This window comes from Anoxybacillus sp. FSL W8-1294 (genome assembly GCF_037965005.1).
GTDB lineage: Bacteria > Bacillota > Bacilli > Bacillales > Anoxybacillaceae > Anoxybacillus > Anoxybacillus flavithermus_G.
In genome coordinates this window covers 1,910,758-1,966,759 of sequence record NZ_CP150179.1, presented here as the reverse complement: position 1 = coordinate 1,966,759, position 56,002 = coordinate 1,910,758, and the positions used below count along the sequence as shown (strand labels likewise).

The 56,002-nt window shown below is 43.4% G+C and carries 62 protein-coding genes, 3 pseudogenes and 1 riboswitch (1 of these 66 cut by a window edge); of the genes and pseudogenes, 46 read left to right on the top strand and 19 right to left on the bottom strand.

Annotation, left to right across the window (positions count from 1 at the left end; translation table 11 throughout):
- Nucleotides 1-46: 46 nt before the first annotated feature.
- A riboswitch (Lysine riboswitch) is annotated at nt 47-225 on the bottom strand.
- Between the two features lie 138 nt (nt 226-363).
- Both NSQ23_RS10470 and NSQ23_RS10465 read left to right on the top strand, forming a co-directional pair.
- A pseudogene (locus NSQ23_RS10470) lies at nt 364-486 on the top strand (TetR/AcrR family transcriptional regulator); the annotation flags it as partial.
- A gap of 125 nt (nt 487-611) precedes the next feature.
- Nucleotides 612-2,714: an AAA family ATPase gene (locus NSQ23_RS10465; RefSeq protein ID WP_339170656.1), complete on the top strand. Its 2,103-nt coding sequence runs from the start codon at nt 612-614 to the stop codon at nt 2,712-2,714.
- A gap of 40 nt (nt 2,715-2,754) precedes the next feature.
- Here NSQ23_RS10465 and NSQ23_RS10460 read toward each other — a convergent pair whose 3' ends face one another.
- The 4 genes from NSQ23_RS10460 to NSQ23_RS10445 all read right to left on the bottom strand — a co-directional run bounded on the left by NSQ23_RS10460 (nt 2,755) and on the right by NSQ23_RS10445 (nt 6,139).
- Nucleotides 2,755-3,021 carry an MspI family type II restriction endonuclease gene (locus NSQ23_RS10460; RefSeq protein WP_339170655.1) on the bottom strand — a complete coding sequence of 89 codons (267 nt, stop codon included), beginning with the start codon at nt 3,019-3,021 and terminating at the stop codon, nt 2,755-2,757.
- 67 nt (nt 3,022-3,088) lie between these two features.
- Nucleotides 3,089-4,495, bottom strand: a complete 1,407-nt coding sequence (locus NSQ23_RS10455) for an ATP-binding protein (protein ID WP_192948385.1) — start codon at nt 4,493-4,495, stop codon at nt 3,089-3,091.
- Nucleotides 4,482-5,153, bottom strand: a complete 672-nt coding sequence (locus tag NSQ23_RS10450; protein WP_004891448.1) for a response regulator transcription factor — start codon at nt 5,151-5,153, stop codon at nt 4,482-4,484. Before NSQ23_RS10450 ends, NSQ23_RS10455 begins: the two co-directional genes overlap by 14 nt.
- 2 nt (nt 5,154-5,155) lie before the next feature.
- Nucleotides 5,156-6,139 (bottom strand): hypothetical protein, encoded by a 984-nt coding sequence (locus tag NSQ23_RS10445; protein ID WP_231110105.1) that lies wholly within the window; start codon nt 6,137-6,139, stop codon nt 5,156-5,158.
- Between the two features lie 83 nt (nt 6,140-6,222).
- Here NSQ23_RS10445 and NSQ23_RS10440 point away from each other — a divergent pair, with 83 nt between their 5' ends.
- The 3 genes from NSQ23_RS10440 (at nt 6,223) to NSQ23_RS10430 (ending at nt 8,173) form a co-directional block, all read left to right on the top strand.
- A complete protein-coding gene (locus NSQ23_RS10440) occupies nt 6,223-6,597 on the top strand; it encodes a FixH family protein (protein ID WP_339170654.1) in 375 nt (124 codons plus the stop codon).
- A 73-nt stretch (nt 6,598-6,670) separates the two neighbouring features.
- Nucleotides 6,671-7,666 (top strand): hypothetical protein, encoded by a 996-nt coding sequence (locus NSQ23_RS10435; RefSeq protein ID WP_339170652.1) that lies wholly within the window; start codon nt 6,671-6,673, stop codon nt 7,664-7,666.
- Between the two features lie 45 nt (nt 7,667-7,711).
- The gene (locus NSQ23_RS10430) at nt 7,712-8,173 is read left to right on the top strand and encodes a hypothetical protein (protein ID WP_339170650.1); all 462 of its coding nucleotides are present in this window, start codon (nt 7,712-7,714) and stop codon (nt 8,171-8,173) included.
- 13 nt (nt 8,174-8,186) lie between these two features.
- On the opposite strand, the gene NSQ23_RS10425 is transcribed toward NSQ23_RS10430, so the two are convergent.
- The gene (locus NSQ23_RS10425) at nt 8,187-8,312 is read right to left on the bottom strand and encodes a hypothetical protein (RefSeq protein WP_339170648.1); all 126 of its coding nucleotides are present in this window, start codon (nt 8,310-8,312) and stop codon (nt 8,187-8,189) included.
- A 106-nt stretch (nt 8,313-8,418) separates the two neighbouring features.
- Between NSQ23_RS10425 and NSQ23_RS10420 the strand changes: the two genes are divergently transcribed.
- Complete coding sequence (locus NSQ23_RS10420) at nt 8,419-8,532, top strand: DUF6254 family protein (protein ID WP_003396753.1); 114 nt, start codon at nt 8,419-8,421, stop codon at nt 8,530-8,532.
- Nucleotides 8,533-8,578: 46 nt separating this feature from the next.
- Here NSQ23_RS10420 and NSQ23_RS10415 read toward each other — a convergent pair whose 3' ends face one another.
- Nucleotides 8,579-9,706, bottom strand: coding sequence for a hypothetical protein (locus NSQ23_RS10415; protein WP_339170647.1), 1,128 nt, complete (start codon nt 9,704-9,706; stop codon nt 8,579-8,581).
- A 97-nt stretch (nt 9,707-9,803) separates the two neighbouring features.
- Nucleotides 9,804-10,463, bottom strand: coding sequence for a phosphate signaling complex protein PhoU (gene phoU, locus NSQ23_RS10410; RefSeq protein ID WP_004891436.1), 660 nt, complete (start codon nt 10,461-10,463; stop codon nt 9,804-9,806).
- A 258-nt stretch (nt 10,464-10,721) separates the two neighbouring features.
- Here phoU and queC point away from each other — a divergent pair, with 258 nt between their 5' ends.
- The 5 genes from queC to NSQ23_RS10385 all read left to right on the top strand — a co-directional run bounded on the left by queC (nt 10,722) and on the right by NSQ23_RS10385 (nt 13,862).
- Nucleotides 10,722-11,387 (top strand): 7-cyano-7-deazaguanine synthase QueC, encoded by a 666-nt coding sequence (queC, locus tag NSQ23_RS10405; protein ID WP_339170646.1) that lies wholly within the window; start codon nt 10,722-10,724, stop codon nt 11,385-11,387.
- Nucleotides 11,384-11,821: a 6-carboxytetrahydropterin synthase QueD gene (gene queD / locus NSQ23_RS10400; protein ID WP_004891431.1), complete on the top strand. Its 438-nt coding sequence runs from the start codon at nt 11,384-11,386 to the stop codon at nt 11,819-11,821. Before queC ends, queD begins: the two co-directional genes overlap by 4 nt.
- Nucleotides 11,821-12,543 (top strand): 7-carboxy-7-deazaguanine synthase QueE, encoded by a 723-nt coding sequence (queE, locus tag NSQ23_RS10395; RefSeq protein ID WP_192952148.1) that lies wholly within the window; start codon nt 11,821-11,823, stop codon nt 12,541-12,543. The genes queD and queE overlap by 1 nt, the downstream gene beginning before the upstream one ends.
- 18 nt (nt 12,544-12,561) lie before the next feature.
- The gene (gene queF / locus NSQ23_RS10390; RefSeq protein ID WP_004891427.1) at nt 12,562-13,053 is read left to right on the top strand and encodes a preQ(1) synthase; all 492 of its coding nucleotides are present in this window, start codon (nt 12,562-12,564) and stop codon (nt 13,051-13,053) included.
- A gap of 119 nt (nt 13,054-13,172) precedes the next feature.
- On the top strand, nt 13,173-13,862 hold the full coding sequence (locus NSQ23_RS10385; protein WP_035018776.1) for an oxidoreductase: 690 nt from the start codon (nt 13,173-13,175) through the stop codon (nt 13,860-13,862).
- Nucleotides 13,863-13,877: 15 nt separating this feature from the next.
- On the opposite strand, the gene NSQ23_RS10380 is transcribed toward NSQ23_RS10385, so the two are convergent.
- Both NSQ23_RS10380 and NSQ23_RS10375 read right to left on the bottom strand, forming a co-directional pair.
- Nucleotides 13,878-14,054: a DUF2187 family protein gene (locus tag NSQ23_RS10380; RefSeq protein WP_003396733.1), complete on the bottom strand. Its 177-nt coding sequence runs from the start codon at nt 14,052-14,054 to the stop codon at nt 13,878-13,880.
- A gap of 95 nt (nt 14,055-14,149) precedes the next feature.
- Nucleotides 14,150-14,404: a hypothetical protein gene (locus tag NSQ23_RS10375; protein ID WP_004891424.1), complete on the bottom strand. Its 255-nt coding sequence runs from the start codon at nt 14,402-14,404 to the stop codon at nt 14,150-14,152.
- 149 nt (nt 14,405-14,553) lie between these two features.
- On the opposite strand from NSQ23_RS10375, the gene NSQ23_RS10370 reads away from it, so the two are divergent.
- A complete protein-coding gene (locus NSQ23_RS10370; RefSeq protein WP_003396728.1) occupies nt 14,554-14,748 on the top strand; it encodes a hypothetical protein in 195 nt (64 codons plus the stop codon).
- On the opposite strand, the gene NSQ23_RS10365 is transcribed toward NSQ23_RS10370, so the two are convergent.
- Nucleotides 14,714-15,202 (bottom strand): sigma-70 family RNA polymerase sigma factor, encoded by a 489-nt coding sequence (locus NSQ23_RS10365; RefSeq protein WP_004891419.1) that lies wholly within the window; start codon nt 15,200-15,202, stop codon nt 14,714-14,716. The two genes, NSQ23_RS10370 and NSQ23_RS10365, sit on opposite strands and share 35 nt — an antisense overlap.
- A gap of 256 nt (nt 15,203-15,458) precedes the next feature.
- On the opposite strand from NSQ23_RS10365, the gene NSQ23_RS10360 reads away from it, so the two are divergent.
- Entirely contained in the window at nt 15,459-15,701 is a 243-nt protein-coding gene (locus NSQ23_RS10360) for a YueH family protein (RefSeq protein WP_035019244.1), read from the top strand.
- Between the two features lie 21 nt (nt 15,702-15,722).
- Complete coding sequence (locus NSQ23_RS10355) at nt 15,723-16,979, top strand: ATP-binding protein (protein WP_339170644.1); 1,257 nt, start codon at nt 15,723-15,725, stop codon at nt 16,977-16,979.
- A gap of 19 nt (nt 16,980-16,998) precedes the next feature.
- Here the strand turns inward: NSQ23_RS10355 and NSQ23_RS10350 are convergent, their stop codons facing one another.
- Nucleotides 16,999-17,601, bottom strand: coding sequence for a nitroreductase family protein (locus NSQ23_RS10350; protein ID WP_004891411.1), 603 nt, complete (start codon nt 17,599-17,601; stop codon nt 16,999-17,001).
- 116 nt (nt 17,602-17,717) lie between these two features.
- Between NSQ23_RS10350 and NSQ23_RS10345 the strand changes: the two genes are divergently transcribed.
- From NSQ23_RS10345 to NSQ23_RS10330, 4 genes are all read left to right on the top strand, one after another.
- Entirely contained in the window at nt 17,718-18,026 is a 309-nt protein-coding gene (locus NSQ23_RS10345) for a helix-turn-helix domain-containing protein (RefSeq protein ID WP_004891410.1), read from the top strand.
- Nucleotides 18,027-18,083: 57 nt separating this feature from the next.
- A complete protein-coding gene (locus NSQ23_RS10340) occupies nt 18,084-18,287 on the top strand; it encodes a DUF1659 domain-containing protein (RefSeq protein ID WP_004891408.1) in 204 nt (67 codons plus the stop codon).
- A 12-nt stretch (nt 18,288-18,299) separates the two neighbouring features.
- Nucleotides 18,300-18,515 (top strand): DUF2922 domain-containing protein, encoded by a 216-nt coding sequence (locus NSQ23_RS10335; RefSeq protein WP_004891406.1) that lies wholly within the window; start codon nt 18,300-18,302, stop codon nt 18,513-18,515.
- A 66-nt stretch (nt 18,516-18,581) separates the two neighbouring features.
- Complete coding sequence (locus NSQ23_RS10330) at nt 18,582-18,725, top strand: YvrJ family protein (protein ID WP_003396709.1); 144 nt, start codon at nt 18,582-18,584, stop codon at nt 18,723-18,725.
- Between the two features lie 15 nt (nt 18,726-18,740).
- Here the strand turns inward: NSQ23_RS10330 and NSQ23_RS10325 are convergent, their stop codons facing one another.
- Nucleotides 18,741-18,908, bottom strand: a complete 168-nt coding sequence (locus NSQ23_RS10325) for a hypothetical protein (RefSeq protein WP_339170641.1) — start codon at nt 18,906-18,908, stop codon at nt 18,741-18,743.
- Nucleotides 18,909-19,021: 113 nt separating this feature from the next.
- Between NSQ23_RS10325 and NSQ23_RS10320 the strand changes: the two genes are divergently transcribed.
- The 8 genes from NSQ23_RS10320 (at nt 19,022) to NSQ23_RS10285 (ending at nt 25,865) form a co-directional block, all read left to right on the top strand.
- A complete protein-coding gene (locus NSQ23_RS10320) occupies nt 19,022-21,406 on the top strand; it encodes a Na+/H+ antiporter subunit A (protein ID WP_339170640.1) in 2,385 nt (794 codons plus the stop codon).
- Nucleotides 21,403-21,825: a Na(+)/H(+) antiporter subunit B gene (locus tag NSQ23_RS10315; RefSeq protein WP_339170639.1), complete on the top strand. Its 423-nt coding sequence runs from the start codon at nt 21,403-21,405 to the stop codon at nt 21,823-21,825. Before NSQ23_RS10320 ends, NSQ23_RS10315 begins: the two co-directional genes overlap by 4 nt.
- On the top strand, nt 21,825-22,157 hold the full coding sequence (locus NSQ23_RS10310; protein ID WP_004891396.1) for a Na(+)/H(+) antiporter subunit C: 333 nt from the start codon (nt 21,825-21,827) through the stop codon (nt 22,155-22,157). Before NSQ23_RS10315 ends, NSQ23_RS10310 begins: the two co-directional genes overlap by 1 nt.
- Complete coding sequence (locus NSQ23_RS10305) at nt 22,150-23,622, top strand: Na+/H+ antiporter subunit D (protein ID WP_339170638.1); 1,473 nt, start codon at nt 22,150-22,152, stop codon at nt 23,620-23,622. Before NSQ23_RS10310 ends, NSQ23_RS10305 begins: the two co-directional genes overlap by 8 nt.
- Nucleotides 23,623-23,628: 6 nt before the next feature.
- Nucleotides 23,629-24,105, top strand: coding sequence for a Na+/H+ antiporter subunit E (locus NSQ23_RS10300; protein ID WP_339170637.1), 477 nt, complete (start codon nt 23,629-23,631; stop codon nt 24,103-24,105).
- On the top strand, nt 24,102-24,380 hold the full coding sequence (locus tag NSQ23_RS10295; protein WP_004891389.1) for a Na(+)/H(+) antiporter subunit F1: 279 nt from the start codon (nt 24,102-24,104) through the stop codon (nt 24,378-24,380). The genes NSQ23_RS10300 and NSQ23_RS10295 overlap by 4 nt, the downstream gene beginning before the upstream one ends.
- On the top strand, nt 24,361-24,711 hold the full coding sequence (mnhG, locus tag NSQ23_RS10290; protein WP_081253703.1) for a monovalent cation/H(+) antiporter subunit G: 351 nt from the start codon (nt 24,361-24,363) through the stop codon (nt 24,709-24,711). Before NSQ23_RS10295 ends, mnhG begins: the two co-directional genes overlap by 20 nt.
- A gap of 173 nt (nt 24,712-24,884) precedes the next feature.
- Nucleotides 24,885-25,865 (top strand): LysM peptidoglycan-binding domain-containing protein, encoded by a 981-nt coding sequence (locus tag NSQ23_RS10285; protein WP_339170634.1) that lies wholly within the window; start codon nt 24,885-24,887, stop codon nt 25,863-25,865.
- Between the two features lie 26 nt (nt 25,866-25,891).
- On the opposite strand, the gene NSQ23_RS10280 is transcribed toward NSQ23_RS10285, so the two are convergent.
- Nucleotides 25,892-26,695 carry a Cof-type HAD-IIB family hydrolase gene (locus NSQ23_RS10280; protein WP_004891383.1) on the bottom strand — a complete coding sequence of 268 codons (804 nt, stop codon included), beginning with the start codon at nt 26,693-26,695 and terminating at the stop codon, nt 25,892-25,894.
- A gap of 195 nt (nt 26,696-26,890) precedes the next feature.
- Here NSQ23_RS10280 and NSQ23_RS10275 point away from each other — a divergent pair, with 195 nt between their 5' ends.
- From NSQ23_RS10275 to NSQ23_RS10245, 7 genes and pseudogenes are all read left to right on the top strand, one after another.
- A complete protein-coding gene (locus NSQ23_RS10275; RefSeq protein WP_004891380.1) occupies nt 26,891-27,736 on the top strand; it encodes a transcription antiterminator in 846 nt (281 codons plus the stop codon).
- A gap of 230 nt (nt 27,737-27,966) precedes the next feature.
- Nucleotides 27,967-29,979, top strand: coding sequence for a glucose-specific PTS transporter subunit IIBC (gene ptsG, locus NSQ23_RS10270; protein WP_339170630.1), 2,013 nt, complete (start codon nt 27,967-27,969; stop codon nt 29,977-29,979).
- 83 nt (nt 29,980-30,062) lie between these two features.
- Nucleotides 30,063-30,335 carry a phosphocarrier protein HPr gene (locus NSQ23_RS10265; RefSeq protein ID WP_274597923.1) on the top strand — a complete coding sequence of 91 codons (273 nt, stop codon included), beginning with the start codon at nt 30,063-30,065 and terminating at the stop codon, nt 30,333-30,335.
- Nucleotides 30,335-32,047 carry a phosphoenolpyruvate--protein phosphotransferase gene (gene ptsP / locus NSQ23_RS10260; RefSeq protein WP_339170629.1) on the top strand — a complete coding sequence of 571 codons (1,713 nt, stop codon included), beginning with the start codon at nt 30,335-30,337 and terminating at the stop codon, nt 32,045-32,047. Before NSQ23_RS10265 ends, ptsP begins: the two co-directional genes overlap by 1 nt.
- A gap of 252 nt (nt 32,048-32,299) precedes the next feature.
- Nucleotides 32,300-32,404, top strand: a pseudogene (locus tag NSQ23_RS10255) (3-oxoacyl-ACP reductase); the annotation flags it as partial.
- A gap of 233 nt (nt 32,405-32,637) precedes the next feature.
- The gene (gene iscB, locus NSQ23_RS10250) at nt 32,638-33,918 is read left to right on the top strand and encodes an RNA-guided endonuclease IscB (RefSeq protein WP_096226206.1); all 1,281 of its coding nucleotides are present in this window, start codon (nt 32,638-32,640) and stop codon (nt 33,916-33,918) included.
- A gap of 51 nt (nt 33,919-33,969) precedes the next feature.
- Nucleotides 33,970-34,278: pseudogene (locus NSQ23_RS10245) on the top strand (NAD-binding protein); the annotation flags it as partial.
- 12 nt (nt 34,279-34,290) lie between these two features.
- Here NSQ23_RS10245 and NSQ23_RS10240 read toward each other — a convergent pair.
- From NSQ23_RS10240 to iscB (NSQ23_RS10220), 5 genes are all read right to left on the bottom strand, one after another.
- Nucleotides 34,291-35,445 carry an aminotransferase A gene (locus NSQ23_RS10240; RefSeq protein ID WP_339174382.1) on the bottom strand — a complete coding sequence of 385 codons (1,155 nt, stop codon included), beginning with the start codon at nt 35,443-35,445 and terminating at the stop codon, nt 34,291-34,293.
- 109 nt (nt 35,446-35,554) lie between these two features.
- On the bottom strand, nt 35,555-35,788 hold the full coding sequence (locus tag NSQ23_RS10235) for an IDEAL domain-containing protein (RefSeq protein ID WP_339170628.1): 234 nt from the start codon (nt 35,786-35,788) through the stop codon (nt 35,555-35,557).
- 133 nt (nt 35,789-35,921) lie between these two features.
- The gene (locus NSQ23_RS10230; RefSeq protein ID WP_339170626.1) at nt 35,922-36,110 is read right to left on the bottom strand and encodes a hypothetical protein; all 189 of its coding nucleotides are present in this window, start codon (nt 36,108-36,110) and stop codon (nt 35,922-35,924) included.
- Between the two features lie 290 nt (nt 36,111-36,400).
- A complete protein-coding gene (locus tag NSQ23_RS10225; protein ID WP_339170625.1) occupies nt 36,401-36,883 on the bottom strand; it encodes a TetR/AcrR family transcriptional regulator in 483 nt (160 codons plus the stop codon).
- Between the two features lie 44 nt (nt 36,884-36,927).
- The gene (iscB, locus tag NSQ23_RS10220) at nt 36,928-38,181 is read right to left on the bottom strand and encodes an RNA-guided endonuclease IscB (protein ID WP_339174381.1); all 1,254 of its coding nucleotides are present in this window, start codon (nt 38,179-38,181) and stop codon (nt 36,928-36,930) included.
- 171 nt (nt 38,182-38,352) lie between these two features.
- On the opposite strand from iscB (NSQ23_RS10220), the gene NSQ23_RS10215 reads away from it, so the two are divergent.
- The 13 genes from NSQ23_RS10215 to NSQ23_RS10155 all read left to right on the top strand — a co-directional run bounded on the left by NSQ23_RS10215 (nt 38,353) and on the right by NSQ23_RS10155 (nt 55,746).
- Nucleotides 38,353-38,547: a hypothetical protein gene (locus NSQ23_RS10215; protein ID WP_339170623.1), complete on the top strand. Its 195-nt coding sequence runs from the start codon at nt 38,353-38,355 to the stop codon at nt 38,545-38,547.
- A 121-nt stretch (nt 38,548-38,668) separates the two neighbouring features.
- Nucleotides 38,669-38,827: a hypothetical protein gene (locus NSQ23_RS10210; RefSeq protein WP_155116432.1), complete on the top strand. Its 159-nt coding sequence runs from the start codon at nt 38,669-38,671 to the stop codon at nt 38,825-38,827.
- A 68-nt stretch (nt 38,828-38,895) separates the two neighbouring features.
- Nucleotides 38,896-39,801, top strand: coding sequence for a chemotaxis protein (locus NSQ23_RS10205; protein WP_339170622.1), 906 nt, complete (start codon nt 38,896-38,898; stop codon nt 39,799-39,801).
- 17 nt (nt 39,802-39,818) lie between these two features.
- Nucleotides 39,819-41,429 (top strand): diguanylate cyclase, encoded by a 1,611-nt coding sequence (locus tag NSQ23_RS10200; protein ID WP_339170620.1) that lies wholly within the window; start codon nt 39,819-39,821, stop codon nt 41,427-41,429.
- Between the two features lie 2 nt (nt 41,430-41,431).
- Nucleotides 41,432-42,469, top strand: a complete 1,038-nt coding sequence (locus NSQ23_RS10195; RefSeq protein ID WP_339170619.1) for a HEAT repeat domain-containing protein — start codon at nt 41,432-41,434, stop codon at nt 42,467-42,469.
- On the top strand, nt 42,462-43,847 hold the full coding sequence (locus NSQ23_RS10190) for a glycosyltransferase (RefSeq protein ID WP_064220872.1): 1,386 nt from the start codon (nt 42,462-42,464) through the stop codon (nt 43,845-43,847). Before NSQ23_RS10195 ends, NSQ23_RS10190 begins: the two co-directional genes overlap by 8 nt.
- Nucleotides 43,844-47,050 carry a hypothetical protein gene (locus tag NSQ23_RS10185; protein WP_192954308.1) on the top strand — a complete coding sequence of 1,069 codons (3,207 nt, stop codon included), beginning with the start codon at nt 43,844-43,846 and terminating at the stop codon, nt 47,048-47,050. Before NSQ23_RS10190 ends, NSQ23_RS10185 begins: the two co-directional genes overlap by 4 nt.
- Nucleotides 47,050-47,424 (top strand): response regulator, encoded by a 375-nt coding sequence (locus NSQ23_RS10180; RefSeq protein WP_064220874.1) that lies wholly within the window; start codon nt 47,050-47,052, stop codon nt 47,422-47,424. The genes NSQ23_RS10185 and NSQ23_RS10180 overlap by 1 nt, the downstream gene beginning before the upstream one ends.
- A complete protein-coding gene (locus NSQ23_RS10175) occupies nt 47,417-50,299 on the top strand; it encodes an ATP-binding protein (RefSeq protein WP_339170615.1) in 2,883 nt (960 codons plus the stop codon). Before NSQ23_RS10180 ends, NSQ23_RS10175 begins: the two co-directional genes overlap by 8 nt.
- A 79-nt stretch (nt 50,300-50,378) precedes the next feature.
- A complete protein-coding gene (locus NSQ23_RS10170) occupies nt 50,379-51,845 on the top strand; it encodes a spore germination protein (RefSeq protein WP_339170613.1) in 1,467 nt (488 codons plus the stop codon).
- A complete protein-coding gene (locus tag NSQ23_RS10165) occupies nt 51,842-52,942 on the top strand; it encodes a GerAB/ArcD/ProY family transporter (protein WP_339170610.1) in 1,101 nt (366 codons plus the stop codon). The genes NSQ23_RS10170 and NSQ23_RS10165 overlap by 4 nt, the downstream gene beginning before the upstream one ends.
- On the top strand, nt 52,939-54,051 hold the full coding sequence (locus NSQ23_RS10160; protein ID WP_339170608.1) for a Ger(x)C family spore germination protein: 1,113 nt from the start codon (nt 52,939-52,941) through the stop codon (nt 54,049-54,051). The genes NSQ23_RS10165 and NSQ23_RS10160 overlap by 4 nt, the downstream gene beginning before the upstream one ends.
- Nucleotides 54,052-54,087: 36 nt before the next feature.
- Nucleotides 54,088-55,746, top strand: a complete 1,659-nt coding sequence (locus NSQ23_RS10155; protein ID WP_339170605.1) for a bifunctional diguanylate cyclase/phosphodiesterase — start codon at nt 54,088-54,090, stop codon at nt 55,744-55,746.
- Between the two features lie 59 nt (nt 55,747-55,805).
- Here the strand turns inward: NSQ23_RS10155 and NSQ23_RS10150 are convergent, their stop codons facing one another.
- A protein-coding gene (locus NSQ23_RS10150) for a YkyB family protein (RefSeq protein ID WP_064220879.1) crosses the window boundary here: on the bottom strand, nt 55,806-56,002 show its end. 244 nt of this gene lie beyond the right edge of the window; 197 of the gene's 441 nt are visible here — the last part of the coding sequence; its start codon lies beyond the right edge, outside the window; it ends in the stop codon at nt 55,806-55,808.

Sequence of the window (56,002 nt, the reverse complement as noted above, 5' to 3'; positions counted from 1 at the left end):
AAGTTTTCAACGGGTGCACAATATATGACACATCCGCATCAAACTTAAGATCGATAGCTCTCCACCGCATGCGCGATGACAGTCCTGCGCCTATTCGGCAACAGGCCCAGCTTATAGCGCCAGAGCACGCTATAAACTTCGGCGACAAATCCTTTCATCTCACTTCATCGACGTCTCTGCGTCTCGATGAAACTACTATTATTTGCCGCGACCTCTATCTCATCTTAGTTGACGAGAAAGATTTCGTATGCAGTTGACGTTACTATCGTACAAAAATCTTTTCCTTTCGTCAATGAAAAAATTTTTAGCACATATTTACAAGAAGGGAACGGAATATATATAATATCCACTTCCGCCGGAAAGGTCACGACAATTGCCGGTTTTTTATTAACGCGCCTTATCGTCATGCCGGATTATCCGTGGGATGATGAAAAAGAAATCGAACGGACGATTCAGTTTTTGATGAATGGGTTGAAGAAAACATGATAGGGCATTTTTCTGTCATTTTTTTTTATTTTTTTTTAAAAAAGGTCTTGAAAATCAAAAAAGGTCAAATTATAATAAAGACAGAAAGGTCAAATATAGTCAAAGTCAAAAGGAGGTTGGTGCCTATGATGTGCCAAGTATGTAAACAAAAACAAGCAAACGTCTTTTTACACGTGCAAGTCAATAACGAAAAACAACAATTACACCTTTGCGATGCGTGCTATGAAAAACAAAAACAACAATTAAAAGTTCCAGCAGGATTCCACTTCGATCATTTCGATCAATTGTTCTCCGACTTCTTCGCACCGCTGACTAGCGAATCTGTTTCCCATGTCCAACAACAACAAGAACAACAACCGAAACGAAATGGATTGCTTGATCAATTCGGTCGCAACTTAACACAACTTGCGAAAGCAGGACTTATCGATCCGGTTATCGGACGCGAAAAAGAAATTGAACGCGTCATCGAAATTTTAAATCGCCGCAACAAAAACAACCCGGTATTAATCGGTGAACCGGGCGTCGGTAAAACAGCGATCGTAGAAGGATTAGCGCTTAAAATTGCCGAGGGGTCTGTTCCGACGAAACTATTAAACAAAGAAGTGTACGTGCTTGACGTTGCATCGCTCGTTGCCAATACAGGCATTCGCGGTCAATTTGAAGAACGAATGAAGCAATTAATTGCCGAATTGCAACAACGGAAAAACGTCATTTTATTCATCGATGAAATTCATTTACTCGTCGGAGCAGGTTCGGCAGAAGGCTCGATGGACGCAAGCAACATATTAAAACCGACGCTTGCTCGCGGCGAATTACAAATCATCGGCGCAACAACGTTAAAAGAATATCGTCAAATTGAAAAAGACGCTGCGCTTGAACGCCGTTTCCAACCTGTCATCGTCCATGAACCGACGATCGAGCAAGCGATTAACATGTTAAAAGGCATTCAGCCAAAATATGAACAATTCCATCAAGTGAAATATACAGATGAAGCGATTCATGCCTGCGTCACATTGTCGCATCGCTACATTCAAGACCGCTTCCTTCCTGACAAAGCGATTGACTTATTAGACGAAGCGGGCTCAAAAGTAAGCTTAAAAGCGACACCGACAAATAAAGAAGCGATCGAACAACGTCTCGAACAAATTAGAAAAGAAAAAGAAAAAGCTGCGCAAGAAGAAAACTACGAATTAGCGGCGAAATTGCGCACAGAAGAATTGCAACTTGAAAAACAATTACAACAAAACGGACAAGCGGAACAACCTGTCGTTGACGTCATTCACATTCAACAAATCATTGAAGAAAAAACAGGCATCCCAGTCGGCAAATTACAAGCTGAGGAACAAACGAAAATGAAACATTTAGAAGAAAACTTAGCGAAAAAAGTGATCGGTCAAGAAGAAGCGGTGAGAAAAATCGCGAAAGCCATTCGCAGAAGCCGCGCTGGCTTAAAAGCGAAAAACCGTCCGATCGGTTCGTTCTTATTCGTCGGTCCGACTGGCGTAGGTAAAACAGAATTATCGAAGACGCTTGCTGAACAATTATTCGGCTCAAAAGATGCGATGATTCGCTTAGATATGAGCGAATATATGGAAAAACATGCTGTATCGAAACTTATCGGTGCACCTCCTGGCTACATTGGTCATGAAGAAGCTGGTCAATTGACGGAAAAAGTGCGCCGCAACCCTTACAGCATCATTTTGCTTGACGAAATGGAAAAAGCGCATCCAGACGTTCAACATATGTTCTTGCAAATTTTAGAAGACGGTCGTTTAACAGATAGCCAAGGCCGTACCGTCAGCTTTAAAGATACGGTCATCATTATGACATCAAACGCCGGTACGATCGGAGAAGGCGACTTACTTCAACGCCTCAGCCTATACTTTAAACCAGAATTTTTAAACCGTCTCGACGCCATTGTCGAATTTAAACCGCTTGAAAAAGCGCATATGTTGCAAATCGTTGACCTTATGCTTGCGGAATTACAACGTACGCTTGATGAACAACATATCACGATGACGATTAGCGACAAAGCGAAAGAAAAATTAGCTGAACTCGGCTATCATCCAACGTTCGGTGCTCGTCCGCTCCGCCGCGTCATTCAAGAACATGTCGAAGATCAAATTGCCGACGTGTTGCTTGATGAACAAGATGTGCGCACGATTCATATCGACGTAGAGGACGATCGCATCGTCGTAAAAGCTGAAAAACATGAGAAGGTGTCCTAAAAGATTTGGACACCTTCTTACATTTTCCAAATAGAAAAAGTTAAACGATCTTTCCTTTTAGCTGTATGGATTTTCCTTTCTTTTTAGATGGATAAGTCCATTGAAAAGGAGTTCCCATTTGTCCTTTCGTATTTTGTAGTATATTTTTAATGTACGTATCCATTTTTTCCATTTCTATCTCTTTTGTTTCATTTTTGAAAACAACCATATATTTTGCCCAATGAATCTTTGGATCCCCATAGCCTCCAATTCCTGCATAAGCCCATTGCGCTAATTTTTTATTGAGGTTAGGGAGTTCATTTTCCATTATTTTTAGGAATAGCATGTAATTTCATCGCGCTGTGTCCTTCTAATCATGGGGTAAGTCTGTTGTACTATATCGCATCGTATAGCGGCAATTCGATGTATACGGTCGTTCCATTCCCTCGTTCGCTTTCAAAACGAATCGAGCCGCCGTGTAGCTTGACAATTTGTTTAGTAATCGCAATGCCAAGTCCTGTGCCGCCATGTTCGCGCGAGCGCGAGCGGTCGGCGCGGAAAAATCGTTCGCCTAATCGTTCGATATCTTCTTTTGACATGCCGCATCCGGAGTCAGCGATCATGAGTTCGCACATCGGCTGTTTGTTTACTGCACGCAACGAAATCGTTCCGCCGAAAGAAGTATAGCGCAACGCATTATCGAGCATATTTTGCAACACTTGTTCGATACGGTCGGGATCGCCATCGACGATTAAGTCGTGATCGAGGTCAAGCAAAAGGCGAATGTTTTTTTCTTGCAACATCGGTTCATATTTTTCAATCGTCTCCTCGACTAATTGTGCAATTGAAAATGGTGTGCGTACAAGCGGATACGTGCCTTCGAGTTGTGCTAAATCGAGCAAATCGCGCACGAGGCGTTGCATGCGGCTCGCCTCGCGATGAATGAGTTTTATATATTTTTTTTGTTGCGCTTCATCTTTCACGACGTCGTCTAGTAGCGCTTCGCTATATCCTTTCACATAGCTTAGCGGCGTGCGCAATTCATGAGAGACGTTTGCTAAAAATTCTTTTTTTCGTTCATCTTCTTGCGCGAGCGCTTTTGCCATTTGGTTAAATGTTTTGGCAAGTTGCCCAATTTCGTCTTCCGCTTCGACGTTCACTTGTGCGGAAAAATCGCCTTGCGAGACGCGATAGGCGGCTTGTTGCATATGTTGCAGCGGTTTCGTGAAATGCATCGCAATTTTTCGTCCGACAAATACAGTAATGAGTAAAAAAAGGCTTCCACCAATAATGATGAACGTTTGAATGCGCTTAAGCACATCTTCAATCGATGCAAGCGGCACGTACAAATATAAAATGCCCATGAGGCGATGTTCATCGAGTAGCGGGATGATGACACCGACAATATGCCGATTAAATGTTTGTTCATATCCTTTTTTCGTTACCGTTTTTCCAGCGAGTAGTTGTTGTCGTTCCGCTTCGCTAATAATCGCATGATGGTCGACTTCAAACGGCAAGCATGCGCTCAATTCACGTGGGTTGTTCACGAGTACAATTTCCGTATCGGATACGTCATTGATGATAGAAACGGTGTTGCGAAACGAGTCGGTGAGTGCACCGCCTTTATATTTTGCGGCAATGTTCATTCCTTCTTGTAATAAACGTTGTTCGACGTTGGTGATATAAATGTTTTCATATATATAAACAGCAACAGCATATAAAAGCAACACCGCAAGCATTAAAAAGGCGCTAATCGTTAGCCATAGTTTTTGTTGGAGTGAGAGAGAATTAAATCGTTTCATCAAATTTATATCCCACTCCCCATACTGTTTGAATGCACTGTCCGGCTTCGCCGAGTTTAATGCGCAACGTTTTAATATGCGTATCGACGGTGCGTGTGCTGCCGACGTAATGAATGCCCCAAACGCGATCTAACAGCTGTTCGCGTGTAAATACTTGACCGCGATGTTTGACAAACAACACGAGCAGTTCAAACTCTTTTAACGTTAATACAACCGGTTTTCCGTTTACGATCACTTTTCGTGCTTTTTCATCAACAACAATTGGGCCTGCTTCATATGACGTCGTTACGTCTGTTCCTTTCGTTCGGCGAAGGACAGCGTGCACGCGTGCGACGACTTCATTTGGGCTAAACGGTTTCACGATGTAGTCGTCCGCGCCAATTTGTAATCCATAAACGCGATCCCACTCATCGCTTCGTGCTGTTAAAAAAATGATCGGCACTTGCGAACGTTCACGCACGTGCATGCAAAAGCGGTAGCCGTCTAGTTTTGGCATCATAATATCGAGCAAAATTAAATCGATATGTTTTCGTCCGAACTCGGCAAGTCCAGCTTCACCGTCTTCTGCTTCGATGCACGTAAACCCTTCAGGTTCTAAATAAAGACGAAGCAATTCACGCATTTCTTTTTCATCGTCAACAATTAAAATCGTTGGCATATTTATTCCTCCTTCGCATCGCGGAAAAAGATGTAAAACGGCCCTTGTCCGACGGAAACGGTTTTCGTTTGTTTGAATGTTTTTTCATCGACAAAAACGAGCTCGTTGCTGTCGTAGCTAGCGATGATAAGCTCGCTTTTTGTTTTTATCATCGCAAAAGGATTCGCGCCAATGTTAAGTGAGTGTATGACATGTTTCGTTTTCGGTTCAAATGCATATAGCATGTTTGAACCGTGACAAAGTACATATACCGCTTCGCTCGTTTGCGAAAATTGAATCGGCATCGTTTCTGCCTTCACACGCGCAAGCAACCGTCCGTCGACAAGCGAATGAACATACGCTTCTTGCTGAATATACGCTCCGCTGCCATGTCCACCGACCCATAGTTCATCCGTTTCAGCAACAACTAAGCCGCTGACCGCAAAATCGAGCGTATCGACCGTTCGTTTGACTTGTTTTGTCGCCTGATCAATGAATGAGATTGCTCCGTCTTTAAAATGAATGACAATCCATTGCCGATGTTTGTCGTCGGCGACGATGGAAAAAGGGGAGGGGGGAGTAGCGATCGTCTCTTTTACTTTTCCGTCGAACGTCATGACCGATACCGTTCCGTCTTTTTCGTTCACAACGAGCAATTCGTGTTTTGTGACGAGCACATCGGTAACCCCTTTGTTTACGCGCCAACGTTTTTTCTCTTTCCCTGTCGATAGCGTGTACATCATCATTTCATCCATGTCTTGTCCAAACAACATGACCGTATCGCCATCAGGAAGGAGGATGGCTTTCGTTACCGGATTTTTCATCTTCCATGTTGCCATCGTTTTTTTTGTGTTATAATCAACGAAGGATAAGCTTTGCTCCTTTATATTGACGACCCCAACGACCGATTTGTTTCGGGGAATTGGGGTGTACGTCTCTGGTGTGCAGCTTGCCAATAAAACGACGATGATAAGCAAAAAAAAGAAACGAACTTGCATCGTACGCATCCTCCATCGTGTATATGTATCATCATTGTAGCAAATGATTGTGATGATTTTGTGAAATTATTGTAACATGGAAGGAGATTAAAATGAAAAAGTGGTTGTTGTTGTTTGTCTTCGCTTTGCTTGTTGTCGCTGGTTGCGCGAACAAATCTGAAGAAGAAGAGCTGGCGTATTTAGACGTAAAAATGGCGGTAGAAGAAAAGCTTCCGGTGAATGAAGAAGTCGAGCTTGCATGTTTTGTGACATACGGGGATGAAAAAGTGACCGATGCATCGGAAGTGAAGTTTGAAGTATGGAAACATGGCGATGACAATCGCGAAATGATTGAAGGAAAGCATGCGGGCGACGGAAAGTATGTCGCGCGCTATACGTTTCCAGACAAAGGGACGTATACCGTCGTCGCACATGTGACGGCAAAAAATATGCACAATATGCCAAAAGTCGATATAGTTGTAGAATAAGAAAAACGGCGGAAAATATTCGCCGTTTTTTTTTCATAATATATAGAAAAAATGGACGAGTGGGGGAGAGCGTATGTGGATGCGGGCGATTCAAATTGCGTTTGTATATGTCGGAACGGTAGTCGGGGCTGGATTTGCGACAGGAAAAGAAATTGTACAGTTTTTTACGCAATACGGAGCAATTGGGACGGTCATGATTGCAGGAAGCGGAGGTCTATTTATTTTTTTAGGGACGCGTTTAATGGTGATGGCAAATCGGCTTCAAGCGCGATCGTATGAACAAATGAATGCATATTTGTTTGGAAAAATGAGCGCAGTTGTCAATTTGTTTATGTTTGTTGTGCTATTTAGCGTGACGTCTGTTATGTTGTCTGGGGCGGGGGCGGTGTTTGAAGAACAGCTTCATATGCCGGCGCATGTCGGGCTTTTGTTTACGATGTTGCTTGCGTTTGTGACGATGTTGTTTGGTTTAAACGGCATTTTAAGCGTCAATCTCATTGTCGTGCCGCTTATGATCGCATTTAGTTTATCGATTTCGTTTATGAATGGGGGAGAGATCGTTTGGACAAAGCCGCCGCTTGCCGCTTTTTTCTCTCCGTTTGCGTATGTGGCGTTTAATTTAGCGATGGCACAAGTTGTGCTCGTTCCGCTTGCAACCGAAGTAAAAGATGAACGGGCGATTCGCCTTGGGGGATGGCTTGGCGGCATATTGCTTATGTTTATTTTATTTAGCAGTCATTTCGCGCTTTCTTTACTTCCTAATTTGCTATCTTACAGCATTCCAATGGCGGAAGTCGTGAAACGTTCGCTCGCGTCGTTTTACGGGTTATATGTTGTGATCATTTACGGTGAAATTTTTTCATCGTTTGTTGCAGGGGTGTTTGGATTGCATCGAAAATTAGCTCTTTTTTTTCCAAACACGATGTTTGTACTAGTGGCGCTTTTATTGGCGATGTATGCGTTTAGTTTAGTTGGTTACCATGCGCTTCTCACTGTGTTGTATCCTTTGTTTGGCTATATGAGCATCGTATTTATTTTCTTACTTTTCTATCGAAAAATGCCTAGCTAGAAAAAAAGAAGTGTAGTACATTGAATGTAGAGGAGGTGGGAGCGCGTGAAAAAAGCGATGGTTGCTTTCGGCGTAGGCAGTTTGCTTTTATTTACGCTTGAAACGTTCCATATCATTCAATGGTATCGTGCGAGTGTATGGCCGACAGTTGTTTTTTCTTTCGGACTTATTGTTCATATATATGTGTTTAAGCGCGGTGTGCGGGAGCACGAAGCGTTTCTTTTATTGCCGGCTGCCATTGCGCTATGGGGCGGGGCGTTTGCGTTTAGCCAGTACTTTTTGCTTAACGACGGAACGATGTATGTGTTGGCGTTTACGATAGGATTGTTAGAATGGTGGATGTTTAGCCATGAAGCGTGGTTAAAACAACCGCTTCTCTTTTGTTTCGGATGTAGCGTCGTAGCTAGTTTAGAAGCAGGGGATATGTTTTTACTTCTTTTTATTTTAGCGATCGGCATTTTGGCATATATGTATCATACAAAAAACGAGCGAGCCAATGCACATTAGGCTCGCTTTTTTCTTATTGCATATGAAAGCGATGTAAAATTTGTTTCAGCTGATTGACGTTTTCTGCCAACACGGCTGCTTCTTTCGCGACCCGTTGCACTTTTTGTAACGCTTTTTTTGCTTGTTTTGATTGTAGCAATTTCCTCTCCCTCTTTTCCCCTTATCTAAAATATACAAAATTTTCAAACAATAAAAAAGTCATAAAATAAACGAATGAACAAATGATAAAAAGGGGAGGTGGCACAATGACTCAATCGAAACGACAAAAAGAGCGACAATGGACCGTTCGTAAGCAAGCGCAAAATGAACCGCACGGGAAAGTGAAGTCGTTTGAACAACTAGCAAAAGAGGAAAAATAAATGGAAAAGGCTGTCCCAAGGAAGTTTGTGACAGCCTTTTGCGTCGTTATTTTGCTTTTAGTGCACGAATTTCGTTTTCATGTACAAGTGATCGAACAGCAAGCGACTGAATCGCGAGCTCGTGTCGTGCTTGGGTTGCGATGACATCTTCAAGTTTCTCGGACATGTCAGCGAGGTTTTGCTTGATCGTTGGGATTTCATTGACTGCCTCTAGTATTTCAAATACAGCTTGTTTAATAAGAGGAAGATCTGCGATGTCATCTTTCGTGGCCATACGTTGTTCGATGCTAGCGATATCGTCTTTTGTAGCCATACGTTGTTCGATGCTAGCGATATCGTCTTTTGTAGCCATACGTTGTTCGATGCTGGCGATATCGTCTTTTGTAGCCATACGTTGTTCGATGCTGGCGATATCGTCTTTTGTAGCCATACGTTGTTCGATGCTGGCGATATCATCTTTCGTGGCCATACGTTGTTCGATGCTGGCGATATCGTCTTTCGTGGCCATACGTTGTTCGATGCTGGCGATATCGTCTTTCGTGGCCATACGTTGTTCGATGCTGACGATATCGTCTTTTGTGGCCATACGTTGTTCGATGCTGGCGATATCGTCTTTCGTGGCCATCGTTTGTTCAATGTGCCCGATACGCTTGTCCATGGCGGCGATATCGTCTTTTGTGGCCATACGTTGCTCGATGCTGGCGATATCGTCTTTCGTGGCCATCGTTTGTTCAATGTGCCCGATACGCTTGTCCATGGCAGCGATATCGTCTTTCGTGGCCATACGTTGCTCGATGCTGGCGATATCGTCTTTCGTGGCCATCGTTTGTTCAATGTGCCCGATACGCTTGTCCATGGCGGCGATATCGTCTTTTGTGGCCATACGTTGCTCGATGCTGGCGATATCGTCTTTCGTGGCCATCGTTTGTTCAATGTGCCCGATACGCTTGTCCATGGCAGCGATATCGTCTTTCGTGGCCATACGTTGCTCGATGCTGGCGATATCGTCTTTCGTGGCCATCGTTTGTTCAATGTGCCCGATACGCTTGTCCATGGCGGCGATATCGTCTTTTGTGGCCATACGTTGTTCGATGCTGGCGATGTCGTCTTTTGTAGCCATATGTTTGCGTAGCGATGCAAGTTCATCGAAAATACGTTTGAGCATCTCATCCATGTTCACTCACCTCCCCCCCGACACGATTATATCACCAGATCATAGAAAAATCGACATAATAAAAAGATGCCTCAAACGGTATGAGGCATCCGAATGTTTAATAATTTAAATCAATACGAATTCCTTTAACGCTATATAAAATATTTTCAGCGATGTTTGTTACATGGTCGCCAGCGCGCTCAAGATTGCGCGTCACAAACGATAATTGTGTAATTTGGTTTGTAAACTCAGGTTTTTCGCTCATTAAGTCGATTAATTCTTGAATAATTTTTCCTTGCAACTCATCTACGCGATCATCTTCAAGCGCAATGCGTTTCGCTTCTTCAATATCATCGTTATGGAACGCATGAAGCGCATGATCTAACATTTCATTGACGATTGCTGCCATTTCAGGAATGTGAACGATCGGTTTCACGTGTGGCTCTGTGCCGATAAATTTGACGGATTTGGCGATGTTGACAGCGATATCTCCGATGCGTTCTACATCAGATGAAATTTTTAGCGCAACAATTAATCGGCGTAAATCGGATGCGACCGGTTGTTGCTTTAAAATCGTCATAATCGCAAGCTCATTAATTTCGCGCTCAAACTCATTAATTTTTTTATCATTTTCGATAATTTCGTCCGCTTTCGCCAAATCTTGTGTTTTGAGTGCTTCAATTGCTTCGTGTAAAGCATGTTGGGAAGCAGACACCATCGTCATTAATTTTTCTCGCAGTTGTTGAAGCGCTGCATCAAATGTAGGGCGTTTTGTCATGTTGAATCACCTAACTTTTTTTGTTGTTATTATATCCTGAAAACAGTTCACAAATAAAGCATAATTTTTTTGTAGAATGAATATATGTTTTATGATATATTGTTAGGCGTACAATTGAAGAAGAATTCTGTGCGCGGCGCAGGAGAGGTTCTAGAACACCCTCTATAAAAAAACTAGGGATAGCTATGTCCGTAGAGGGATAGCTTTTTTGTTTTAGAACGCTCTTTCTTCTCACGATGTTAGAAAGGGGAGCGAAAGATGAAAAAAGAAAAAGCAGTCGTCGTGTTTAGTGGCGGCCAAGATAGCACGACTTGTTTATTTTGGGCGAAAAAGCATTTCGCTGAAGTCGAAGCTGTAACGTTCGATTACAATCAACGCCACCGGCTTGAAATTGACGTTGCTGCATCGATCGCAAAACAGCTGGAAGTGCCGCATACGGTGCTTGATATGTCGCTATTAAATCAGCTCGCACCAAATGCGCTTACAAGAAGCGATATAGCAATCGAGCAAAAAGAAGGACAATTGCCGTCCACGTTTGTCGATGGGCGTAATTTATTGTTTTTATCGTTTGCGGCGGTGCTTGCGAAACAAAAAGGAGCACGCCATCTGGTGACAGGTGTATGTGAAACGGACTTTAGCGGCTACCCAGATTGCCGTGATGTATTCATTAAATCGCTAAACGTCACGCTTAACTTAGCGATGGATTACCAATTTGTCATTCATACGCCGCTCATGTGGCTCAATAAAGCGGAAACGTGGAAGCTTGCTGATGAGTTGGGAGCGCTTGAATTTGTGCGCAATAAGACGCTCACATGCTACAACGGCATCATCGCAGACGGCTGCGGCGAATGCCCGGCGTGCGTGTTGCGCAAACGCGGTCTCGACCAGTATATGAATGAGAAGAAAGGAGCAGATGCGCAATGATTCAACAAATTTATCCGCAAGTGATACACCCGTTTCGCTACGAGCTAAATAAAGATATGCAAATCGCTGCAGCGCACTTTATTCCGCACGAAGCGGCGGGGCAGTGCGCGAATATGCACGGGCATACGTATTTTGTCAACATTACTGTCGCAGGCGATGAACTCGATGAATCAGGCTTTTTAATTAACTTTCAACAGTTGAAAAAAATTGTTCACAACCGTTTCGATCATACGGTGATGAATGACCATACAGATTTATTTAGCAATACATCGGCCGAACATTTTCCGACGACAGAAGTGGTGGCGCGGAAAATTGCCGAAATCGTTCAAGCCCACTTAGACACGTTGCCAAACAAACCGACGTGCGTGCAAGTGTTTGTGCGCGAGTCCCCAACAAGCTACGTCGTATATCGTCCGAAAGCAGGGAAACAATAATGGAGCGCATCCCGGTCATTGAAATATTCGGTCCGACCATTCAAGGGGAAGGGATGGTCATCGGACAAAAAACGATGTTTGTGCGCACAGCGGGATGCGACTACCGTTGCCGTTGGTGCGATTCATCGTTTACGTGGGACGGTTCTGCAAAAGATGAAGTAAAGCAAATGACGGCGGAAGACATTTGGCAACAGCTGAAACAACTTGGTGGTGACCGTTTTAACCACGTGACGATTTCTGGAGGCAACCCAGCGTTATTAAAAGGACTTCGTGCGCTTATTTCGTTGCTAAAAGAACATGGGATGCGCATCGGCTTAGAAACGCAAGGAAGCGTATGGCAAGATTGGTTTTATGACATTGACGATTTAACGATTTCACCAAAGCCGCCAAGCTCAAACATGGCAACAAACTTTGCAACGCTTGATATGATCATGAATCGATTAGCGGCGCATCGCGGGCATGTGAGCTTAAAAGTTGTCGTGTTTAACGATGAAGATTTTTCTTATGCGACGTATGTGCATCAACGTTATCCGTCCGTTCCGTTTTACGTGCAAGTAGGCAACGGTCATATACATGAAGCAGACGATGTGACTCTTCGCCTAAACCTATTACAAAAACTTGAATGGCTCGTTGACAAAGTAGTACAGTCTAAAGAGATGAACAACGTCCGCGTCTTGCCACAACTACACACGTTATTATGGGGCAATCGCCGCGGCGTATAATTAAGGGAGGAAGAAATCATGAGAAAAGATGAAGAACTACAAGGCGTCACACTTCTTGGCAACCAAGGGACAAAATATGTATTCGAATACAGCCCAGACATTCTTGAAGTGTTCGATAACAAGCATCCTGATCGCGACTACTTTGTAAAATTTAACTGTCCGGAGTTCACGAGCCTATGCCCGAAAACGAATCAACCAGATTTTGCCACAATTTACATTAGTTACATTCCTGATAAAAAATGTGTTGAAAGTAAGTCGCTCAAGTTATATTTATTTAGCTTCCGCAATCATGGTGATTTCCATGAAGATTGCGTCAATATTATTATGAACGACTTAATTCGCGTCATGGAGCCACGCTATATTGAAGTGTGGGGCAAATTTACGCCGCGCGGCGGCATTTCGATCGACCCTTACTGCAACTGGGGTCGCCCAGGAACGAAATATGAACAAATGGCAGAATATCGTTTGTTAAATCACGATTTATATCCGGAAAAAGTCGATAATCGTTAATGGGGCTGGCTTGCATAAGTCAGCCTTAAAAAATTCAAAAATAATAGCTAGTTTTTTTTCGTAAACGGGTATATAATGACAAATTGTTATGAACCTTTTTTCGTTTGGGGGGTCTTCATTTGAGACAGAGAACGGCTCTTTTGATCGGAGCAACCGGATTGGTCGGAGGCGAGCTTCTCGAGCGATTGCTTCGTTCAGAGCATTATGAACGAGTGACGGTGTTTGTGCGAAAGCCTATCGCTTGTACACATGAAAAATTACAACAAGTCATCGTCGATTTTGACCGAATTGAACAATATGAAGAATATTTTCATGTGGACGACGTATTTAGCTGTTTAGGTACGACGATGAAAAAAGCAAAGACGAGACAACAATTTATTAAAGTTGATTACGAATATACGTTGCGTGCCGCAAAACTGGCGGAAAAATGTCACGTCAAAACGTTTTTATTCGTTTCTGCGATCGGTGCTGATCCGCACTCGATGTTTTTTTACAATCGCGTCAAAGGGGAAACGGAAGAGGCGTTGCAGCGACTGACGATTCGTTCACTTCACATTTTCCGTCCGTCTTTGTTGACAGGAGCGCGCGAAGAATTTCGCCTCGGCGAAAAAACAGCGGAATGGCTATGTTCCGGTTTTTCATTTGCATTCGTTGGCAAATGGGAAAAATATAAACCGATTGCAGCTAAGCAAGTGGCGGAAGCGATGTATCGTGCCGCGCTTTCGGAAAAGCAAGGTGTATATATTTACGAATGTAGCGAAATGAAAGGGCAATGTGAACAAAAAAGAGGGCTGTCTCATCAACAATAAGCAGCCCTCTTCTCGTTATTCCACAATTTTGTAGTTTTTATGATTGACGACCGTTCGTTCTTGCAAGTCGAGTTCTTTATAGTTTTCCATGTACGTTAAATCGACAATCACAGAATTTTCGTTTACTTTTTCAACGATTCCCCGCAGCCCATTTTTAAATTCAATGACGTCGCCAATTTGCGCTTTTTTCATTGAAAATCCCCTTTACTTTTGAATTTTTAAACCTTTTTTCTATTTTGCATGATTTTTCCTCATTCGTAAAGGGCATTTTTAACTAGAAAACAATTTTAGCGCTGTGGCCAATACGGCATCGGCATGCCCGGCCAATATGGCATTTGTTGCGGCATTTGCGGGAACGGCATTTGCGGCCACATCGGTCCGACCGGCGTGCCACAGCCGCAATCGCCCGGCATCATTTGCGGCATTGGCATCATTTGCGGCATTTGTTGTGGCATTGGCATCATTTGCGGCATCGGCTGCGCTTGTTGTGGCACCATTTGTTGATCCATGCGGAAATCTTCATACATATTCCAGTCATTCATCGTTCATCTTCCTTTCTTTCATTTAGAATCCACCAACATTGTATGTGCGTTTTTTATAGACGTGTGTCAATATAACAAAATTAGGCATTCGCACATCGTATTGACATTCCCATTGAAGCGCGTTAAAACAAAGAAAGGGAGGGATGAACGTGACTGAGCAAGAAGCGAAACAACATATTGAACAGTTACGCACGCGAAACATTCCACATCTCCTTGTGAAAAAAGAACATTTTTTAACGTTTCGCCATGTGCTCGTCCAACAAGAAGATTTCAAACATTTTCGCGGCGTCGCCCAGCGCGGCGGTGATGTCATTTATTACTACATGGATGAGCCGCGCAGTTAACGTATCGCTTCAGCTTTTTTACAGCGGATATGCGCCATTGTTTCACCGCATGGACGGTAACGCCTTCTTCATCGGCAATTTGTTTCAACGTCTTTCCTTCGATGACATGGCGAACGAGCCATATTCGCTCGCGCGGCGTCATGTCGCGCATTGCGTCTTCCCATATGATGTCGGTAAAAAAATCAACGTCTTCTTTCAACATTTGTTCGTCTAATAACGGAACGGCGACGTTTTTCGTTTCTTTACGCAACTGTGATATGATGCGCCAACGAATCATTTTAAACGCAAACGAATGAAACGATCCTTTCGTCTCATCGTATCGCTCGTACGCTTCCCAAAGTGCGATGAGCCCGATTTGCATATACTCATCGACGACGTGACGGCGAATATGCAGCTTGCGAATGATGTAAGAAATAAGCGGACGATATTGCTCGACGACCGTTTCAAACGACATATGTGCTTCCTTTCCCGAAAGCGCGCCCTCGATGATTCCGCGGTACGTTTAGCTTATCAAAGCGGCTCGTTTGGCGCGAATCGGAAAATAGAGCGAACGAACCGGTTGACATGTTCCCATATGCATCATATTCCTTAAGGAAATAAGGAATATGGGGCGGAAAACGGTGGGGAAATGGAGCGTTTACGAAAAAAATGTTTTGAACAATGGGAAAATTTTGTGCTATCATGATAAAAAGTGGAAAGGTATGAGCAACATGAAAATAAGAAAAACGATCATAAATGAACAATCGTCACAACAAAACGTATACATTTACGAAAATAAAAAGGAACAATATATCGTTGTTGCCATTCCTTATTTAGAATGGTCTATGCAAGTGACTTATGACGATTTAGCGAATATTGAATCACGCTTACATCACTCGCTCCGGCGCGTGTTGGACGAACAATATGTGCGATCGCTTGCGGTGAAGCTCGCGCAATGGATGCGTGAAATGTAAAAAGAAAGGTTCCGTTGTCAAATGAAATACGCCGTTTTCCTCTATGTAATTGTTAGTTTCGCTTGGATTATATTGACTGACTTGTATGTAGACAAGTTGCCTGTTCCATCACATATCGCGCCATACGTGCAAACTTTAAAAGGGTCGCTTTTTGTCGTGCTATCGGCGGTATTTATGTATATCGCCTTAAAAAAACATCGCGCGTTAAAGCAAATGAGCGAAAGGGAGCAAGAATTGTTGACGCTCATTCATGCGATGCCTGATTTCGTATCGTTTAAAGATGGACAAGGACGCTGGCTAAGAGTGAACGAATTTGGATTGAAGTTATACGGGCTCGAGCATGTCGATTATAAGGGAAAAACGGATGCCGAGCTCGCGGAATATACTCCGCATTTTCGCGAAGCGCTATTGTATTGCGTTCATTCCGATGAAGAAACATGGCGAGCGAAAACGGTAACGCGCGCAGAAGAATCGTTTCCGACGCCGAACGGTGAAGTGAAAACGTTTGACGTCATTAAAGTGCCGCTATTTTACGAAAATGGGAAACGAAAAGGGCTTGTCGTCATCGGGCGCGACATTACGCAACAAAAAGTGGCAGAGCAGCTGTTATTGAAAAAAGAAAAACTATCGGTTATCGGCGAATTGGCGGCAGGCATCGCCCACGAAATTCGCAACCCGCTCACATCGATTAAAGGCTTTTTACAAATGATGAAAGAAACGAAACAAGTAGATGAGCGGTTCGTGCAAATTATGTTAGACGAAATTGAGCGCGTGAATCAAATCGTCACCCAACTTCTCGTGCTCGCTAAGCCGCAAATGAAAGCGTATAAACCACTTCATTTAAACGATGTCATCGATTACGTCATCGAGCTGTTTACGTACGAGGCGATTTTGCAAAACGTGCAAATCAAATACGAACCGCGCACGACAGCGATCGTGTACGGCGATAAAAATGAGCTCATTCAAGTCGTCGTCAACGTGGTAAAAAACGCACTCGAAGCGATGCCGAAAGGGGGGGTGCTGACGATCACAACGGAAGACGAAGACGATCGCGTCCATCTTGTTATTGAAGATACAGGAAAAGGCATTGAACAAGAACGGTTGAAACATATCGGGGAACCGTTTTATACGTTAAAAGAAAAAGGCATGGGTCTCGGCTTAACGACGAGCATGAAAATCGTTCATGAACATAAAGGAACGATGCACATCGAAAGCAAAGTCGGCGAAGGAACAAAGGTTCATATCGTGTTGCCGCTTCATAAAAATGACCCGTCGTAACAACGGGTCATTTTTATGATCATTGTATCCATGTCGTGAGCTCATCAATCGGTAAACGGTACGACGAATGGGCAGGAGCGGCCGCTTTTCCGATCGTAATTAGCATGACAGGAACGTATCGGTCTGGAATATGGAATGTTTTCATAAATGCTTGTGGGTCAAAACCGCCGATGGCGCATGTGTCGAACCCTTCTGCTTTGGCAGCAAGCATCAATTGCATGGCAGCTAACGATGCGTTTGTGAAGGCGGCGTCACGGGCATATTGCGCATTCGTATACGCGCTTTCAATTTGTTTAGCGAGCGTTTCTTTAATGTCTTTCGTCATCTTTCCTTCTGCGACGAGCGGATCGTACACCGCATCTATTTTTTGATGAGCTTGTAAGTCGCCGAGCACCGCAACGACCGCAGACGCCTCAACGATTTGTTGTTGATTGTAAGCGATCGGAAGGAGCTTTTGTTGCGCTTCCTTTCCGTAGAAGACGATGAAATGCCAATGTTGCAAATTCCAAGCAGAAGGCGCCTTGCCTGCTAACTGCAACAGTTTCGTTAATTGTTCTTTCGAAATTGTTGCAGTTGGATCATATTTTCGAACGGATTGTCGTTGTTCAATAACCGAAAGCATATATATCCTCCTTTTATACACACAAAAATATCTTTACTTACTTTTTATAAGTAACAGTATTTATGCTAACTTAGTTATAATAAGTTTGTCAAATTTCATGCATAGGGTGATGATTGATGGAACATTCGCATGTCTGTCCGAAAATTGAAGCAGCGTTTCAGCTGCTTGGGAAGCGATGGAATGGACTTATTATTCACGTTTTATTTCGCGGACCGCTTCGGTTTAAAGATTTAGCAGAAAGCATTCCAGAAATTAGCCAAAAAATGTTAACAGAACGATTAAAAGAGTTGGAAGAAAAACAAATTGTCGTTCGTCATGTGTATCCTGAAAAGCCTGTGCGCATTGAATATGAATTAACGGACAAAGGGAAAGATTTGCGCATTGTGATGGAAGCTGTGCAAGTATGGGCAGAAAAATGGATGTAGTCCCTAACCTTTTACGCTCGTCGTTGCGATAGTAATAAGTGAAAGGAGGGGAGAGACATGCTTCAACGTTCTCAACTTCGCTTAACGTTTGAAGTCGGTGTGACAGAAACGGGCAAACCGCTATATAAAAACAAAACGTATACGATTAAGCCAAACGCAACGGAAAGCTCGCTCGTCTCTGTTGCCCAAGCGCTTGCCTCTTTGCAAAGCGCTCCGCTCGTTCACGTGTATCGCAACGATGTGCATGTATTAGGTGAATAGGAGGGATAATGAATGAAAACGCTTGAATTACAGTTTGTGAATGAAGAAGGAAAGACGGTTCGCTTAAGCGTTGATGCCCCGCGCGACGATGTGACAGAAACACAAGTGGCTAACGTGATGGACGTGATCATTGCGGCAAACGTCTTTCCATCGAGCGGCGGCGATCTTATCGCGAAAAAGGGAGCGCGCCTCATTGACACAACTGTGACACAATGGACGTTTGCGTAAGCCGTCTAGGTGCCCTCATGTAAAGGGCACCTTATTATGTATATCACATAGAAAGGGATGAGCAAGATGGAAGCATATTTGTCACTTCTTTCCGATGTCGGTTTTCCGATCGCGGTGACGTTTTATTTGCTGCATCGGATTGAAGGCAAATTAGATGCCGTCATCGACTCGATTCGCACGTTAGGCGAGCAATGGAAAACACCTAGCTAAATGGGTGTTTTCTTTTTATTTTTTTGTTTTTTCCTCATGCTTTTCGATTTTACGAATGTATTGTCTCGGTTGAAACGGCTCATAATGCCTTTCGTTTACCGTCGCGTAAATGGAAGGCTCAATTTTTTTCTCCGCTGTATCATAGTTATCGATCATGATGGTGAGCATAAGGAAAAGAATCATTGCGTTACTCCTTTCTTTCTTTTATCATTTATTTTGAAAAAAATGAAACTTTTTATACATATGACTCGTACAAAAAAGAGGATTGCTATGTCAGAAGGAGGTTGATTTTTTTTATGTCAACATTACATATGACGATGTTGGCGCCATTTTTGTTGGCGATACTTGTTCCGTTTTTATACAAATTTGTTCGTTCGCTTCATGTCGGATGGTTTGTTCTTCCACTCCCTATCGCGCTATTCATTTATTTTTTGTCTTATATGGACGAAGTGCGCAAATACGAAGTTGTTCGAGCAACGATGCCTTGGATTCCGTCGCTCGACATTTCGTTCGACGCATATGTCGATGGATTAAGTTTGTTGTTTGCCCTATTGATTACCGGAATCGGTTCGCTCGTTGTACTGTATTCCATTTACTACTTACAAAAAGAAAAAGAACAGCTTGGCAACTTTTACGTCTACTTGCTTTTATTTATGGGCGCGATGCTTGGGATCGTGTTATCCGATCACCTCATTGCGTTATACGTCTTTTGGGAGTTGACGTCCATTTCGTCGTTTTTGCTCATCGCTTATTGGTATAAACGTGATCGTTCGCGCTACGGGGCGCAAAAATCGATGTTTATTACAATGTTTGGTGGATTGCTTATGCTCGGGGGATTTGTTGCCCTTGCCATCGCAGGTGGGACGTATAGCGTTCGTGAGCTCATGCAAGCCTCGTTAACAGAACATGCCCTCTTTATTCCTGCACTTTTCCTTATTTTGTTTGGTGCTTTTACGAAGTCAGCCCAATTTCCATTCTATATTTGGTTACCTGACGCGATGGAAGCACCAACGCCTGTTAGTGCCTATTTGCATTCAGCGACAATGGTGAAAGCAGGCATTTATTTAATTGCGCGCTTGACACCTATTTTTGCCGTATCTTCTCTTTGGGTTTGGACAGTTGCGCTCGTCGGGCTTGTAACGTTATTTTGGGCATCGTTTTTAGCGTCGAAACAAACCGATTTAAAAGCAATTTTAGCTTACTCAACTGTCAGCCAGCTCGGGCTCATTACATCGCTTTTAGGCGTCGGTGGGCTTGCGTTTCATTACGATTGGATGGAAGAAAATTTATTTATGGTCGCAGTTTTAGCAGCGATTTTCCATCTGTTTAACCACGCGACGTTTAAAGGTAGTTTATTTATGGTTGTCGGCATCGTCGATCATGAAACGGGGACGCGTGACATTCGACGGCTTGGCGGATTAATGACGATCATGCCGATCACGTTTACAATCGCATTGATCGGCTCGCTTTCGATGGCAGGCTTGCCACCATTTAACGGCTTTTTAAGTAAAGAAATGTTTTTTACCGCCATGTTGCGTGCAAAAGACGTACAAGCATGGGCCGTTATTTTACCCGTTGTTGCTTGGATAGCGAGCATTTTTACGTTTTTATACAGCGTATTGTTATTGAGTCGAACATTTTTTGGAACGTACAAGCCACATTTATTAGAAAAAGAAGCGCATGAAGCGCCGCTTGGCATGCTCGTTGCACCGATCGTGTTAGCGTCGCTCGTTGTAGTCATTGGCATTGTGCCGAACGTGTTATCTCACTCTCTGTTAGGACCAGCGGTATATGCGGTATTGTACGGATTGTTTGCACCAAACGAACAAATCGATATATACATTTCGCATTGGCACGGTTTTACCCCTGAGCTTTTTATGACGATTGGGGTATTATTGCTCGGAATGCTGCTGTATCGCACGTTTTCGAAATGGAGCGGACTATATAATCGCCTCTCCGAACGCATGTCTTTAAATTTCGTTTATGACCAATCTTTCATTTGGATGGAAAGGGGATCACAGTCGCTCATGTCGCGCATCATGACCGGCTCGATGCGCACGTATTTAATGTACATTTTTACGGCGAGTGTTGCTTTGCTTCTGTTTACGGTCGGTTTGAAAAAACAATGGTATATCGATTTAAGTCATTTGGCGTCTGTGCGAGTGTATGAAATCGTATTGGCAGTTGCCATGGTCGTTGCAACAGCGACAACAGTTGTTGCTAAATCGCGTTTAACAGCGATCGTTTCACTAGGGGCAGTCGGTTACGGGGTCGCGCTGTTTTTCGTTCTGTTTCGCGCGCCTGATTTAGCGTTGACGCAGCTTGTGATCGAAACGATTTCCGTTGCGCTCTTTTTACTTTGTTTTTATCATTTGCCGAAGTTTAGCCAAAAGCAAGAAAGCGTCGGTTTTCACTTAGGAAATGCCTTCATTTCCATTGCGGTCGGGGTGACGGTCAGCGTCATTGCCTTTTTAGCTTACGCAGGAAAGCATTTCGATTCGATTTCACAATATTATGTGGACAATACGTATGAAAAAGCGGCCGGGAAAAATATGGTTAACGTCATTTTAGTTGATTTCCGTGGCTTTGATACGTTGTTTGAAATATGTGTGTTAGCGATTGCTGCTTTAGGTATTTACGCAATGGTGAAATTGCGGCTAGCGAAGGAGGATGAAAAATGAGGCGAAATGATGTCATTTTGCGAACAATCACTGCTGTTGTCGTACCAATCATCGTTTTATTTTCCGTCCGACTGTTTTTTGCTGGGCACTATTATCCGGGCGGTGGATTTATTGGGGGATTGATGACTGCTGGTGCGATCGTGTTGTTGCTTTTGGCGTTCGACATTGAAACAGTTCGAAAAATGATTCCGATTAATTATAAATGGCTTGTCGCCATCGGATTGTTGTTTGCGGTCGGAACGGGCATGAGCAGCATGTTTCTTGACCGCCCATTTTTAACGCATGCGTACGAATACGTTCATTTGCCGTTGCTTGATTATACTTCTCTTCATACAGCTGTGCTGTTTGATTTAGGAGTTTACTTTGTCGTTATTGGCGTGACGATGATTATTATCGAAACGATAGGGGAGAGTCACTAATGGAACTGATTATGATTGTCGTTATCGGTTGTTTATTTACCGCTGCGACATACTTGTTGCTCAGCAAAAGTTTGCTCCGCATTATTATCGGGACGGGTTTGCTCAGTCATGGTGCCCATCTTTTATTGTTAACGATGGGGGGGTTAAAAGTTGGAGCGCCGCCGCTTTTAGGGGAGAAGGCGGCACGATACGTCGATCCGTTGCCGCAAGCACTCATTTTAACAGCGATCGTCATTAGTTTTGGGGTAACAGCGTTTTTCTTAGTGTTGGCATACCGTTCGTACCAAGAAATTGGAACAGATCATATAGAAGGGATGAAGGGAGATGAATAACCTTCTGCTTTTGCCTATTCTCATTCCGCTTGTCACAGCAATCATTCTTATTTTTTTTCCGAAGCACGTTTTTTGGCAACGGATAATTTCTTTCATATCGACATGTAGTTTAATTGTTGCAAGCGGCGCGTTGTTGTACCGTGTGCATATAGACGGTATTCAAACGTTGAATCTTGGCAATTGGCCAGCTCCATTTGGTATTACGCTCGTGTCCGATTCGCTATCTGCTTTGCTTGTGTTGACAACAAGCATCATCGCGCTTGCTTGTTTAGTGTATTCTTTTTATGCGATCGGGCATAAGCGGGAAACGTTTTATTACTATTCATTTTTTCAATTTTTAATCGTCGGTGTGAATGGGGCGTTTACGACAGGTGATTTGTTCAACTTGTTCGTCTTTTTTGAAGTGATGCTTATGTCGTCTTACGTGCTGTTTGTGCTCGGAGGCACGAAAATACAGCTGCGTGAAGCGATTAAATATACGCTTGTGAACGTTATTTCTTCGGCGCTATTTGTCGTTGGAGTCGCGTATTTATATGCAGTAACAGGTACGTTAAATATGGCGCATTTAGCGGAGCGTATAAGCGAAATAGGAATGTCGCCTATTTTAACGGTTATTGCGGTATTGTTTATTATCGTATTTGGTTTAAAAGGAGCGATTTTTCCGCTATATTTTTGGCTTCCCGGTGCATATTATGCCCCGCCGACACCGATATTAGCCTTGTTTGGAGGTTTGTTGACAAAGGTTGGTGTGTACTCGATTTTGCGCACGTTTACGCTTTTATTTACGAGTGATGTCGGCTACACGCATACGTTGCTCGCTTGGCTTGCGCTCGGCACGATCGTCATCGGTGTCATTGGAGCAGTTGCATATAACGATATGCGCTATATCGTCATTTACAACATTATCGTTGCAGTCGGCGTTATGATTTTTGGGGTAGCGATGATGACGCCAGAAAGTTTAGAAGGAACGATTTTTTACATGTTGCAAGATATGGTCATGAAAACAACATTATTTTTACTAGTCGGTATTGTTTTTTCCATCACTAGTTCAAATGACATTCGTTCATTTTCGGGGTTAATGTCGTCTTATCCGCTGCTTGGGTGGTCATTTTTCATCGCTGCATTGTCGCTTGCGGGCATTCCGCCGCTTAGCGGATTTATCGGGAAGTTATTAATTGTGAAAGCAAGTTTACATGCTGGTTTGCTTTTCGAGGCAATTGTCATCTTATTGTCCAGCTTGCTCGTGTTATATTCGGTCATGAAAATATTTATGAACGGCTTTTGGGGTGAGGAAAAAGGATTTGAAAGAAAGCCGCTCGATGGACGATTCGTTCCTGTATTGTTGCTTCTCGTTTTATCTATTGCATATGGAGTTGGAATTGAATTTATCCGTCCGTTTGTCGTCGACGCGGTTAACGTGTTAGCGGATCCGAATATGTACATTCAAGCGGTGTTAAAGGAGTAGAAAGCGATGGCATTTCAAATTTTATTAAATGTATGTTTAGCGTTCGTCTGGATGTTTTTAACCGTTTCATTTAATGGGGCGTCGTTTATTATTGGGTACGTCATCGGGTTGCTTATTATTTTTATGTTGCGTCGATTCTTCCATTCGCGTTTTTATCTCGCCCCGATGTTTGTCGTTGTAAAATTGCTTTTTATCTTTTTAAAAGAGCTTGTTTTATCAAATATTGCGGTGGCGAAAATCGTTATAAAGCCGTCTTTACACGTTGAACCGGCCATTTTCGCTTTGCCGACACAATTAAAAAAAGAATGGGAAATTACATTGTTAGCGATGCTCATTACGCTCACGCCAGGTACGCTCGTTTTAGATGTATCTGATGATAAAAGCACGTTGTATATTCACGCCTTAAATAGTCCAGATGTGCACGAAGCGATTCAAAGCATTAAGCAATCGTTTGAGAAAACGATTATGGAGGTGAGCAAATGATTTGGAACGTAGCTCTCGTTATTCTTTCTATAGCGATGGTTGGTTTTTTATACCGCGTTGTCAAAGGTCCAAGCGCAGCTGATCGAGTGATTGCTCTAGATGCGATGGGCATTACGCTCGCTGGGATCGTTGCGATCGTTTCTATACTGTTAAATACGAGCGCGTTTTTAGACGTCATTTTGCTCATCGGTATTTTAGCGTTTGTCGGTACGGTCGCGTTTGCGAAGTTTTTAGAGAAAGGGGTTGTCATTGAACGTGGTGATCGCGATCGGTAATGTGCTCGTCGCAGCACTTGTTTTGTTCGGAGCGGTGCTCGTGCTCTTGTCGGCAGTTGGTGCGATTCGTTTGCCGGATATATATACGCGCAGCCATGCCATCAGCAAAAGCACGACGCTTGGCATGATGTGCATTTTACTCGGTGCATTTTTTCACTTTTTGCTTGAAAACGGTGAATTTAACTCACGGCTTTTGCTTGGCATCGTGTTTATTTTTATGACATCTCCTGTTGCGGCTCATCTCATTAGCCGCGCTGCGTATTACACAAACGTGCCGCGCTGGGAAGGAACGGTTCGTGATGATTTAAAAGAAAAAGCTGGCGGAAAATAACCGTCAGCTTTTTCTTAAAATGTATAAGGCATCTCACATCTTCCTTTCATTTTCATACATGCTTATTTCAATTTAATGGAAGAATAGTTTAAAAATATACGGTTAATAGATTTGTAGTTTCATGTTATGATATGGACAAGGAAGCGCTTCAAAAAAGGAAGGAGTTTGGGACGATGAAAAAGACGATTGTAGCTGGAGCAGTATTATCGACGTTATTTTTAGGGGAAAAAGCGGTTGATGCGGCACAATATACAGTTAAGTCGGGCGATTCGTTATGGAAAATTGCTCAAACGTTCCGCATATCGGTTAATGAATTAAAAACAGTGAACCGATTAACAACAGATGTCGTTTATGTCGGACAAGTATTGCAAGTGCCTGATGTACAAACAACTGCGCCAACGACACAAACAACAACATATACGATTCAGCGAGGCGATACGTTATCGACGATCGCACGGCAGTATAATACGACCATTACACGCCTTCTTGAACTAAACCCGACGATTACAGACGTAAAACGCATTTACGTTGGCCAAACGTTAACAGTACCGACAACGAATACAACGAATACAACAAGCCAACTTATATCGCCGAGGCCGGCATCAACAGCGCCGACAAATAGCGCAAGTAAATCGTATATCGTCCAACCAGGCGACATATTGTCGACGATTGCTAGAAAATTTAATGTGACGTTAGACGATTTACTCGCACTAAATCCAACGATTACAAACGTGAACTTTATTCGCGTTGGACAAACGATTAACGTGCCGCTTTCATGGGAAGAGCGAGCAGATGCAATCATTGAAACAGGAAAAAAATATCTCGGAGCGGCGTATTTGTTCGGTGCACCAACGACGCGCACAGACGTTTTTGATTGCTCATCGTTTACCCACCGCGTGTATAGAGAAAATGGTATTACATTGCCGCGCACATCGCGCGAACAAGCGATGGTTGGAACAGAAGTGCCGCTTGCGAGCGTGCGCAAAGGTGATTTAATCTTTTTTGATACGACAGGAGATGGAGTCATTAACCACGTATCGATCGTCGTTGACGCCAATACGTTATTGCACGCTGCCACAAGCACAGGTGTTGCTTTCGCGAATATGAGACCTTATTGGGCGCCGCGTGCGGTCAAAGCTGTTCGTCTTTTTTAACGGAGCAGCAAGCAAAAAGATGCCTCTTACATTTGAGGCATCTTTTTGTTTATCGTTAGCACCGTTTCAATCGCTTCATGAACAGAGGAAACGATGTAACGAGCTTCTTTTTTTACTTGTTCGGGCGCATGCGACATAACGAAACTATGTGGAGTGAGGCGAAACATCGGGATATCGTTAAATGAATCGCCAAAACAAGCGACGTCTTCCGGTTGAATGTTGAGATGATTCATAAGCAACCGAAGCGCCTCGCCTTTACTAATTTGTTTTGGCATAATATCTAAACAGCGCGGTTCAGAAATGAACGTATCGACATATCGATCCCATTGTTTATGAACGAACGACTGAAAACGATTGATGACGTCTTCTTCAGCAATAACGGTAATTTTTGATGGAGAAAGATCATGGCCGATCGCATCGAGCATCTGTTTCTTTTCAACAATATCGAAAAATAGTCGCGATCGCATATGCTCCATTTGTTCCGTTTTTGTTTCGACAAAGCTCGTTTGTTCGTTACATACGAGCACGATCGCTTCAAGTGTGCGCGCTTGTTCGTAAATGGAACGGGCAAGCGCTGGGTCAAATGTACGCTGATGAAGAAGATGATGGTCGCTTGTGTATACGAATGCCCCGTTTTGGCTAATGCGATGAGCGTCATGACCGATTTCTTTCAACACTTCTAAAATTTCATTGTCCATTCGTCCAGAAGCGACAGCAAAGTCGATACCGTTTGTAATCGCGCGCACGACTGCTTCACGATCTTCTTCTTTTACACGACGGTCATAACCGAGCAGCGTACCGTCTAAATCAGTAACAATGAGTCGAATCATGCTTGGCAAGCTCCTTCCATTTTTATGATGAACAAAAGTTTAATCGAATACATGCATTTGTGCAACTGAAACACCTTTTTGTCAAAAAACATTCATAGCTGTCTTGACAAAAAACATCGCATTTCCATTGACGTAGCTTTGTTCGTTTCGTAACATTGAAAGTAATGTAAACGTTTTTAAAGGGGCGAACTAGACGTGGAACAATCGTTTCGCATTGAAAAAGTGTTAAACAACAACGTGCTCATTGCCTCCCATCCGACGTATGATGAAGTCGTATTAATCGGAAAAGGAATTGGATTTGGCAAGAAAAAAGGGGACGTCATTGAACAAAAAGGTGTAGAAAAATGGTTCATTTTAAAAAATGAGCGTGAACAAGAACAATATAAAAAATTGTTGCCACACGTTGATGAAGAATTTATCGGCTTAATGAACGATATCATTCGCCACATTCAAAAGCGGACGAACAGCTCGTTAAACGAACATATTCACGTGGCGTTAACAGATCATATTTTGTTCGCAATCAAGCGATTAGAACAAGGGATGGACATTAAAAATCCATTTTTAGTTGAAACGAAAAGTTTATATCCGCTTGAATACGGCGTAGCAACAGAAGTCGTTAACATGTTGAATGAACGGTTACACATCGAGCTTCCGGAAGGGGAAATCGGCTTTATTGCTTTACACATTCATAGTGCGTTAACAAATCACCAACTGTCCGAAGTGAACCAACATTCACAGCTCATTTCCCGCCTCGTGTCCGTTGTTGAAGAACAGCTCGACATTCGCATTGATCGTGAAAGCATTCATTATTTACGATTTGTTCGCCATTTGCGCTATGCGATTGAGCGCGTGAAAAAAGGCGAAAAAATTGAAGAGCCAAAAAAATTGTCGAATATATTGAAAGAGACGTACCCGCTATGTTATAATTTGTCGTGGAAGCTCATAAAAATTATGCAGCAAACGTTGCAGCTTCCGGTAGATGAAGCCGAAGCCGTATATTTAACGTTACATTTACAGCGGTTAACTGGAAAAAGTGAATAACGACGCACTTATCTTTACGTGTTACTGATTCGATCAGGCATGAGTAAAGGAGGCGAAAAAGAGGTGGATCATTGTACCCTTTTTCTGTCGTTCTTTGCCCATGCCTTTTTGTTTTCCATCGTTTGCAAATGCTTACATTCGTTAGACGTCTAATGTGTTGTTTCATCTACTTCGGATACATGAATGTGCCGTTTGTTGCAAACATTAACAAAATGAAGGAGGGTTTTAATATGAAAAAAGCGTTCGGTACGTTACAAAAAGTCGGTAAAGCGCTTATGCTTCCGGTTGCGATTTTACCAGCCGCGGGGATTTTGCTTGCGTTCGGTAACGCATTACAAAACCCAGCGTTAATTGAAAAAATTCCAGCGTTAGAAACAGGCTGGGTCGAAATGGTTGCGAAAGTGATGGAGCAATCTGGTGGTATTGTGTTTGCCAACTTGCCTCTTTTATTTGCGGTAGGGGTAGCCGTCGGATTAGCTGGCGGTGAAGGTGTTGCTGGTTTAGCGGCGATCATCGGTTACTTAGTGATGAACGTCACGATGAGCGTCATTTTAGGCGTCACATCAGACCAAATCGGAACAGATCCATCGTTTGCAAACGTATTAGGTATTCCAACGTTGCAAACAGGGGTATTCGGCGGGATTATCGTCGGTATTTTAGCAGCGTACATGTACAACAAATACTTTAACATCGAATTGCCATCTTACTTAGGTTTCTTTGCAGGGAAACGTTTCGTTCCGATTGTAACAGCGGCATCGGCATTAATTCTCGGTATTGTGATGACATGGTTATGGCCGCCTGTCCAACATGGCTTAAACACCTTTTCACACAACATGATCGATGCAAACCGTACGTTAGCGGCATTCGTTTTCGGTGTCATCGAGCGCGCATTAATTCCGTTCGGTTTACACCACATTTTCTACTCGCCGTTCTGGTTTGAGTTCGGTCAATACGTGAACAAAGCAGGCGAGCTTGTGCGCGGTGACCAACGTATTTTCATGGAACAAATTAAAGACGGTGCTGAATTAACAGCTGGGACATTTATGACAGGAAAATTCCCGTTCATGATGTTCGGTTTACCAGCAGCTGCGCTTGCCATTTACCATGAAGCGCGTCCAGAAAACAAAAAAGTCGTTGCCGGCATCATGGGATCTGCAGCGTTAACATCGTTTTTGACTGGGATTACCGAACCGATCGAATTTTCGTTCTTGTTTGTCGCTCCGGTGCTGTTTGCCATTCACTGCGTTTTTGCTGGCTTGTCGTTCATGCTCATGCACATGTTAGACGTCAAAATCGGTATGACGTTCTCTGGCGGTGTCATCGACTTCTTATTATTCGGTGTGTTGCCAGGACGTACAGCATGGTGGCTTGTCATTCCGGTCGGTTTAGTGTTTGCGGTCATTTACTACTTCGGCTTCCGCTTTGCGATTCGCAAATGGGATTTAGCGACGCCAGGTCGTGAAAAAGAAACGACAGACACAACAGCGACAGCGGATGCAGGCGAACTCCCGCACGAAATTTTAGCGGCGCTTGGCGGAAAAGAAAATATCGCGCATTTAGATGCGTGCATCACACGTTTACGCGTTTCAGTAAACGATGTTCAACACGTCGATAAAGATCGTCTAAAAGCGCTCGGAGCAGCTGGCGTATTAGAAGTTGGAAACAACATTCAAGCCATTTTCGGACCGAAATCAGACATTTTAAAAACACAAATTAAAGACATCATGGAAGGTCGCGTACCGACAAAAGCAGTAGAAAAAGCAAAACCAGTAGTACAAGCGACTGGCGAAACAGAACAAGTCGCATCGCCATTAACAGGAAAAGTCGTTCCGCTTTCTGAAGTGCCAGATCAAGTATTTTCAACAAAAATGATGGGTGACGGTTTTGCGGTTGAGCCAACAGAAGGGACAGTCGTATCGCCAGTAGACGGCACGATCATCAACGTCTTCCCAACAAAACATGCGATCGGCATTCAATCAAAAACAGGTCGTGAAGTGCTCATCCACTTTGGCATTGACACAGTAAAATTAAACGGCCAAGGATTTGAAGCGCTTGTTTCTGAAGGAACAGAAGTGAAAAAAGGACAACCGATTTTAAAAGTCGACCTTGCATATGTGAAACAACATGCGCCTTCTATTGTTACACCGATTATTTTCACAAACTTGCAAGCAGGAGAAACGGTAAATATCGCGAAACAAGGAACAGTAACAAAAGGCGAAGACGTTGTCGTCGTTCAAAAATAATTTACTTGCAAAATGCGTCATTTTTCGGTAAAAAAACATAGAGGGTTTTCGCCCTCTATGTTTTCAAAATATAAAGTGAGGAGATGAGCAAAATGGAAAAAACGTTTAAAGTAACTGCAGAATCTGGTATTCATGCCCGTCCAGCAACGATGTTAGTGCAAGCAGCGAGCAAATTCGATAGCGACATTCAATTAGAGTACAACGGCAAAAAAGTCAACTTAAAATCGATTATGGGTGTCATGTCTTTAGGTATTCCACAAGGTGCGCAAATTACAATTTCAGCTGAAGGTAGCGATGCAGCAGACGCAATTAACGCATTAACAGAAACGCTAGCAAAAGAAGGATTAGCGGAGTAATGAAACGATTACAAGGGATTGCTGCATCGAATGGCATTGCCATTGCGAAGGCGTACCGTTTAGAACATCCCGATTTAACAGTTGAAAAACAAACGATTGAAAACCCAGCTGAACACGTTCGCCGCTTTCAACAAGCGCTCGCTAAATCGAAAGAAGAACTTGAAGCGATTCAAGCGCATGCATTAAAAGAGCTCGGCGAGGATAAAGCAGCCATTTTCTCCGCCCATTTGCTCGTACTAAGCGACCCAGAGCTCGTGCAAGCGGTCGAACAAAAAATTGAACAAGAACGTGTGAATGCAGAATTTGCACTTCATGATGTCACATCAATGTTCATCGCGATGTTTGAAGCGATGGATAACGAATATATGAAAGAGCGTGCCGCGGACATTCGCGACGTCACAAAACGCGTCCTCGCTCATTTATTAGGCGTTACGATTTCAAACCCAAGCATGATTACAGAAGAAGTCATCATTGTAGCTGAAGATTTAACGCCGTCAGATACGGCTCAATTAAATCGAAAATACGTGAAAGGTTTTACAACCGACATTGGTGGACGGACGTCCCACTCTGCCATTATGGCACGCTCGATGGAAATTCCGGCTGTCGTCGGCACGAAAGAAGCGACAGCGGCTATTCAAAACGGCGATGTCGTCATTATTGACGGGCTTGATGGCGAAGTCATTATCAACCCGACAGAAGAAACGATTGCACAATATGAACAAAAACGTGCCACATTCGCTGCCCAAAAAGCAGAATGGGCAAAGCTCGTTCATGAACAAACGACGACGAAAGACGGTCATCACGTTGAGCTTGCTGCCAATATCGGAACGCCAAACGATGTCGAGGGTGTACTCGCGAACGGGGCAGAAGGTATCGGCTTATACCGTACTGAATTTTTATACATGGGACGCAACGAATTGCCGACAGAAGAAGAACAGTTTGAAGCATATAAAACGGTGCTAGAAAAAATGGAAGGAAAACCGGTCGTCGTTCGCACGCTAGACATTGGCGGCGACAAAGAATTGCCGTATTTAGACCTTCCAAAAGAAATGAACCCGTTTTTAGGTTTCCGTGCGGTTCGTCTTTGCTTAAATATGCAAGACATGTTTCGCACGCAACTTCGCGCGTTGTTGCGCGCAAGCGTATATGGCAATTTAAAAATCATGTTCCCGATGATCGCGACGTTAGACGAGTTCCGTCAAGCGAAAGCTGTTCTTTTAGAAGAAAAAGAAAAGCTTGTCGCTGAAGGTGTTGCGGTATCCGATCATATCGAAGTCGGCATGATGGTCGAAATTCCAGCAGCCGCTGTATTGGCGGATCAATTTGCAAAAGAAGTAGACTTCTTTAGCATCGGAACGAACGACTTAATCCAATATACGATGGCGGCTGACCGCATGAACGAGCGCGTATCGTATTTATATCAACCGTACAACCCTGCCATTTTGCGCCTCATTTATAACGTCATTGAAGCGGCGCATAAAGAAGGCAAATGGGTTGGCATGTGCGGTGAAATGGCGGGCGAAGAACTTGCTGTGCCGATTTTATTAGCGTTCGGCTTAGACGAATTTAGTATGAGTGCGACATCGATTTTACGCGTCCGCTCGCAATTAAAGAAACTGTCCAAACAAGAAGCGGAACGAGTGAAGGATCACATTTTATCGCTTGCGACAGCAGAAGAAGTCGTTCGTTTTGTCAAAGAAACGTTCCAATAAAAAGAACCGGACGCCTCCGGTTCTTTTTTTCATGGAAAAAATCAGTACAAAACGGTCATAGACATAGCCGTACAAACCTTTTATAATGAAACTACAACTTTATTAATTTTTCGACAATGTTCGACACAGCTAAGGGGGGAGCCGCTTTGTTTCGGTCATTAACGATGAAATTAACTAGTTTAAAAAGCAAAACGAACAGGGAGGAATCGCGTCATCGTTAGCGAATGTACATATCGAAGGGAGGCGGATGAAATGAAAACAGCGATTGTTGCTGCATCAAGCCAAGGTCTTGGGAAAGCGATTGCGACAAAACTTGTTTCGCAAGGTGTAAACGTCATGCTTGCTAGCCGTCAACAACCCAATGACTAAAGTCATGGGCTTGTAAGCCCCATGTTGACCAGACCAAGGCTTGAAACAGAGCCTACGTTATAGATGTCATGACACGTTCGGGTGCTTCTCCAGCCCGTTCCTCTGTCGTGCAAGGTTAAACAAGCGTGGTGGGTAGCGCTAGTGTCTTGCACATAACAAGCATCTATAACATGGTCGAGGAGAATATGACCTGCTTTATGCAGAGGAAAGGGGAGAACCCTATGGTTTTTGTGTTAGACACAAACAAACGTCCGCTTGCTCCTTGTCACGAAGCAGTTGCAAGAAAGCTGTTGAAACAAGGGAAGGCGGCGATTTACAGGCGATTTCCATTTACCATCATCTTGAAAAAATCAGTAGACGAATCAGAAATTAAAGCAACATATCGGCTAAAAATCGACTATGGAAGCAGGCATACAGGATTAGCGATTTTGCGAGGACAAGAAGTGGTATGGTTAGGGCAACTTGACCATCGCACAGACATCAAGGAAAGAATAGATAAAAGGCGTGCTTTTCGTCGAGCAAGACGAAATCGAAAAACAAGATACAGAAAACCACGCTTTCTGAACCGCAAGCGAAAGGAGGGGTGGTTGCCGTCATCACTAGAGAGTCGCGTGCAAAATATCCAAACATGGGTTAACCGCCTAAAGAAGTTATGCCCCATTGGGTATATATCATACGAAAATGCCAAATTCGACACGCAACTCATGCGAAATCCTGAAATCAATGGTGTAGAGTATCAACAAGGCACGCTACAAGGATATGAAGTACGGGAGTATTTGCTTGAAAAGTTTGGGCGGAAGTGTTGTTATTGCGGAAAAGAAAATGTTCCACTTGAAGTGGAGCATATCATTCCAAAATCGAGAGGTGGAACAGACCGAGTGGATAACCTATGTCTTGCCTGTCATGACTGTAATCAGCGCAAAGGAAGTAAGACAGCAGAAGAATTCGGGTATCCGCACATTCAAAAGCAAGTCAAAGAAACATTAAAGGATACAAGTGCTATCAACTCGACAAGATGGAAAGCGTATGAAGTGTTAAAGCAGACAGGATTAGATGTCGAGTGTGGAACAGGTGCACGAACAAAAATGAATCGTATTCGTTTAGACTTGCCGAAAACACATTATTTTGACGCTTGTTGTGTAGGCGAAAGCACAACAAATCACTTATATTTCAAAACAAAAGAAGTGTTATTTATCAAGGCAAAAGGGCGTGGTAGTCGCTCTCGTACAAACCTAGATAGATATGGCTTCCCAAGAGGTTATCTTGCAAGACAAAAATTCTTCTTTGGTTTTCAAACAGGGGACATGGTTAAGGCTGTTGTCCCAAGAGGGAAATATCAAGGCGTTTGGTTTGGCGAAGTCGCATGTAGAAAGACTGGAAGTTTCGATATTAAAGGCAAGGACGGAAAGCGTATCGCACAAGGAATAAATTATAGATATGTCCAAGTCATTCAGCGATTTGACGGATATGCTTATGGAAAGGGGGTGGCGGAACTTGCGTAAGGCAATTCCTCCCCGTGCCTAAAGGCAGGGGCTTCCTTGCGTAAGTTTCGTGAAGCGCTCGTTTATGCTGAAAAAGCAGGATTAGATCCAGAACGCGTACTGCAAAGCATTTCACAAGGAGCCGCATCGAGCTGGTCGCTGTCTCATCTTGCGCCGCGCATGCTTGCTGGCGACTTTGCCCCCGGCTTTTACGTGAAACATTTCATTAAAGATATGGGCATCGCGCTTGCTGAAGCAGAAACGCTCGGTCTGTCGCTTCCTGGTTTAAAACTTGCGAAACAACTGTATGAAGCGCTTGCCGAGCGCGGAGAAGAACAAAGCGGAACGCAAGCGTTATATAAATGGTATAAAGAGTGGTAAAAAAAGGTGCTGTTAACGAGCACCTTTTTTTATATGCGCTTCGATGCGGTCGAGCCCTTCTTGTAACGTATCGAGCGAACAAGCATATGAAAGGCGAATATATCCTTCGCCATATGTCGAAAACGCACTTCCGGGCACGACAGCGACTTTTGCTTCTTTCGCAAGCTGTAATGCAAAATCAAATGACGAATGATGAAACTTAGCAATCGACGGGAACATGTAAAACGCTCCGTTCGGCTTTTCGACGTCAAATCCCATGTCACGAAGGCGCTCGTACACATATGACATTCGCTCAGCATATTGCTTTTTCATCTCGTGCGCATCGTTCATTCCGACCGTTAACGCTTCTAACGCTGCTTTTTGTGCAATGGATGTCGCGCATGACACGTTATATTGATGCACTTTCAACATATGTTCCACGATCCATTGTCGCGCAAATAAAAACCCGATGCGAAATCCGGTCATCGCATGCGATTTGCTTACGCCGTTAATGACGATCGTTTGGTCAGGAAGCGATGTCGCAATCGACTCATGTTTGCCTGTAAACACAAGTTCGCTATAAATTTCATCCGAGATGACCCAAATCGGTTTCCCTTTGACAAGCTGAGCGATTTGTTTCAGTTCATCGCTCGTTAACGTCATTCCTGTCGGATTGGACGGATACGGCAATACGATGCAGCGCGTCCGTTCATTGATGAACGGTTCGATGTGCTCGGCTAACAGTTTAAAGCCAGTTTTTCTCGTATCGACATGTACAGGTGTTGACCCACATAAACGAATAATCGGCTCATATCCCGGATAAACAGGAGCCGGGAGAATGACTTCTGATCCTTCTGTTAAAATGGTGCGAAAGGCAATATCAAGCGCTTGACTTGCCCCGACGGTGACGATCACTTCATCGGCACGATAATGCAAGCCGTATTTCGTTTCCACAAAGCGACAAGCAGCTTCACGTAACGGTAAATATCCGGCGTTATGCGTGTAAGATGTAAAGTGTTCATCGAGCGCGCGCTTCGTCGCTTCTTTAATATGATCAGGGGTCGGAAAGTCGGGCTGACCGATCGTTAATGAAATCATATCTTTCTCGTTCGCAACGAGATTAAAAAATTGCCGAATGCCAGATAGTTGAATATGGCGTACACGTTCATTCATCGGAAGCATCTTGATCGTTCACCTCTTCGTTTTTTTCTTTATTAAACAATAAAAGGTGAACGTTTCGCAATGTGTTTTGCTGAAAACGTTCACCTTATGTGCTGTTCTGTCGTTTCACAGTCGATCATGCCAAATCCTCCAAGTGACGATAGCGTTGAAGAAGCTCATTGTATCGGGCTGAGAGGGTAAGAAACAACGCTTCATCCCGCTGCTCAAGCGACTGATCGATGTCGCGCATGAGCCGATCTCTTTCGTAACGGAATAACGCCTGTTCGATAATGAATTGTGCCGCTTGCTTATAATCGGCGAGATCGTACGGCTGCGATACGAGCGCCATATCATTGTATTTTTCATACATGTTTCATTCCCCCTTAGCGAGAAGAATAATCTCCTCCCTTTTCTACATTATAAAGAGTTTTTTGCAAATTGTAAATAAAATTCCGAAAAATAAAAGCAAAAAAATAAAAGCTGACGAGCGCCAGCTTCATATATTAATAACCGTAATCCCAGTCGATTTCTTCATCGTGCCAAAGAACAGCTTCAATTTGCTCATCTACTACTTCTTCTAGTCGTTCTTTCTCCACATCTTCAACGATCGTCACCGTATGGTCTTCTTCAAAAAGAATGGCTAACCCTTTCATGTCGACACCTTCTCTTTTCATGTTTTTCTTCACAATCATTGTAACGCGTCCCGCTTGTCCACGTCTATCATGTTCATAAAGCTGTCAATATGTTTATTTTTTCTGAAAATAAAAACGAGTGTAGTCGTCCTTCTTCTTATGTTACAATGCACGTGGAACAACCATCATGGAGGCATCACATGTTTATTGCTGTTATTAAACCACTCGTCGTCAATATTACCATTTTATTTTCGCTTATTTTTAACGCCAATTTATTTTTCCCATTCCGAAGAAAAATGGTACTGACATGGAAACAAAAAGTCATTTACGTTGCCATTGTACGGAGGGGATTAGTCCCCTTCTTTTTCTATGTAATGGACAAACATGTTCCACGCATTCGTCATAAACGTAGCGAGCGGATCGGTCACATATGAAAACATCCATAAATGTAGCGCACCGACGTACAATTGCATCGCGATATGCGCAAGCGTCGAAGCGGATTGTTTCGTCCGCACATGCCCGCACCGTTTTCCTTCCTCGAATAAGCGCGTCAATACGTCGTGCAATGGAGCGAGCCAACCCGCCTCTTTCGTTTTTCGGGTATGAATGTGGAGCACCGCTTTTGCTACTTCCCGTCCGAGCTGTTCGTGCATCGTCGCTAACTCATCAAATATGGAATCGATTTTTTTGTGCCAATCGTTGTTGCCGTTCATCGTTTTTTCACATATGCGCTCGATATGTGAAAAAAATACGCTTTGTAACACTTCTTCTTTCGTTCGAAAATAATTAAAAAACGTTCCTTTTGCGACGCCCGCTTCGGTCGTAATTTGCAAAACGGTCGTCTGTTCATCAGTTTTAGGCGAGGAGACTCCGACTTCTAAGCGAGAGCGAAAGTCGGGGAGGAATCGCCCTTCCTCCTTTCAATTAGTAATGTACTAGCATACTCAACTCTTTTTAGTTTTTTCCAGCTTGCTGAAGCATGCACTTTTGTGCCATCTAACAGCCGAAGGTCAAAATAACCGCTGCTTCTTCTGCCAAATATGAAACATTCTTTCCCTTCGTACACCACCTTGTCAAACAGTTGAAACCCTTTGACAAATCGTGGAGCTTTGTTTGATTTTCGTTTTCCACCTTTCAAGATGGTTGCCTTATGCAATTGACGGTTGTTTTTGCGAACGAATTTTAGAAGATAAACCGTGCCACTTGGCTTAGCTAGTGGATTTCCACTAATACAACGAGCATCCACCATATGAGACTTAGGCAGTCCATTAGCAATGCGAATACACTTGGTGATATACCCATATGTGATATTTGCATGCGAGTATTTTTCTCTTATCCTACTAAACATTGCCCATCGTATGGCAGTCATCTGACTAGCATCCCTCATAGGCGGTCGTTTGCGTTGTAATATATGTTCAAGCCCTTTTTCGTGAATTTCATGGTGACATGTTTTGCATAGAGTAATCAGATTATCTGGTGAATCGCCTCCTGTCTTTCGACTTTCAATATGATGCACTTGGAGAACAGGGTCTTTCTTTTTTCCTTTGCAATATTGACAAGTATGATTGTCTCTGTATAGAACATACTCTCTAACATTCCAAAACCCCATTTGTTCTCCTTGTTGATATTCCACCCCTTGGATATTTGGGTTCTTTAGTTTCTGTGTATCGAATGTTGCTACCTCAATAGTGACAGATGTAACAGGGAGAATATTGTGTACTAAATCAATCAACTTTATATGCGAGTTGATTTTGTGTTGAATAGATGGTGGCAACCACCCCTCTGGTTTTCTTCTGTTAAGAAATCTGGCTTCTCGGTGGCGAGTCTTTCTATTTCTTCGACTTCTACGAAACTGTCTCCGTATAGCAAGTAAATCCACAATATCTGTTCGAAGTTGCGCTTCCGCTTCAAACAGCACATCTTTCTCTGTTGTTGCGGAAATTCCTACATGTCGTGTTCCCATGTCAACACCCAATGACACTGGTTGTTTGTAACCACTACTACCATACAGAAGCTGGATGGTAAAAGGTGTCCTTCTTACTACTTTTGCTTTCTTCTGTTTTAACAGAAGTCTTGCTTTCCTTGGTGAGCATGGCATGAGTGGTTTTCCATGCTTATTGATAATGTACACGAACAAGACGTGTACCTCCTTTCAGGAGTGAGTTCCTCCTCCCCAATGTTGGAAGGACTTGTTTGGCAGACAGCACCGCTCCTACCCATCAGAGCTTTTAACCATCTGCGACAGGGTTACGGACTGGAGGAGCATCCGTAAGTGTCATGACCCCTCCAACGTAGCCATTGAATGGCTGAGGGTAGTCAACTAGGGCTTGGCAAGCCCCCACTTCAAAAGCTGTTAGGCTTTAAGTGGTGGGTAGTTGACATCCTTGTTTTTGAAAAAGATGAAGTGCTGTTTGTTGCAACAATATTCTCGTTTGCTTTTTTTGCCTCTCTCTTTTCATGGAAAATCCCCCATTATCTCTATATATTTTTATTATAGTGATTTTTACCTAGGAATAAAGTAATATTTATATAGGTTGAAAATTTTATTTAGACATGTATCATTCACATACATTTTCGCATATATTATGGAAGGAAGTGTAAAAAAAGAGGAATGATGCATGTGGGGTGTTGATTCAGCGGCAAAAGCACCAACATTTCGCCCGAACGTCCCGAACTGCCGTGCAAACGTCTGGATATGGCAATACGGGCGCGATGCCGACCTTTGCCCGATCGACACGAACGTCGCGAATCGAAAAGTGAGTGAGTACTTATATTAAATTTTGTTCGTTGCACATAAGAAATATGGTAAAATGGCAATAAATGATGGTGTAATGGAGGCTGTTTCATGGAAAATAAACATGGAATTTTGTTAGAAAGTGGAACGAATGAACTAGAAATTGTCGAATTTTTAGTCGGTGACAATCGTTTTGCGATTAACGTTATTAAAGTAAAAGAAATTATTCAGCCGATCGCACCGACGAAAGTGCCGCATGCACACCCGTACATTGAAGGCATTATCGAATTGCGCGGCGAGGTGCTTCCGCTCATCGATTTAGCGAAAGCGCTTGGCTTTGGACCGTCAAATAACCCAGCGCAAGATAAATATATTGTGGCACAGTTTAATCAACAAAAAGTTGTGTTTCACGTCCATAACGTTACACAAATTCACCGCATATCATGGAAGCAAATCGAAAAACCGTCGCAAATGTATCAAGGATTAGAAGGCCAAATTATCGGCGTTGTGAAATTAAACGGAAACATGATTTTATTGCTTGATTTTGAAAAAATTGTCGTAGACATTAATCCGCAATCAGGCATTCACGTCGACCGCGTGAAAAAACTAGGTCAACGCGACCGCCCGAATAAAAAGTTAATCGTCGCTGAAGATTCTCCGCTTTTGCGCAAACTTTTACACGATACGCTTGCTGAAGCGGGCTATGTGTACGTTGAGTTTTTTGAAAATGGGGAAGATGCGCTTCACTATTTACAATCGATCGTTGAAAAAGGAAAGCCAGTTGAAAGCGAAGTGCAGCTCGTTATTACCGATATTGAAATGCCGCAAATGGACGGTCATCATTTAACGAAACGCATTCGCGAACATGACAAACTAAAACATTTACCTGTCGTCATTTTCTCTTCGCTCATTACAGATGACCTTCGTCATAAAGGAGAGCGTGTCGGTGCGACAGCGCAAGTGAGTAAACCAGAAATTGCTGAACTCGTTCAAGTGATCGATCAATACATTTTATAAAACAGTAGGGGATTGTTATGGATCGTTACGACAAATATCGACAACATTTTTTGAAAAATATTCGCAAACGGTTAGAAGAATGGGAAACGGTTGAAGAAATCGCCCATCAAGACGTCTATCGTCTTCTTCATTCCATTGCCGGCACAGCGGCGATGATCGGCATGAACGATATCGGCAACTATGCTCGGAAGCTGATGGAACAATGGGGTGAAGATGAACAAAAAAAATGGGGGGCAAAAGAAGTGAAAGAGCGGCTCGCTCCACTTTTTCAACTTTGTTACGAACATCAAATTGGAGACGTGGCATCAAATGAGCAAGGGGCGAAAGAAGGAGGCGAACCGACCGTTTTACTCATTGATGATGACCCGTCGTTTTTAATGTACGTCAAAGAACAGCTCGAACAAATCGGATGGTATGTCGCCGCCATCGCTGATCCGATCAAAGCGGTCGCTTCTTTTTATGACGTCCGCCCGGATTGCGTCGTCATCGACATTCATATGCAAACGAAAACCGGCTTTGAAGTATTAACGTTTTTAAAAGAAAAACTAAAACAACAATTCGTGCCGATGATTATGGTGAGCATTGACGACCGAAAAGAGACGCGCATGAAAAGTTACGAAATGGGCGCGGACGATTTTATTCCGAAGCCGTTTGCGATCGACGAATTTATCGTGCGCATTCGCCGTCAGCTCGAGCGGAAAAAGCTCATTGATGAACTGCTTTTATTAGATGAATTGACGCACGTCTATAATCGAAAATATTTAAAACAAGCGTACGAACAGTTAAAAAGCGACTGGCATCGCACGCATGAGCCGTTTTGTTTGGCGATGCTCGATATTGACTATTTTAAACGGGTTAACGACCAATACGGCCATTTAATTGGCGACGTCGTTTTAAAGCAATTTGCGCAATTTTTAAAAACGAACGTTCGCGCGCGTGACATTGTCATTCGTTTCGGCGGGGAAGAATTTGTCGTGTTATTGCCGGCGACGGAAGCGACAGAGGCGCTTCTTGTGTTTGATCGTCTGCGCGGACAATTTGAACGCATTCCGTTTCAAAGCGGTGAAACGACGTTTTTTTGCACGTTTTCGACAGGCATTGCTGAAGTGAACGACCCGTCTAAACCGATCGGATATTGGATCGAATTGGCAGACTCTGCGTTGTACGAGGCGAAAAATACAGGAAGAAACTGCGTCGTTTTAGCGAAACAACAAGAAACGTCGTATCGTCGCACGGTGAAAGTGGCAATTGTCGATGATGATGCGATCGTGCGTGCCATTGTAGCAGATGTCGTACAAAAAATGTTCGCTAAAGAACGAGTGGCGCTCGAGTTGCGTACGTTCAAAGATGGAGAGGAATTTATATCATGCGATTGGCATGAAGGAAAAGAGCCGTGTCTCGTCATTTTAGATGGCGTCATGCCGAAATTAGACGGGCTAGAAGTGCTCCAACAATTGCGCAACAAAAAAGATGCATCGCGCTACAAAATTATTATGTTAACCGCGCGAAAAAGCGAAAGCGACATTGCGCGCGCGCTCGAACTAGGAGCGGATGACTATATGACGAAACCGTTTAAATTGCTTGAGCTTGAAGCAAGAATACGTCATATGTTAAAAAGGATGAATTAACGATGTCGAATCCACTTATGTTATTTAGTTTGATCGTCGTGACGTTATGGATCATTTTGCTAACGATCTTCCTTTATTTAATTGTGCAAAAAAGAAAAGACGCGCGTTGGAAAAAAGAAGTAGAGACGTACAAACGATTGTACGAACCAATATTACTTCGTTATGTAGCGTACGGAGATGAACAAGTGCCCGCTCCATCTTCGTCTGCGCAATATGTCGCGATGATCGAATTGCTCGACCATTTTATCCGCGTGCTCGCCAACGGTGTGAAGGCGCGCGTGACATCGTTAGCTGAAACGTATTTTGCCGACTATTTGCGTAAGCAATTGTATCATCGCCGGCTCGGCAGACGAATGAACGCCCTCTTTTACATTGAAGATTTTAGGCTTCGCTCTCTTTTGCCCGAATTAGAAAACATGTACGAACAAAAACGTGTAACGACGATGGAAAAGCGCCAACTATTGAACATGTTTGCGCTTTTTCAACATCCGCACGTATATGAATATATGAAAACGAACGATGAATCATTTACGCAATTTGATTATCGCCTCATTTTATCGCGCATGGACGACGATACGTTTGCGAAAATGGTCGATCATTTTTTCGATTGGCATGAAAAAATACAATATGCGATCGTTGACATGATTGGCATTATGCAAAAGTTTCCTCACGCCCCATTTTTATGTACATTGCTCCGACATGAACAAAGTGAATATCGCGTTCGTGCATTAAAAGCGTTAGCACAAATGGCATATCCACTCGACGTTGAACAATTGCACGTTCATTTCCAATCTTCCGTTTGGCAAGAGCGTTTAATGGCATTACGACTGTGCGCACGTACGCGCCGGCAAGAAATGGTCGATCATATTGTCTTGTTAATGAAAGATGCTGTATTTTCCGTTCGGTCGCAAGCAGCGGAAGCTTTGTTGCGCATGCCGAACGGACTTTCGATTCTTGAACAAATCGCTCAAACATCAGACGATCGCTACGCGCGCGATATGGCGCTTGAATGGTTAGAAAGGGGTCGGGAACATGATTGAAATGGCAGCGATGTTCGTCTTTTATTTTATGGTGGCGGTCATTTTGTTTTATACGTTTTTACTCGTTGTTTCGTTCGTTCAATTGCGACGCATGTACGAATTGGACGAATGGGAACCGTATGAAGAAATGCTCGATGTCAGTTATACGAAACCCGTTTCAATTTTAGTGCCCGCTTACAACGAAGAAGCTGGTATTCTTGCGACGGTGCGCTCCCTTTTAAGCATCGAATATCCGGAGTATGAAATTGTTGTCATTAACGACGGATCAACAGACGATACGCTTGAGCGATTGAAGCGAGATTTTGACCTTGTTGAAATGAAGCGCGTCATTCGCCAACAGCTACCAACGGCACGTGTCCGAGCAGTATATCGCTCGCGAAAGTTTTCCCATTTATTCGTCATCGATAAAGAAAATGGTGGGAAGGGGGATGCGTTAAACGCGGGCATTAATTTTTCATCTTATCCGTACGTTTGCTCCATTGATGGCGATTCTGTCATTGAGCGGCGCGCCTTTTTAAAAGTGATGAAGCCGATTATCGACTCAGATGAAGAAGTGATCGCATCAGGCGGAAGTGTGCGTATCGCCAACGGCTGCGACATTGAAAAAGGAGAAATCGTGCGCATCGGGCTATCCCGTCAGCCGCTCGTCGTCATGCAAGTCATTGAATATTTGCGCGCGTTTTTAGTGGGGCGCATTGGACTAAGCCGCCACAATTTACTGCTTATCGTTTCAGGCGCATTTGGCGTGTTTTCGAAACAATGGGTCATTCGCGCGGGCGGATATGCGCATACAGTCGGGGAAGATACGGAGCTTGTCATCCGTCTTCATCGACTAGTGAAAGAAACGAACGCGAATAAAAAAATTGTGTACGTTCCTGATTCGGTTTGTTGGACGGAAGCACCAGAGTCGATGACAGATTTACGCAAACAGCGCCGCCGCTGGCATCGCGGGCTACTTGAAAGCCTTTGGCTTCATCGCCGCATGTGGTTTAACCCGCGCTACGGTTCGATCGGGCTCATTTCGATGCCATATTTTTTACTTATTGAATTTTTTGGACCTGTCGTCGAACTGTTTGTCTATATCCTCATCCTCCTCTCTCTCATCTTAGGAGACATATATGTTGAATTTGCGATTTTACTATTCCTCGTTTTCGTTTTGTACGGCTCGATTTTTTCCATGGCTGCTGTATTGTTAGAAGAATGGACAATGCGAAAAATTTCAAACGTATCCGACGTCGTGCGCCTCTTTTTTTACTCTTTTACAGAGACGTTATGGTATCGTCCGTTGACAGTATTATGGCGCTGTGAAGGCATTGTCGATGCACTTTTAAAAAGAAAAGGTTGGGGAGAAATGAAAAGAAAAGGTGTGTCGAAATGATGAAACGACAACGATGGCTCATTGTATATATCGTATGTATTTTTCTTGCCATTTCTTCGCCATATTGGTTGTGGAATATCAAGCCGACAACGACATTGAATGTGCTGATTGTGAATAAAACAGTTCCCGATCAAACGTATCGTGAACATGGAGGACTCGTTTGGTTATTAAACCAACAAAAATATGTGAAACAAAACGGATCGCGCTACGATGTGAAAACAGATTACGTCGGTTTTGTGCCGACAACGAAACAGGAACGTCCATGGCCGACATCGCTACAATCGTACGATGTCATTTATGTGGCGGATACGTACGGTGTATATGAAAATGATTTCACTACGGAAAAAAAGAAAGGGAAACGTTCAAAAAAAGTGTATGGCGGGTTGACGGAACAAGAAGTGAATCGCTTGCACGATGCGATGTTTGCAGGAAACAAAACGCTTATTGCGGAGTTTAACTCGTTTGCGAGCCCAACGGATCGAGCTGTTCGTGAAAAATTTTATGCGTTATTAAACGTTGAATGGACGGGTTGGATCGGCCGTTATTTTCCGAAGTTAGAAGATGACGAAGTGCCTGTTTGGGTAAAAGAAAACTACGAAAAGCAATACGATAAACGATATGCGTTTACTGGACCCGGCTACGTGCTCGTCGATGAATACGACCGGCTTGTCATTTTAAATAAAAACGAAATCGGAAAACAAGGGGTGCTTTTTACTCCGACAAAAAAAGGGGAAAAAGAGCTCGGCGTGAACGGTTCGACTCCGTATTCGTATTGGTTTGATATCGTCAAACCGTTACACGACGAAGAAGTGTTAGCGACATATACGCTTTCGTTATCAAAAAGCGGAAAAGAAAAATTACAAGCGATTGGCTTGCCGACGACGTTTCCAGCGATCGTTTATCATCACAACAATCGGTACGATGCGTACTATTTTTGCGGCGACTACGCCGACCAACCAGATGTACCAAACATATATCAAACGGCCGGTATCGACATATGGCGGAAATGGACGACGCGCCACGATCCAAACAGCACCGCATCGTTTTATTGGAAAGCGTATGTTCCAATGATGAAAACGATTTTAAAACAAGCGTCTAACGATGACAAGCAATGGAGCGAGCGTGCGATCGCCAAAACAGACGACGGCATTCAACTCGCTGGTCGGGTCGGAGAGCAATATATACAAATTTACAAAAATGACAAATGGGAAAATATGTTGTTGAAAGGGGTCAACATGGGCATCGCAAAACCGGGTCATTTCCCGGGTGAAACGGCGATTACGAAAGAACAATATTTCCGATGGTTTAAACAAATTGGGGCGATGCATGCCAACGCCGTTCGTGTGTACACGATTCATCCGCCAGCGTTTTATGAGGCTTTTTACGAGTATAATCAAATCGCAAAACAGCCTTTATATTTATTTCACGGTGTTTGGGTGAATGAAGAAACGTTTTTGCGCACAAACGACGCGTTTGCGAAAGAAAATACCGAGGAATTTGTCGCTGAAATGAAGCGAACGATTGACATTGTGCATGGACGGGCAACGATTCCACCTCGTCCCGGTCATGCGAGCGGTGTGTATAAACACGACATTTCACGATATGTACTCGGTTGGATTTTTGGCGTCGAGTGGGAGCCGACCGTCGTTCATGCGACGAATATGAAGCATGCCGGTTTACGTGATTACGAGGGGGAATATGTGTACACGAAAGGAGCGTCGCCGTTTGAAATTTGGTTGGCGCGCATGATGGATGAAGCGATTGCTTATGAAACGAAAACGTACGGCTGGCAACGGCCAGTCAGCTTTACAAACTGGTTGACGACCGATTTGTTAACACATCCGAGCGAACCGTTAGAAAAAGAAGATTTCGTATCGGTCAATCCGAACGTCATCTATACGACAAATGCCATGCATAGCGGCTTGTTTGCGTCATATCACATTTATCCGTATTATCCAGACTTTTTAAACTATGAGCCGAAATACGTCAATTATATCGACCATCGCGGTGAGAAAAACAACTATGCCGGTTATTTGCACGATATGAAGCGAGTGCATCGTATGCCGATCGTCGTCGCGGAATTTGGCGTCCCTTCATCGCGCGGCATGACGCACCGTAACGTATACGGGATGAATCAAGGGTTTCATTCCGAGCAAGAGCAAGGTGTTATCAACAAAAAACTATTTGAAGATATCGTCCACGAGAAGATGGCGGGCGGATTTATTTTCACATGGCAAGATGAATGGTTTAAACGAACGTGGAACACGATGGACTACGACAATCCAGATCGTCGGCCGTTTTGGTCAAACGCGCAAACGAACGAACAGCAATTCGGCTTGCTCAGCTTTGATCCGACCGAAAATGAAACGACGATGATAAAAGCAGATGGAAGAAAGGAAGATTGGGAGTTTCTCCGCATCCGTCCTGCGTTCAAACAACACGGCCGCGCGCTCTATATGACGAGCGATGAGCGGTACGTTTACATCCGTTACGACACAACTGTTAAGCGGGACAAAGACGTCTATATATTGTTTGATACGATACCCAATCAAGGACAATCGACTATTCTCGATGTGCCGAACGTACGAACGGAAGGGATTGATTTCGTCCTTCATTTACGTGGGGAAAAGGAAGGGCGATTATGGATTGATAGTTATTACGATTCGTTTTATTATCATTATGGACATATGTTGCAAATGATTGATCGCCTCCCGTATGTGAACAAAAAAAATAACGGCATGTATCATCCGATTCGCCTTACGCTCAATAAAAAGTTACCAATTAAAGGAAAAACGTATCCGTTCGACTTTTACGAAACAGGCGTTATGACGTTTGGTACAGCTAATCCGAATGACGAAGCATACAATTCATTGACGGACGTCAGTGTCAGCCAACAAGAAGACGGATATGAAATTCGCATCCCTTGGGCGCTTCTTAACGTAAAAGACCCGAGCATGCATGAAGTGATGGGAGATATGTGGCAAGGTGGACTAACAAGCAGCAAAACGATTGACGGCATTCGCATCGGCGTATATGAAAACGAATTTTCGTATCCAACAAAAGAGGGAAATATGTTAGATGCGAAACGGTTTTATACGTACACATGGGATCGTTGGGAAGCGCCGACGTATCACGAACGGTTAAAACGTTCATACGAAATCGTAAAACAAACATATAAGAAAGTTGAAGGAGAGGGACAATAATGGCAAAAATTTTATTAGCGGAAGATGAAGAAGTATTGCGCATGCTTGTCGTTGATACGTTAGAAGATGAAGGACACGACATTGATGAAGCTTGCGATGGGGAAGAAGCGCTTGAAATGATTAAACAAAACGATTACGACTTAATTTTGCTTGATTATATGATGCCAATATATACCGGCTTAGAAGTCATTCAACAAGTACGAAATATGCCCGATAAAAAACATGTAAAGATTATGATGTTATCGGCAAAAAGTCAACAAGCGGACAAAGAGCGCGTGCTGGCGGCCGGCGCTGACTACTTTATGGCAAAGCCGTACAGCCCGCTTGAATTAGTCGAACGAATTGAGGCGATCTTGCATGGAGAAGATGCGTAACTATTTTCGGCAAAGTTTAGCGAGACAGTTTGTTTTACTTGTTGCGTCATTTTTAGTCGTCTTTATTGTCGGAGCGGCTTCCCTTTCGATGTATCAATCCTCGTTAGTGGCGTCGTTTGAACAAAAAAAGAATGAAATCGAAACGAAAATGAAATATGCGCAAGAAATCGAGCGAGCGTTCAACCAAGCGTTTTCCGATGTGCGCGGCTATTTAGCCTTCAACCGAAAAGAGTTTAAGTTAAGCTTTTTTCGTGAACAAGAAAACGTCCAAACTGCGCTCGATCTGTTAGAAAGCGCAGCAACGACGAAAGAAGATACGAAATTTATTGTGAAAGCGCGCCAATTTGCACAATATTATTTCGAACGTCTCGTTCCTGAAGCGATTGAAGCGTTTGAAAACGGCAATATACAAAAAGTATTAAGTTTATCAGAAAACGGGGGCACCGCGTCGATTGAACAATTTCAATTTCAAATGAAAATGTATAAGCAAAGCTTAAATGATCAATTAGATGGCGCTTTTCGACAGTTAAGTAACGAGCAGCAAACGGCCCAAACGGCGTTTATCGTATTCGTCTTTTTCATGTTATTTTTGCTCATTATGATCGCACGCATTATGATGAAAAAAATTGGGACGCCGCTCCGTGCTCTCGCTAGCATGGCAGAAAAAATCGCAAAAGATGAACGAGTGCATAACGACGACGTCGTCCATACCGCTCGCGAAGATGAAATCGGAAAGCTCGCTCAAGCGTTTCGGAAAATGTTAGCGAGCATTCAGGAGAAAGAAGAAAGTTTAATGGCGCATAACGAAGAATTGCTTGCTCAACAAGATGAACTAGAAGTGCAACAAGCAGAACTCGAACAAGCGCTCGAGGCGATGCAGGCGCGCGAACGAGAATTAAAACGGTATAACAATTTTATACAAAGCTTATCGAATTCGCTCGATCGGCAAGACGTATTGCAAAGCATCGTTTTTCATATGGCGCGCATCATGGAAGCTGACCGCGGCATGATCGTGTTAATGAACGATGAAAAAACGTATGCGTCGTTCGGTTTGTCGCCATACGGGGTTGAACAATTTTTAACGTACGTATACAACGGATTGCATCAACGATTGTTTGAACAAAAAAAGCCGTTCGTGTTAAAACGCGAAGTTGCAGCGTCGGAAAAAGGATATCATGAAGAGACGATGTACGTGCACGACATTTTTTTACCTGTTCTTTCGAATACAGACGATGTGCAAGCTATTTTAGTGTTCAGCCGCTTTGGCGGGCCGTTTTCGGACGAAGAAGTGCAAGAATATGTCGGCTTAACGAGACAAATATCGATTTCTTTACAAAAAATAGAGCTATACGAACAGACGGAGCAAGCGCGTGAGACGGTACAACATATTTTAAATACGGTGCAAGAAGGCATTCACTTCGTTGACCGTGACGGCAATAGCGTCATCGTCAATAAACAAATGGCCGACTTGCTTCAAAAAGAAACGATTGCTGAACTGGAAGGAGCAAGCTACGAACAATGGGCGCGCGGCTTAGTTGAACAGTCTGATGCAGGAGAAAAGTTATGTGACTATTTGCGAGCTATTATTTTTAACGGCGATGAAGAACATGAGCCGTTTGTGTACCATTTGCCACAAAAGCGGAAAGTGATGCAAGTATATGCAAAGCCGTTATATCGTCATGGGGAGCGACAAGGGACGGTATTTGTCCATCGCGACATTACGAAACAGTTTGAAGTCGATCAAATGAAGTCCGAATTTGTCAGCACCGTCAGCCACGAATTGCGCACGCCGCTGTCGAGCGTGCTCGGCTTTACGGAACTGATGTTAACGAAGGAATTGAAGCCAGAGCGACAAAAGAAATATTTAACGACCATTTATCAAGAAGCAAAACGGTTAACGGCGCTCATTAACGACTTTTTAGATGTGCAGCGCATGGAGTCAGGAAAGCAAACGTACGATAAAAAATACGAAGATATCGTCTCCATTATTGAACATGTCGTTGATACACAAAAAGTGAATACGACCGTTCATACGTTTCACATTCAAAAAGAGACGGACAAAACGATCGTGCTCGGCGACCGCGATAAATTGGCGCAAGTGTTTACGAATTTAATTAGCAACGCCATCAAATATTCCCCAGATGGCGGCAACGTGACTGTGCGCATATATGAACAAAACAATCGCCTATGCATCGACGTAAAAGATGAAGGATTAGGCATTCCAGAAGAAGCGTTGCCAAACATATTTACAAAATTTTATCGCGTCGATAACTCCGACCGCCGCCGCATCGGTGGAACAGGACTTGGGCTTGCGATCGTGAAAGAAATTGTGAAAGCGCACGAAGGGGAAGTGAGCGTCACATCAGAGCTGAAAAAAGGAAGCACGTTTACCGTCTCTCTTCCGCTCGTCGCTTTGGCGCCTGGTGAGGAAGATGAGCGCGACAACGACGACAAACAAGCGCATGCGCACGTCGTGATTATTGAAGATGATGAAAATTTAGCGGCGCTATTAGAAGCGGAATTAAAAGATAGCGGGTTTCGCGTCAAACATGTGAAAGAGGGAAAAGAAGCGATCGAGCTCATTCAAAAAGAAAAGCCGGATGCGGTCGTGCTAGATATTATGTTAGAGGAGCATAACGCGTCCGGATGGGATGTGTTGAAAGCGTTAAAGCAAAACGAACAGCTTTCCGATATTCCAATTATTATTTCTTCTGCGTTAGAAGAACGAGAAAAAGGGATAGCGCTTGGGGCGAATAGTTATTTTGTAAAGCCATATCAACCGAGCCAACTATCGAAAACGATTTTACAAATGTTATTAAATAAAGAGCGGCAAGGAGAAATTTTTATTCCGCTCCCTCAAGAGGAAGCAAAATAAAGCTTCCTCTTTTTTTGCATAAAAACTGCGATATATTGCAAACTAGGAAAAAACGAAGCGGAAGAAAAAGGGGGGCAAGATGATGTGGTTTTCGAAAAAAAATCGAGTTGATGAGGTTGCCAAACAGCTTGCCCACTCGCCAGACTTGATGTGTCGGCGCATCCAATGCAAAGGAAAAACGGTTGACGTCTTATTTTTAAGCAATTTAATTAATCATGACCACTTGCAACAAAACGTGTTGGCATTTATTCATGACCAAGAAGACGTATCGTTAAAACAGCTCGCTCGCTGTTTGCCAATCGGTGCGGTGCACGTATGTGAAACAGAAAAAGAGATGGCGTCTTACATACGCGACGGTTGGGCATGTATATATATCGAAGGAGAAACGCACGGACTTGCCGTTAACATCGCTGAAAAAGTAGAACGTTCGCTTGAAAAGGCAGAAACGGAATCGCTCGTTTTAGGACCAAAAATATCATTTACCGAGTCGATTGATACAAACATTCGCATTTTGCGCCAAAATGTGACCGATGCGAAATTAGTGACGGAAAAAATGACGATCGGGATGCGCAACCCGCTTGAAGTGCGCGTCGTGTACATCGAAGATATTGCCGATGAAGAAAACATTCAAACGGTGAAACAACGGCTGTCTGAGCTTCGCATTGACGAAGTGACCGACAGTTCCGTATTAGCTCAACTATTGGACGATCATGCGTATACGATTTTTCCGCAATATTTATTAACGGAGCTTCCTGACCGACTAGCGTACAATTTAATGAAAGGGCGCATCGGCATTTTCGTTGACCGAAGTCCGACCGTCATTATTTGTCCGACGACGTTTTTTAGCTTTTTTGAATCGACAGAAGATATTTATTTACGTTGGACGATGAGCATTGTATTGCGCGCGATTCGCATGTTCGGCATTTTTTCTTCCATTTTCTTATCGCCGCTTTATGTTGCTGTCATTACGTATCATTACGAAGTCATTCCTTCCGCTTTGCTTTTGACGATTGGCGAATCGCGTTCGCGCGTCCCATTTCCTCCCGTCATTGAAGCGTTGCTTCTTGAGTTTATGATTGAACTGTTGCGCGAAGCAGGAGCGCGCTTGCCGACAAAAGTCGGTCAAACGATGAGTATCGTCGGCGGTATCGTCCTTGGACAAGCGGCAGTCGATGCAGGATTTACGAGCAACGTGCTCATTATTATTGTTGCGTTAAGTGCGCTCGGCTCATTTACGGCTCCAAGCTACGAAATGGGCGCAACGATCCGTATTTTACGCTTTCCGATTATTTTACTCGCAGCGCTTTGGGGACTTGTCGGTATATTGATCGGCGTCAGCATGTTGCTCGTTCATTTATTGAAACTCACATCGCTTGGGCGCCCGTACTTGTCACCTGTTTATCCGTTTCGTTTCTCCGATATGAAATATGCGCTCATTCGTTTGCCACAAAAGTTTTATAGCGAACGTCCGAAGACGAATCGTCCACAAAACTCCCGCCGTTTTTCATGGCGGGAGGCGATGAATCGAAAGGATTTGGATGAATGATGAAAACGCCAAACGAACGGCTGTCGATTAACGCTTACCTCGTGTTTTTTCTCGTCCATACTGCACAAATCGGGCTTGGCATCGTCGGCGTGCAGCGCGTCATTTTTGTCGAGGCGCGCCAAGATGCATGGATTGCTGTGTTACTGAGCGGATTATGGATTCATCTTGTCGTTTTCGTCATTTGTCAAACGTTAAAACAAACAGAACATGACAACATCTTCTCGCTTCATACGTTCGTTTATGGGCGCGTATTCGGTTGGATCGCCAATGCGCTCGTTATCGCCTACTTTTTAATGGCGTATACGTCTATTTTGCTTGGTTACGTTGAAATGGCAACCACGTGGATGTACCCTGATTTTCCGCTTTGGGGGGCGGCGCTCATTTTAATTGTTTTAACGGTATATGCCCTATATGGTGGGGGATTTCGACTTGTGGCGGGCGTTAGTTTTTTAACGTTTTTTATGACGATTTGGATTGCTATCGCCGCTTTTCAACCGTTAAAATATGCCGAATGGATTCACTTATTGCCCATTCTCGAAGCGACACCAAAACAAATGGCAAACGGCGTATTAAAAACAGCATACACAATGCTTGGGTTTGAAGTGTTATATATCATTTATCCGTTTGTGAAAGAAAAAGAGCGCGTTCATCGTTATGCGCAACTTGGTGTGTTATTGACGACATTTCTTGTAGCTACTGTGACGGTCATTGCGATTGCTTTTTTTAGTCCGAAACAACTCGATGTGACCATTTGGGCATCGTTATCGATGTTTAAAGTCGTCAAATGTCCTTTTATTGAACGGTTTGAATACGTCATTATTCCGCTTTGGCTGCTCGTCATTTTACCGAATTTACTTATGTTTATGTGGGCGATGACGCGCGGCGGGAAAGCGCTTTTTCATATAAAGCAAAAATATATGTTATTCGTGTTCGCCTTTCTTTCGTTTATCGTTGCGATATTATTTCAACAGCGTGCCACCATTAACGAATTTATTGATCAAGTCGGATGGTACGGATTTTGGCTTAGTTTTGTTTATCCGTTCATACTGTACGTATTTGTGCGCATAAAAAAATGGGCAAAGGGGAGCGCGAAATGAAATGGCTCATCGTTTGTATGTTATTATTAAGCGGATGTGTACAGCCACGCATATTAGAAAGGCAAGGAATCGTTACGGCCGTTGGGTTTGACAAAAAAGGGAAGTTGTACGAAGGGGCATCCGTGATGCTTTCGTTTCAAACGAGCCACTCTTCGATGTCCGAAGTGATTGAAGCGACGAACAAAACGAGCAAAGGACTTCGTCAAGTTTTAGAAGCGCGAACGAGCCACGATTTAGGGTCAGGGCAAATTCGCGTCATCGTATACGGAAAAGAACTCGCGGAGAAAGATGGCATTTTCACGCTAACCGACACGCTCCAACGCGATGCGAATATCGGTGCGCTCGTTTATTTAGCGGTTAGCGAGCCGAATGCAAAGGAAATCGTGAAAAGTAAAAAGTATGAAGATACACCAGACATCGGGACGTATTTATATCGGTTAATTGAAAAAAACTTGCGCACCGAATCGCTGTTAGCTGCAACGTTACATGAGTTTATTCATTGTTATTACGATGTCGGAAAAGACCCGATTTTACCTTATTTATCGGTGCGTGATGATAAACCGATTGTTGAAAAAGTGGCGCTATTTCGCGGCGATAAATTTGTCGGGACGGTACGGCTTGATGAAAGTTTTTATATTAAAATATTAGTATCACAATATAAATCGGGGTTGAAAAATATTACAGTATCGCGTGACGATGTCGCCCCGTTATTAATAAAGAAAGAAGGAAAAAAAGTCAATATCGTTATTAATGAAATAAAAACAAAGCGAAAAATCAAACTTATTAGCCAAGAGCCAGTTCCGCATTTTCGCGTCACCGTCAAGTTGCAAGCGGAAATTTTAGAAATGTCCGAAAAAATGAAGCCGATTACGCAAGCGAATATACGCACGCTTGAACGCGCGATTGAAAAACAAATGAAAAAAGAAATAGAACAACTATTAAATAAACTAAAAGCATACAAAACCGATCCGATCGGCTTTGGGCAAATATACGACCACTCGGTGCGCGCATTGCAGTTGACGGATAAACAATGGTACAAGTTATATGACAACGCAAAAATAGATGTCGATATGCAAGTGTCCATTTTACGTACAGGAACAATTGACTAAATTCCGTTTCTTGATGAAAAGTTATTTTCAATTATCATGCCATATGGTTTAATAAAAGAAGGAGGGAAGAAAACAAAAAGCGAGGATTACAACATGAACGAACAGCAGTTTCTGTACCAACACCCTCCATTGATGAAATGGGAGGCCGTTGGGCAACAGTTTGATCAATACGCTCTTTTCTTTATTACCGATCGCGACGGAACGATTGTTTACATGGACGATTCATTGTCACAACAACTATCGCGTCGTTACCATGACGTTCATCAGTTCGTTGAGCGTACCGACGACATCGTCTCTTCATTGCGCGATGCGAACGTATGGCGCGGAAAAACAGTTGTTGACGATCGTCCTGCGTATGTGCACGTTCATTTGTTTCAATCGCATATCGTTTGGACCGGTTGCTTTTTGTTAGCGACGGACGGCTATAACGATTCGTTGACAGGAGCATTGTCGTACGAATCGTTTCAACGTATGCTTCGGGAGCGAATGAACGAGCGTGGGCCTTTCGCATTACTGTCGCTCAATTTAGATCGCTTTAAATTTATTAACGATTTGATCGGATATGAATACGGAAACGAATTGTTAAAACAAGTGGCGGAGCGATTGCGTCGCTATGAAAATGGCATCGTCGCACGACAAGCACGCGATCAATTTTTTCTCGCTTTTTATACGATTGACCGAAACGAAATACGCCACATGATTCGTGACGTCATCCAAATATTTTCGACTCCATTTCAACTAACAGATCAAGAATTGACGATCACACCGAGCATCGGAGTAAGCGTATTTCCAGATGATGCAACCGATTGGACGACGCTTCTATCGTTTGCCGATTTAGCGCTTGAAATCGCAAAGGAAAACGGGGGAAATACGTACTGTTTTTATACGAATGAATTAAAAAAGACGAACGAAGAAAAATTGTACATGCAACATAGCATTCGCAAAGCGTTAAAACAAAACGAATTTACGCTTCATTACCAACCGATCGTCGACATTCAAACAGGCGATGTTGTGGCGGTTGAAGCGCTGCTTCGCTGGTTTCATCCGAAGCGCGGCTGGATTTCGCCAGCAACATTTATCCCAATTGCGGAAGAAACGAATTTAATTCAACCGATCGGCGATTGGGTGTTACGAAACGTATGTGAACAAAGCAAAAAATGGAAAGAAAAAGGGCTACCGCACGTGCAAATTGGTGTCAACGTTTCCATTAAACAATTTTTGCAAGCCGACTTAGTGAAACATATTGAACATGTGCTCTGCACGTACGATTTAGACCCGTTTTGTTTAAAATTAGAAATTACCGAAAGTATGGCGATGCATCATATCGATTACGTCCTTGCGCAGTTGCAGTCGTTAAAAAATTTAGGATTGCAGCTCGCTGTCGACGATTTCGGGACAGGCTATTCTTCATTAAACTATTTAAAAAAATTGCCGGTTGATATCATTAAAATTGATCGTTCATTTATACAAGATATGGTCAAACATTCATACGATTTGTCGATTGTGCGCGCCGTCATTCAAGTGTCACACAGTTTGCAGATGAAAGTCGTCGCTGAAGGAGTGGAGACGGAAGAACAGCTTGCGATTTTAAAACGAGAAGGATGCGACCGCGCCCAAGGCTACTACTTCAGCAAGCCGCTCGCTACCGAACAACTTGAACAATTAGTCCAACGTGAGAAAGGGCGATCTCATTAAGAGGCCGCCCTTTTGTGTCATATAATAAAAATATGTGCATTGTTTATGTGAGCTTGTCCTTAGCGAAACGTTTTCCCGAACCGATGCGGACGCGACCAATCGTACCGTTTCGGTTTCGGCTCTACGTCTTCCGGTGAAATGCCTGTATACGCTTGTAATAATCGTTTGGCTTGAGACAACGGCATTTTAACAGCAGGGTTGCGATAAGAATCGTCCAACGTACCGAGATGAGGCAAATGCTTGAAGTCTTCTTTTG

Excerpts from the sequence above, each read along its gene's own strand:
- NSQ23_RS10465 (WP_339170656.1), top strand. The coding sequence starts at position 612 with ATGATGTGCCAAGTATGTAAACAAAAACAAGCAAACGTCTTTTTACAC.
- NSQ23_RS10460 (WP_339170655.1), bottom strand. The coding sequence starts at position 3,021 with ATGGAAAATGAACTCCCTAACCTCAATAAAAAATTAGCGCAATGGGCT.
- NSQ23_RS10455 (WP_192948385.1), bottom strand. The coding sequence starts at position 4,495 with ATGAAACGATTTAATTCTCTCTCACTCCAACAAAAACTATGGCTAACG.
- NSQ23_RS10450 (WP_004891448.1), bottom strand. The coding sequence starts at position 5,153 with ATGCCAACGATTTTAATTGTTGACGATGAAAAAGAAATGCGTGAATTG.
- NSQ23_RS10445 (WP_231110105.1), bottom strand. The coding sequence starts at position 6,139 with ATGCGTACGATGCAAGTTCGTTTCTTTTTTTTGCTTATCATCGTCGTT.
- NSQ23_RS10440 (WP_339170654.1), top strand. The coding sequence starts at position 6,223 with ATGAAAAAGTGGTTGTTGTTGTTTGTCTTCGCTTTGCTTGTTGTCGCT.
- NSQ23_RS10435 (WP_339170652.1), top strand. The coding sequence starts at position 6,671 with ATGTGGATGCGGGCGATTCAAATTGCGTTTGTATATGTCGGAACGGTA.
- NSQ23_RS10420 (WP_003396753.1), top strand. The coding sequence starts at position 8,419 with ATGACTCAATCGAAACGACAAAAAGAGCGACAATGGACCGTTCGTAAG.
- NSQ23_RS10415 (WP_339170647.1), bottom strand. The coding sequence starts at position 9,706 with ATGGATGAGATGCTCAAACGTATTTTCGATGAACTTGCATCGCTACGC.
- phoU (WP_004891436.1), bottom strand. The coding sequence starts at position 10,463 with ATGACAAAACGCCCTACATTTGATGCAGCGCTTCAACAACTGCGAGAA.
- queC (WP_339170646.1), top strand. The coding sequence starts at position 10,722 with ATGAAAAAAGAAAAAGCAGTCGTCGTGTTTAGTGGCGGCCAAGATAGC.
- queD (WP_004891431.1), top strand. The coding sequence starts at position 11,384 with ATGATTCAACAAATTTATCCGCAAGTGATACACCCGTTTCGCTACGAG.
- queE (WP_192952148.1), top strand. The coding sequence starts at position 11,821 with ATGGAGCGCATCCCGGTCATTGAAATATTCGGTCCGACCATTCAAGGG.
- queF (WP_004891427.1), top strand. The coding sequence starts at position 12,562 with ATGAGAAAAGATGAAGAACTACAAGGCGTCACACTTCTTGGCAACCAA.
- NSQ23_RS10380 (WP_003396733.1), bottom strand. The coding sequence starts at position 14,054 with ATGAAAAAAGCGCAAATTGGCGACGTCATTGAATTTAAAAATGGGCTG.
- NSQ23_RS10375 (WP_004891424.1), bottom strand. The coding sequence starts at position 14,404 with ATGAATGACTGGAATATGTATGAAGATTTCCGCATGGATCAACAAATG.
- NSQ23_RS10365 (WP_004891419.1), bottom strand. The coding sequence starts at position 15,202 with ATGTCGTTTGAAACGGTCGTCGAGCAATATCGTCCGCTTATTTCTTAC.
- NSQ23_RS10360 (WP_035019244.1), top strand. The coding sequence starts at position 15,459 with ATGAAAATAAGAAAAACGATCATAAATGAACAATCGTCACAACAAAAC.
- NSQ23_RS10355 (WP_339170644.1), top strand. The coding sequence starts at position 15,723 with ATGAAATACGCCGTTTTCCTCTATGTAATTGTTAGTTTCGCTTGGATT.
- NSQ23_RS10350 (WP_004891411.1), bottom strand. The coding sequence starts at position 17,601 with ATGCTTTCGGTTATTGAACAACGACAATCCGTTCGAAAATATGATCCA.
- NSQ23_RS10345 (WP_004891410.1), top strand. The coding sequence starts at position 17,718 with ATGGAACATTCGCATGTCTGTCCGAAAATTGAAGCAGCGTTTCAGCTG.
- NSQ23_RS10340 (WP_004891408.1), top strand. The coding sequence starts at position 18,084 with ATGCTTCAACGTTCTCAACTTCGCTTAACGTTTGAAGTCGGTGTGACA.
- NSQ23_RS10335 (WP_004891406.1), top strand. The coding sequence starts at position 18,300 with ATGAAAACGCTTGAATTACAGTTTGTGAATGAAGAAGGAAAGACGGTT.
- NSQ23_RS10330 (WP_003396709.1), top strand. The coding sequence starts at position 18,582 with ATGGAAGCATATTTGTCACTTCTTTCCGATGTCGGTTTTCCGATCGCG.
- NSQ23_RS10325 (WP_339170641.1), bottom strand. The coding sequence starts at position 18,908 with ATGATTCTTTTCCTTATGCTCACCATCATGATCGATAACTATGATACA.
- NSQ23_RS10320 (WP_339170640.1), top strand. The coding sequence starts at position 19,022 with ATGTCAACATTACATATGACGATGTTGGCGCCATTTTTGTTGGCGATA.
- NSQ23_RS10315 (WP_339170639.1), top strand. The coding sequence starts at position 21,403 with ATGAGGCGAAATGATGTCATTTTGCGAACAATCACTGCTGTTGTCGTA.
- NSQ23_RS10310 (WP_004891396.1), top strand. The coding sequence starts at position 21,825 with ATGGAACTGATTATGATTGTCGTTATCGGTTGTTTATTTACCGCTGCG.
- NSQ23_RS10305 (WP_339170638.1), top strand. The coding sequence starts at position 22,150 with ATGAATAACCTTCTGCTTTTGCCTATTCTCATTCCGCTTGTCACAGCA.
- NSQ23_RS10300 (WP_339170637.1), top strand. The coding sequence starts at position 23,629 with ATGGCATTTCAAATTTTATTAAATGTATGTTTAGCGTTCGTCTGGATG.
- NSQ23_RS10295 (WP_004891389.1), top strand. The coding sequence starts at position 24,102 with ATGATTTGGAACGTAGCTCTCGTTATTCTTTCTATAGCGATGGTTGGT.
- NSQ23_RS10285 (WP_339170634.1), top strand. The coding sequence starts at position 24,885 with ATGAAAAAGACGATTGTAGCTGGAGCAGTATTATCGACGTTATTTTTA.
- NSQ23_RS10280 (WP_004891383.1), bottom strand. The coding sequence starts at position 26,695 with ATGATTCGACTCATTGTTACTGATTTAGACGGTACGCTGCTCGGTTAT.
- ptsG (WP_339170630.1), top strand. The coding sequence starts at position 27,967 with ATGAAAAAAGCGTTCGGTACGTTACAAAAAGTCGGTAAAGCGCTTATG.
- NSQ23_RS10265 (WP_274597923.1), top strand. The coding sequence starts at position 30,063 with ATGAGCAAAATGGAAAAAACGTTTAAAGTAACTGCAGAATCTGGTATT.
- ptsP (WP_339170629.1), top strand. The coding sequence starts at position 30,335 with ATGAAACGATTACAAGGGATTGCTGCATCGAATGGCATTGCCATTGCG.
- iscB (WP_096226206.1), top strand. The coding sequence starts at position 32,638 with ATGGTTTTTGTGTTAGACACAAACAAACGTCCGCTTGCTCCTTGTCAC.
- NSQ23_RS10235 (WP_339170628.1), bottom strand. The coding sequence starts at position 35,788 with ATGTATGAAAAATACAATGATATGGCGCTCGTATCGCAGCCGTACGAT.
- NSQ23_RS10230 (WP_339170626.1), bottom strand. The coding sequence starts at position 36,110 with ATGATTGTGAAGAAAAACATGAAAAGAGAAGGTGTCGACATGAAAGGG.
- NSQ23_RS10215 (WP_339170623.1), top strand. The coding sequence starts at position 38,353 with ATGGCTGAGGGTAGTCAACTAGGGCTTGGCAAGCCCCCACTTCAAAAG.
- NSQ23_RS10210 (WP_155116432.1), top strand. The coding sequence starts at position 38,669 with ATGTGGGGTGTTGATTCAGCGGCAAAAGCACCAACATTTCGCCCGAAC.
- NSQ23_RS10205 (WP_339170622.1), top strand. The coding sequence starts at position 38,896 with ATGGAAAATAAACATGGAATTTTGTTAGAAAGTGGAACGAATGAACTA.
- NSQ23_RS10200 (WP_339170620.1), top strand. The coding sequence starts at position 39,819 with ATGGATCGTTACGACAAATATCGACAACATTTTTTGAAAAATATTCGC.
- NSQ23_RS10195 (WP_339170619.1), top strand. The coding sequence starts at position 41,432 with ATGTCGAATCCACTTATGTTATTTAGTTTGATCGTCGTGACGTTATGG.
- NSQ23_RS10190 (WP_064220872.1), top strand. The coding sequence starts at position 42,462 with ATGATTGAAATGGCAGCGATGTTCGTCTTTTATTTTATGGTGGCGGTC.
- NSQ23_RS10185 (WP_192954308.1), top strand. The coding sequence starts at position 43,844 with ATGATGAAACGACAACGATGGCTCATTGTATATATCGTATGTATTTTT.
- NSQ23_RS10180 (WP_064220874.1), top strand. The coding sequence starts at position 47,050 with ATGGCAAAAATTTTATTAGCGGAAGATGAAGAAGTATTGCGCATGCTT.
- NSQ23_RS10175 (WP_339170615.1), top strand. The coding sequence starts at position 47,417 with ATGCGTAACTATTTTCGGCAAAGTTTAGCGAGACAGTTTGTTTTACTT.
- NSQ23_RS10170 (WP_339170613.1), top strand. The coding sequence starts at position 50,379 with ATGATGTGGTTTTCGAAAAAAAATCGAGTTGATGAGGTTGCCAAACAG.
- NSQ23_RS10165 (WP_339170610.1), top strand. The coding sequence starts at position 51,842 with ATGATGAAAACGCCAAACGAACGGCTGTCGATTAACGCTTACCTCGTG.
- NSQ23_RS10160 (WP_339170608.1), top strand. The coding sequence starts at position 52,939 with ATGAAATGGCTCATCGTTTGTATGTTATTATTAAGCGGATGTGTACAG.
- NSQ23_RS10155 (WP_339170605.1), top strand. The coding sequence starts at position 54,088 with ATGCCATATGGTTTAATAAAAGAAGGAGGGAAGAAAACAAAAAGCGAG.